At 64.7% G+C, this 57,197-nt stretch carries 55 protein-coding genes (2 of these 55 running past the window's edge); 43 read left to right on the top strand and 12 right to left on the bottom strand.

Annotation, left to right across the window (positions count from 1 at the left end; translation table 11 throughout):
• The 12 genes from ABD059_RS09630 to ABD059_RS09575 form a co-directional block, all read left to right on the top strand.
• Window positions 1-544, top strand: the 3' portion of a protein-coding gene (locus ABD059_RS09630) for an HpcH/HpaI aldolase/citrate lyase family protein (protein ID WP_343879462.1). It extends 284 nt beyond the left edge of the window; only the last 544 of its 828 coding nucleotides appear in the window; its start codon lies off the left edge, out of view; its stop codon occupies window positions 542-544.
• 28 nt (window positions 545-572) lie between these two features.
• Window positions 573-1,244, top strand: a complete 672-nt coding sequence (locus ABD059_RS09625) for an SDR family oxidoreductase (RefSeq protein WP_343879460.1) — start codon at window positions 573-575, stop codon at window positions 1,242-1,244.
• Between the two features lie 148 nt (window positions 1,245-1,392).
• On the top strand, window positions 1,393-2,610 hold the full coding sequence (gene dxr, locus ABD059_RS09620) for a 1-deoxy-D-xylulose-5-phosphate reductoisomerase (RefSeq protein ID WP_343879458.1): 1,218 nt from the start codon (window positions 1,393-1,395) through the stop codon (window positions 2,608-2,610).
• A gap of 15 nt (window positions 2,611-2,625) precedes the next feature.
• The gene (locus tag ABD059_RS09615) at window positions 2,626-3,984 is read left to right on the top strand and encodes a M50 family metallopeptidase (RefSeq protein ID WP_343879456.1); all 1,359 of its coding nucleotides are present in this window, start codon (window positions 2,626-2,628) and stop codon (window positions 3,982-3,984) included.
• Between the two features lie 89 nt (window positions 3,985-4,073).
• Window positions 4,074-4,694, top strand: coding sequence for a MarR family transcriptional regulator (locus ABD059_RS09610; protein ID WP_343879454.1), 621 nt, complete (start codon window positions 4,074-4,076; stop codon window positions 4,692-4,694).
• 35 nt (window positions 4,695-4,729) lie between these two features.
• Window positions 4,730-5,242 carry a hypothetical protein gene (locus ABD059_RS09605; RefSeq protein ID WP_343879452.1) on the top strand — a complete coding sequence of 171 codons (513 nt, stop codon included), beginning with the start codon at window positions 4,730-4,732 and terminating at the stop codon, window positions 5,240-5,242.
• Between the two features lie 19 nt (window positions 5,243-5,261).
• The gene (locus tag ABD059_RS09600; protein ID WP_343879450.1) at window positions 5,262-5,552 is read left to right on the top strand and encodes a YciI family protein; all 291 of its coding nucleotides are present in this window, start codon (window positions 5,262-5,264) and stop codon (window positions 5,550-5,552) included.
• A gap of 45 nt (window positions 5,553-5,597) precedes the next feature.
• On the top strand, window positions 5,598-6,764 hold the full coding sequence (gene ispG, locus ABD059_RS09595; protein WP_343879448.1) for a flavodoxin-dependent (E)-4-hydroxy-3-methylbut-2-enyl-diphosphate synthase: 1,167 nt from the start codon (window positions 5,598-5,600) through the stop codon (window positions 6,762-6,764).
• Window positions 6,765-6,819: 55 nt separating this feature from the next.
• On the top strand, window positions 6,820-7,656 hold the full coding sequence (locus tag ABD059_RS09590; protein WP_343879446.1) for a GNAT family N-acetyltransferase: 837 nt from the start codon (window positions 6,820-6,822) through the stop codon (window positions 7,654-7,656).
• Entirely contained in the window at window positions 7,653-8,510 is an 858-nt protein-coding gene (locus ABD059_RS09585; protein ID WP_343879444.1) for a hypothetical protein, read from the top strand. The genes ABD059_RS09590 and ABD059_RS09585 overlap by 4 nt, the downstream gene beginning before the upstream one ends.
• A 106-nt stretch (window positions 8,511-8,616) precedes the next feature.
• A complete protein-coding gene (locus ABD059_RS09580; protein WP_343879442.1) occupies window positions 8,617-10,416 on the top strand; it encodes a proline--tRNA ligase in 1,800 nt (599 codons plus the stop codon).
• A gap of 9 nt (window positions 10,417-10,425) precedes the next feature.
• Window positions 10,426-11,229 (top strand): sulfite exporter TauE/SafE family protein, encoded by an 804-nt coding sequence (locus ABD059_RS09575; RefSeq protein ID WP_343879440.1) that lies wholly within the window; start codon window positions 10,426-10,428, stop codon window positions 11,227-11,229.
• Window positions 11,230-11,247: 18 nt separating this feature from the next.
• Here the strand turns inward: ABD059_RS09575 and ABD059_RS09570 are convergent, their stop codons facing one another.
• Both ABD059_RS09570 and ABD059_RS09565 read right to left on the bottom strand, forming a co-directional pair.
• On the bottom strand, window positions 11,248-12,276 hold the full coding sequence (locus ABD059_RS09570) for an aminoglycoside phosphotransferase family protein (protein WP_343879438.1): 1,029 nt from the start codon (window positions 12,274-12,276) through the stop codon (window positions 11,248-11,250).
• 93 nt (window positions 12,277-12,369) lie between these two features.
• Entirely contained in the window at window positions 12,370-13,422 is a 1,053-nt protein-coding gene (locus ABD059_RS09565) for a DUF4439 domain-containing protein (RefSeq protein WP_343879436.1), read from the bottom strand.
• Between the two features lie 213 nt (window positions 13,423-13,635).
• Here ABD059_RS09565 and ABD059_RS09560 point away from each other — a divergent pair, with 213 nt between their 5' ends.
• The 5 genes from ABD059_RS09560 to rbfA all read left to right on the top strand — a co-directional run bounded on the left by ABD059_RS09560 (window position 13,636) and on the right by rbfA (window position 19,457).
• The gene (locus tag ABD059_RS09560; RefSeq protein WP_343879434.1) at window positions 13,636-14,289 is read left to right on the top strand and encodes a ribosome maturation factor RimP; all 654 of its coding nucleotides are present in this window, start codon (window positions 13,636-13,638) and stop codon (window positions 14,287-14,289) included.
• A complete protein-coding gene (gene nusA / locus ABD059_RS09555) occupies window positions 14,290-15,261 on the top strand; it encodes a transcription termination factor NusA (RefSeq protein WP_343879432.1) in 972 nt (323 codons plus the stop codon).
• A gap of 147 nt (window positions 15,262-15,408) precedes the next feature.
• Window positions 15,409-15,660, top strand: coding sequence for a YlxR family protein (locus tag ABD059_RS09550; protein ID WP_343879430.1), 252 nt, complete (start codon window positions 15,409-15,411; stop codon window positions 15,658-15,660).
• A 152-nt stretch (window positions 15,661-15,812) separates the two neighbouring features.
• On the top strand, window positions 15,813-18,725 hold the full coding sequence (gene infB / locus ABD059_RS09545) for a translation initiation factor IF-2 (RefSeq protein ID WP_343879428.1): 2,913 nt from the start codon (window positions 15,813-15,815) through the stop codon (window positions 18,723-18,725).
• A 267-nt stretch (window positions 18,726-18,992) separates the two neighbouring features.
• Window positions 18,993-19,457 carry a 30S ribosome-binding factor RbfA gene (rbfA, locus tag ABD059_RS09540; RefSeq protein WP_343879426.1) on the top strand — a complete coding sequence of 155 codons (465 nt, stop codon included), beginning with the start codon at window positions 18,993-18,995 and terminating at the stop codon, window positions 19,455-19,457.
• Between the two features lie 108 nt (window positions 19,458-19,565).
• On the opposite strand, the gene ABD059_RS09535 is transcribed toward rbfA, so the two are convergent.
• Both ABD059_RS09535 and ABD059_RS09530 read right to left on the bottom strand, forming a co-directional pair.
• On the bottom strand, window positions 19,566-20,720 hold the full coding sequence (locus ABD059_RS09535) for a ScyD/ScyE family protein (protein WP_343879424.1): 1,155 nt from the start codon (window positions 20,718-20,720) through the stop codon (window positions 19,566-19,568).
• 57 nt (window positions 20,721-20,777) lie between these two features.
• Window positions 20,778-21,941 (bottom strand): pyridoxal phosphate-dependent aminotransferase, encoded by a 1,164-nt coding sequence (locus ABD059_RS09530; RefSeq protein ID WP_343879422.1) that lies wholly within the window; start codon window positions 21,939-21,941, stop codon window positions 20,778-20,780.
• 127 nt (window positions 21,942-22,068) lie between these two features.
• On the opposite strand from ABD059_RS09530, the gene truB reads away from it, so the two are divergent.
• The 8 genes from truB to ABD059_RS09490 all read left to right on the top strand — a co-directional run bounded on the left by truB (window position 22,069) and on the right by ABD059_RS09490 (window position 30,013).
• Complete coding sequence (gene truB / locus ABD059_RS09525; protein WP_343879420.1) at window positions 22,069-22,986, top strand: tRNA pseudouridine(55) synthase TruB; 918 nt, start codon at window positions 22,069-22,071, stop codon at window positions 22,984-22,986.
• On the top strand, window positions 22,983-23,354 hold the full coding sequence (locus ABD059_RS09520) for a hypothetical protein (protein WP_343879418.1): 372 nt from the start codon (window positions 22,983-22,985) through the stop codon (window positions 23,352-23,354). Before truB ends, ABD059_RS09520 begins: the two co-directional genes overlap by 4 nt.
• On the top strand, window positions 23,351-23,818 hold the full coding sequence (locus ABD059_RS09515; protein ID WP_343879416.1) for a hypothetical protein: 468 nt from the start codon (window positions 23,351-23,353) through the stop codon (window positions 23,816-23,818). Before ABD059_RS09520 ends, ABD059_RS09515 begins: the two co-directional genes overlap by 4 nt.
• A 53-nt stretch (window positions 23,819-23,871) precedes the next feature.
• Window positions 23,872-24,546 carry a DUF4345 family protein gene (locus ABD059_RS09510; RefSeq protein WP_343879414.1) on the top strand — a complete coding sequence of 225 codons (675 nt, stop codon included), beginning with the start codon at window positions 23,872-23,874 and terminating at the stop codon, window positions 24,544-24,546.
• 61 nt (window positions 24,547-24,607) lie between these two features.
• Window positions 24,608-25,600, top strand: a complete 993-nt coding sequence (locus tag ABD059_RS09505; RefSeq protein WP_343879412.1) for a bifunctional riboflavin kinase/FAD synthetase — start codon at window positions 24,608-24,610, stop codon at window positions 25,598-25,600.
• Window positions 25,601-25,718: 118 nt separating this feature from the next.
• Entirely contained in the window at window positions 25,719-25,988 is a 270-nt protein-coding gene (gene rpsO / locus ABD059_RS09500) for a 30S ribosomal protein S15 (RefSeq protein WP_343879410.1), read from the top strand.
• A 284-nt stretch (window positions 25,989-26,272) separates the two neighbouring features.
• Window positions 26,273-28,543 (top strand): polyribonucleotide nucleotidyltransferase, encoded by a 2,271-nt coding sequence (locus ABD059_RS09495; protein WP_343879408.1) that lies wholly within the window; start codon window positions 26,273-26,275, stop codon window positions 28,541-28,543.
• Window positions 28,544-28,546: 3 nt separating this feature from the next.
• Window positions 28,547-30,013: a M16 family metallopeptidase gene (locus ABD059_RS09490; RefSeq protein WP_343879406.1), complete on the top strand. Its 1,467-nt coding sequence runs from the start codon at window positions 28,547-28,549 to the stop codon at window positions 30,011-30,013.
• 96 nt (window positions 30,014-30,109) lie between these two features.
• Here the strand turns inward: ABD059_RS09490 and ABD059_RS09485 are convergent, their stop codons facing one another.
• From ABD059_RS09485 to ABD059_RS09475, 3 genes are read right to left on the bottom strand one after another with little or no spacing between them, the layout of a single operon-like run.
• Window positions 30,110-30,997 (bottom strand): 3-hydroxyacyl-CoA dehydrogenase family protein, encoded by an 888-nt coding sequence (locus ABD059_RS09485; RefSeq protein ID WP_343879404.1) that lies wholly within the window; start codon window positions 30,995-30,997, stop codon window positions 30,110-30,112.
• A gap of 2 nt (window positions 30,998-30,999) precedes the next feature.
• Window positions 31,000-31,776, bottom strand: a complete 777-nt coding sequence (locus ABD059_RS09480) for an enoyl-CoA hydratase/isomerase family protein (RefSeq protein ID WP_343879402.1) — start codon at window positions 31,774-31,776, stop codon at window positions 31,000-31,002.
• Between the two features lie 10 nt (window positions 31,777-31,786).
• Window positions 31,787-33,004 carry an acyl-CoA dehydrogenase family protein gene (locus ABD059_RS09475; RefSeq protein WP_343879400.1) on the bottom strand — a complete coding sequence of 406 codons (1,218 nt, stop codon included), beginning with the start codon at window positions 33,002-33,004 and terminating at the stop codon, window positions 31,787-31,789.
• 276 nt (window positions 33,005-33,280) lie between these two features.
• On the opposite strand from ABD059_RS09475, the gene ABD059_RS09470 reads away from it, so the two are divergent.
• Both ABD059_RS09470 and ABD059_RS09465 read left to right on the top strand, forming a co-directional pair.
• Window positions 33,281-34,396: a TAXI family TRAP transporter solute-binding subunit gene (locus ABD059_RS09470; protein WP_343879398.1), complete on the top strand. Its 1,116-nt coding sequence runs from the start codon at window positions 33,281-33,283 to the stop codon at window positions 34,394-34,396.
• Window positions 34,386-36,413, top strand: a complete 2,028-nt coding sequence (locus ABD059_RS09465) for a TRAP transporter permease (protein ID WP_343879396.1) — start codon at window positions 34,386-34,388, stop codon at window positions 36,411-36,413. The genes ABD059_RS09470 and ABD059_RS09465 overlap by 11 nt, the downstream gene beginning before the upstream one ends.
• 37 nt (window positions 36,414-36,450) lie before the next feature.
• Here ABD059_RS09465 and ABD059_RS09460 read toward each other — a convergent pair whose 3' ends face one another.
• Window positions 36,451-37,359, bottom strand: coding sequence for a LysR substrate-binding domain-containing protein (locus ABD059_RS09460; protein ID WP_343879394.1), 909 nt, complete (start codon window positions 37,357-37,359; stop codon window positions 36,451-36,453).
• A 210-nt stretch (window positions 37,360-37,569) separates the two neighbouring features.
• Here ABD059_RS09460 and ABD059_RS09455 point away from each other — a divergent pair, with 210 nt between their 5' ends.
• The 3 genes from ABD059_RS09455 to ABD059_RS09445 are packed head-to-tail and all read left to right on the top strand — an operon-like array spanning window position 37,570 to window position 41,232.
• Window positions 37,570-38,772, top strand: a complete 1,203-nt coding sequence (locus tag ABD059_RS09455; RefSeq protein ID WP_343879392.1) for a CaiB/BaiF CoA transferase family protein — start codon at window positions 37,570-37,572, stop codon at window positions 38,770-38,772.
• Between the two features lie 36 nt (window positions 38,773-38,808).
• Window positions 38,809-40,014: an acyl-CoA dehydrogenase family protein gene (locus tag ABD059_RS09450; RefSeq protein ID WP_343879390.1), complete on the top strand. Its 1,206-nt coding sequence runs from the start codon at window positions 38,809-38,811 to the stop codon at window positions 40,012-40,014.
• Between the two features lie 39 nt (window positions 40,015-40,053).
• Window positions 40,054-41,232 (top strand): thiolase family protein, encoded by a 1,179-nt coding sequence (locus tag ABD059_RS09445; RefSeq protein WP_343879388.1) that lies wholly within the window; start codon window positions 40,054-40,056, stop codon window positions 41,230-41,232.
• A gap of 31 nt (window positions 41,233-41,263) precedes the next feature.
• Here the strand turns inward: ABD059_RS09445 and ABD059_RS09440 are convergent, their stop codons facing one another.
• On the bottom strand, window positions 41,264-41,527 hold the full coding sequence (locus ABD059_RS09440) for a MoaD/ThiS family protein (RefSeq protein ID WP_343879386.1): 264 nt from the start codon (window positions 41,525-41,527) through the stop codon (window positions 41,264-41,266).
• Entirely contained in the window at window positions 41,528-42,607 is a 1,080-nt protein-coding gene (gene moaA, locus ABD059_RS09435) for a GTP 3',8-cyclase MoaA (protein WP_343879384.1), read from the bottom strand.
• 93 nt (window positions 42,608-42,700) lie between these two features.
• Here moaA and ABD059_RS09430 point away from each other — a divergent pair, with 93 nt between their 5' ends.
• From ABD059_RS09430 to ABD059_RS09400, 7 genes are all read left to right on the top strand, one after another.
• On the top strand, window positions 42,701-44,284 hold the full coding sequence (locus tag ABD059_RS09430; RefSeq protein ID WP_343879382.1) for a molybdopterin-dependent oxidoreductase: 1,584 nt from the start codon (window positions 42,701-42,703) through the stop codon (window positions 44,282-44,284).
• A 106-nt stretch (window positions 44,285-44,390) separates the two neighbouring features.
• The gene (locus tag ABD059_RS09425) at window positions 44,391-45,752 is read left to right on the top strand and encodes a molybdopterin molybdotransferase MoeA (protein ID WP_343879380.1); all 1,362 of its coding nucleotides are present in this window, start codon (window positions 44,391-44,393) and stop codon (window positions 45,750-45,752) included.
• A gap of 41 nt (window positions 45,753-45,793) precedes the next feature.
• The gene (moaC, locus tag ABD059_RS09420) at window positions 45,794-46,279 is read left to right on the top strand and encodes a cyclic pyranopterin monophosphate synthase MoaC (RefSeq protein WP_343879378.1); all 486 of its coding nucleotides are present in this window, start codon (window positions 45,794-45,796) and stop codon (window positions 46,277-46,279) included.
• The gene (locus tag ABD059_RS09415) at window positions 46,276-46,758 is read left to right on the top strand and encodes a MogA/MoaB family molybdenum cofactor biosynthesis protein (RefSeq protein WP_343879376.1); all 483 of its coding nucleotides are present in this window, start codon (window positions 46,276-46,278) and stop codon (window positions 46,756-46,758) included. The genes moaC and ABD059_RS09415 overlap by 4 nt, the downstream gene beginning before the upstream one ends.
• Window positions 46,748-47,209 (top strand): molybdenum cofactor biosynthesis protein MoaE, encoded by a 462-nt coding sequence (locus ABD059_RS09410; RefSeq protein WP_343879374.1) that lies wholly within the window; start codon window positions 46,748-46,750, stop codon window positions 47,207-47,209. Before ABD059_RS09415 ends, ABD059_RS09410 begins: the two co-directional genes overlap by 11 nt.
• A gap of 41 nt (window positions 47,210-47,250) precedes the next feature.
• The gene (gene dapB, locus ABD059_RS09405) at window positions 47,251-48,009 is read left to right on the top strand and encodes a 4-hydroxy-tetrahydrodipicolinate reductase (RefSeq protein WP_343879372.1); all 759 of its coding nucleotides are present in this window, start codon (window positions 47,251-47,253) and stop codon (window positions 48,007-48,009) included.
• Window positions 48,010-48,017: 8 nt separating this feature from the next.
• Window positions 48,018-48,500, top strand: a complete 483-nt coding sequence (locus ABD059_RS09400; protein WP_343879370.1) for a hypothetical protein — start codon at window positions 48,018-48,020, stop codon at window positions 48,498-48,500.
• Between the two features lie 5 nt (window positions 48,501-48,505).
• Here ABD059_RS09400 and ABD059_RS09395 read toward each other — a convergent pair whose 3' ends face one another.
• Window positions 48,506-49,678, bottom strand: coding sequence for a heparan-alpha-glucosaminide N-acetyltransferase domain-containing protein (locus tag ABD059_RS09395; RefSeq protein ID WP_343879368.1), 1,173 nt, complete (start codon window positions 49,676-49,678; stop codon window positions 48,506-48,508).
• 88 nt (window positions 49,679-49,766) lie between these two features.
• Between ABD059_RS09395 and dapA the strand changes: the two genes are divergently transcribed.
• From dapA to ABD059_RS09365, 6 genes are all read left to right on the top strand, one after another.
• Window positions 49,767-50,714, top strand: a complete 948-nt coding sequence (gene dapA, locus ABD059_RS09390) for a 4-hydroxy-tetrahydrodipicolinate synthase (protein WP_343879367.1) — start codon at window positions 49,767-49,769, stop codon at window positions 50,712-50,714.
• Complete coding sequence (locus tag ABD059_RS09385) at window positions 50,711-52,402, top strand: ribonuclease J (protein WP_343879365.1); 1,692 nt, start codon at window positions 50,711-50,713, stop codon at window positions 52,400-52,402. Before dapA ends, ABD059_RS09385 begins: the two co-directional genes overlap by 4 nt.
• Window positions 52,403-52,477: 75 nt before the next feature.
• Complete coding sequence (locus tag ABD059_RS09380) at window positions 52,478-55,399, top strand: FtsK/SpoIIIE family DNA translocase (protein ID WP_343879362.1); 2,922 nt, start codon at window positions 52,478-52,480, stop codon at window positions 55,397-55,399.
• Between the two features lie 9 nt (window positions 55,400-55,408).
• Entirely contained in the window at window positions 55,409-56,032 is a 624-nt protein-coding gene (gene pgsA, locus ABD059_RS09375; RefSeq protein WP_343879360.1) for a CDP-diacylglycerol--glycerol-3-phosphate 3-phosphatidyltransferase, read from the top strand.
• 11 nt (window positions 56,033-56,043) lie between these two features.
• On the top strand, window positions 56,044-56,556 hold the full coding sequence (locus tag ABD059_RS09370; protein WP_343879358.1) for a CinA family protein: 513 nt from the start codon (window positions 56,044-56,046) through the stop codon (window positions 56,554-56,556).
• A gap of 121 nt (window positions 56,557-56,677) precedes the next feature.
• Window positions 56,678-57,118, top strand: coding sequence for a helix-turn-helix domain-containing protein (locus ABD059_RS09365; RefSeq protein ID WP_343879551.1), 441 nt, complete (start codon window positions 56,678-56,680; stop codon window positions 57,116-57,118).
• A gap of 64 nt (window positions 57,119-57,182) precedes the next feature.
• Here the strand turns inward: ABD059_RS09365 and ABD059_RS09360 are convergent, their stop codons facing one another.
• Window positions 57,183-57,197, bottom strand: partial view of a MarR family winged helix-turn-helix transcriptional regulator gene (locus ABD059_RS09360; protein WP_343879356.1) — the 3' end only. It continues 459 nt past the right edge of the window; 15 of the gene's 474 nt are visible here — the last part of the coding sequence; the start codon falls outside the window, past its right edge — the gene reads right to left on this strand; it ends in the stop codon at window positions 57,183-57,185.

Below are 57,197 nucleotides of genomic sequence, written 5' to 3'. Positions count from 1 at the left end.
TGCGGCCGACCTGTGGAGGTTGAGTGCTTTTTCGGTAGTCGCGCTGTGTGAGACGGCGGTCGGTGTGCTCAACGCGCCGGCGATTGCAGCCGAACCCAACGTAGTGGCATTGATGTGGGGTGCCGAAGACCTGGTGGCATCGTTGGGCGGGTCGTCAAGCCGTACCGACAATGGGTCCTATCGTCAGGTGGCGTTGCATGCCCGGTCCCACGTGCTGCTGTCGGCTGCAGCCGCGGGCAAGGCAGCAATGGATTCGGTCTATATCGACATCGCCGATCTTGACGGGTTGGCTGCTGAGGCGCGGGATGCTGTCGCTTCAGGATTTGGCTCGAAGGCGTGTATCCATCCAAGCCAGGCGCCAATCATTAGTGCTGCTTATCGGCCGTCTTCCGAAGAAATCGACTATGCCCGGTCCATCCTCGCCGAGGCGGCCCGCAGTAGTGGTGTCTTTCAATATCGGGGTCGGATGATTGATGGTCCGATTCTGCGTCACGCCGAGCAGACCCTCGCCAGGTCCAACGACATTCTGGCTGCCGGGAATTAGTCGGGCCCCATGGGTCGTTACCCCCAGTATGAGAACAGTGATAGCAGGAGCCCACGGAAAAATTGCCCGCGAACTCACCCGCCAACTTGTTCAACAGGGTCACGAGGTTGTCGGATTGGTGCGCAATCCGGACCACAACAAAGACATTGAGAACGACGGCGGCACGCCAGCAGTGGTCGACCTCGAGTCGAGCACTGCAGACGAGCTCGCCAAAGTGCTGTCCGGAGCCGACGCAGTGGTGTTCGCAGCCGGAGCTGGTCCAGGCAGCAGCGCTGAGCGGAAAGACTCTGTCGACCGCGGGGCATCGGTGCTGTTAGCAGACGCAGCTGAAGTCGCAGGGGTCAAGCGATTCGTTCAGGTGTCATCGATGGGAGCCGACTCCGTTCGCGATGGTCAGCGCCCCGACGGCCTTGACGACGTCTTCTACGCCTACCTTCAAGCGAAACTAGGCGCAGAAGAGGATCTGGCGGCACGCTCGTCCTTTAGCTGGACCATCGTGAGGCCCGGCGGACTCACCGACGACGCAGCAACCGGTCGAGTGCGCCTCTCGTCAAAGACCGGGCAGGGATCGGTGCCGCGCAAGGACGTAGCAACCGTGATCGCGGCTCTGCTGGAGACGAAGCTGGGGGACCGTCAGGTACTCGAGCTGATCTCCGGCGAGGAGACCATCGCGGACGCGCTGGCGTCCATCAACCGCTAGCCAACCGGCCAGGTAAACGCCCGTAACCAAAGAAACGGCCCGTAGGCTCAGAAGCTGCCCTTCCAACCGGCGGATCTGAGCCTGCGGGCCGTTTCTGCGGCCGGGGTACCCCGCACCACAGCACAGCCGTGTGCGCGATACTTGAACCATGGAATTCACTGCCCCTGACACAGGACGCCGCCGGGTTGTCATCCTCGGATCGACCGGCTCGATCGGAACGCAAGCCATCGACGTCATCCGTCAGGCCCCTGAACGGTTCATCGTCACAGCCCTCGCAGCCGGGGGTGGGAATCTGCCACTTCTGGCCGAGCAGGCCGTCGCCACCAACGCCCAGGCGGTCGCCTCGGCAGCCGGCACCGAAGCTGAACTCAGCGACGCCATCCGCGCAGCAGCCGCCAAAACGTCCGCCGCCAAGAACTACTCTCCGGTCCTGTTCACCGGCCCCGATGCGACCGCCCACCTCGCCGCCTGGCCCGACGCCGACGTCGTCCTCAACGGCGTCACCGGATCCATCGGACTGGCCCCTACGCTGGCGGCACTGAAGGCTGGGCATCTGCTCGCCCTGGCCAACAAGGAGTCCCTCATTGTCGGCGGTCAGTTAGTCCAGGATGCCGCAGCCGACGGCCAGATTGTCCCAGTGGATTCCGAACACTCCGCCATCGCCCAGTGCCTCCGCTCCGGCACGGCAGGTGAAGTGGACCGGCTGATCCTCACCGCTTCCGGCGGCCCCTTCCGTGGCAAGTCGAGAAAAGACCTCGAAAACGTCACCCCGCAGCAAGCCCTGGCGCATCCCACCTGGGACATGGGGAAGATGGTCACCACCAACTCCGCCACCATGGTCAACAAGGCGCTTGAGGTTATCGAGGCGCATCTGCTCTTCGGCATCCCACTGGACCGGATCGACGTCGTCGTGCATCCCCAGTCGATCATTCACTCAATGGTGCAGTTCACCGATGGGTCGACGATCGCCCAGGCCTCGCCCCCGGATATGCGCCTGCCCATCGCCCTCGGGATCGGTTGGCCACACCGCGTCCCGGGAGCGGCAACCCCCTGCGACTGGACCACGGCCGCCACCTGGACTTTCGAGCCCCTCGACGAAGCAGCGTTCCCCGCCGTCAGGCTGGCCAAAGCGGCCGCACAGCGGGGCGGAACAGCAATGGCGGTCTACAACGCCGCCAATGAGGAGGCTGTCGAGGCTTTTCACAGCGGAGCAATAGGTTTCGCTGACATTGTGGATACGGTAGAGGCCGTCACCGCCGAGCATCACGACGGCGGTCCGCTCACTCTCAGCAGCGTGCTCGACGCCGAGAAACGGGCACGCACACTCGCCCGGAGTCGTTGTGGTGTGCAGGATCAGTACAGCTAAGCCAAAGGAACCACGTTGTCCATTCTGCTCTTCGTTTTGGGAGTGCTCTTCGTTGCACTAGGTATTGCGGCGTCCATTGCGCTCCACGAAGTGGGGCACCTTGTCCCCGCCAAGCTCTTCAAGGTCCGGGTCACCCAGTACATGATCGGGTTCGGGCCAACGCTTTTCTCCCGCCGCCGCGGAGACACCGAGTATGGGCTCAAGGCCATCCCCCTGGGCGGGTACGTCTCGATGGTGGGCATGTTCCCGCCCGCCAGGGCCGACGACGGCGACCCCACCGGCACAGCCGTCCGCCCCTCCAGTACCGGAATGTTCCAGCAGCTCACGACTGACGCACGACAGGCCGCAGCGGAACAGCTCCGTCCCGGCGACGAGAATCGGGTCTTCTACAAGCTGCCCATCTGGAAACGCATTATCATCATGCTCGGCGGACCGGTGATGAACCTGATCATTGGTGTGATCATGTTTGCCATCCTCATCATGGGGTTCGGCTCCCCGCAGGCCACCACCACGGTGTCCGAGGTCTACGAGTGCGTGGTTCCAGCCAGTCAGCAGGCCTCGACTGGTCAAACCGCCTGCACCGACGAAGACCCGGCCGCCCCCGCCTTCGACGCGGGCCTGCAACCCGGTGACCGGGTGGTGAGCTACGACGGCCAGGATGTGACGGACTGGACCCAACTGTCCGCCTGGATCCGCGATACGGCGGGAGACGAAACCGCCATCAGCTACGTGCGCGACGGCGAAACCATCAACACCACCATCACGCCGCTGCTCACCGAACGGCCCGTGCCCGATATTGACGGCCGGCCCAAACTCAACGCCGACGGCACCGAAGTCCTCGAAGCCGTCGGTTTCATCGGTGTCGGGTCACAGCAGGAACTGGCTCCGGGTCCGCCAAGCGAAGTGCTTCCCGCGGTGGGGGACAACATCGTCGCAGTCACCGGTGTGGTGATTAATCTCCCGCAGCGTGTGGTCGAGGTGGGGCAGGCGGCGTTCTCCGATGCTCCCCGCGACCCGGAGGGCCCCATCAGCGTGGTGGGCGTCGGCCGGATTGCCGGCGAGGTTTCCGCGATGGACGAGGTCCCGATCGAATCCCGCGTGGCGACCCTGGTCGGCCTGGTGGGCGGCGTCAATATCGCCCTGTTTGTGTTCAACCTCATTCCGTTGCTTCCCCTCGACGGCGGACACATCGCCGGGGCGCTCTGGGAGGGCGTCCGCAGGACCGTCGCCCGGTTGTTTAACCGTCCGGACCCGGGCCCCTTCGATATGGCCAAGCTTCTGCCGCTCACCTATGTGGTTGTAGTTCTGCTCATGGGAATGGGCGCGTTGTTGATCTACGCGGACATTGTGAAACCGGTGAATCTCTTCGGCTGATGGCCGATGCCGGACCGCCCAAGTGGTTGTAAATCGATTTGAGCGCTAAATAGGTTGTTATTTGATTTGCACCCATATACGGTTGAATCATGTTTGTGATGACCATTGATCAGAAGGGGAGTTCGCAGGCCGACGACGGCATCCCCGGCCTGCTCGACCTGCTGCGCCAGGTCCCATCAGTCGTACCCTTCGAACGTTCAGTGGGCGATGAGGCGCAGGGTGTTCTCGACTCTCCAGAGGCAGTGGTGGACGCCGCGCTGCTCTGCCTGCGAGCCGGCAACTGGTATGTGGGGATCGGAGTGGGCGACGTCGAAGTGCCGCTACCAGCCACCGCGCGGGAAGGTAAGGGTGACGCGTTTATTGCCGCCCGTGCGGCGGTCGAACGGGCCAAAAAAGCGGGGGATCGCGCCACTGTCGCAGTGGAGGGTGGTTCCGGGACTGCCGAGGCGGAGGGCGTCCTGATGCTGATTGGGCTGCACGTCATGAAGCGGACCGCAGCCGAGTGGCGCATCCTGGATCTCCTGGAACCAGGCAAATGGGGGAGCCAAACCGTCGCTGCACGACACCTCGGCATCACGTCTCAGTCCGTCAGTAAAGCGGTGGCCCGCTCGGCGTGGGTCGAGGAATGGGCAGCCCGACCCGCCGCCGTCGTGCTGCTGCGTCTGGCGGATACTGCGCTCCGGAAGCGAAGCGTCGGACGCGGACTGTAGAGTCCGGGTGTAACAACAGGAAGGCGAGGGGCGACATGGAAGTGCTATGGGTGCTGCTGACCCTGCTGGTGGCTGCCGGCGTTGGCTGGCCGGTAACCGTAGGCGTGCTGAAGCTCGCGCGGTCCGTCGACGAGCACGAGAAGGTGTCGGGTCGCGAGGAAGCAGTCGAGCGCCACAAAACGGCAGATCCCCAGGGGAGTGCAGCGCCTGTCGTGGTCGAGGGGCCCCCCGGAATGGTGATTCCCGACCCGCCGGAAAACGTCCCGGCAATACCGGCACCAACGGCCCAGGGGGACCTGCCGGCACCGCGGCCGGGTGTCCTTCGTGGCGGGCTCGTCATCGGTATTCTCGAACGTCTTGGTGTTGCCGGGGCCATCCTCGCCAGCGAGCCGGTAGCGATCGCGTACGTCGTGGCCATCAAGGGCCTCGGCAGGTACGCAGAGCTGAAGGAAACCCCTGCGGTTGCCGAACGTTTCATCATCGGAACCCTGACCTCGCTGTTATGGGCCGCCGGGGTTGCCGCCTTCGCGGCGGCGTACCTGTTGTAATCACGTATAAGGTGGTGCTATGAGTGTTTTCGCAGTGGAATATGTATATGGCCCCGATAGCTCCGACCTACGCGACGAGCACCGACCAGCTCACCGTGACTGGCTCAATGACCTGGTAAGTGACGGGCGGGTGCTCTCCGCCGGCGCCTTCACCGACGGAGCAGGAGCTCTGCTGATCTTCACTGCCGACGACGAGCAGTCGCTCAACGACCTCCTCCGCCAGGATCCGTTTGCGCACGAGGGCGCTATCGCCGCAGTCAAGGCGACTGAGTGGAAGCCCGGGATCGGCCTGTTCTCGCAGTATGCCTGAGCCCACGAAATTTGTTGTACCGATGAACTACACATGGAGGATCCTTTGACCTCGGTCAGTTTAGGAATGCCAGCTGCACCACCGCCCGTCCTTGCTCCCCGCCGAAAAACCCGGCAGATCAAAGTGGGGTCGGTGGGCGTTGGATCGGACTCGCCTATCAGCATCCAGTCCATGACCACCACCCCGACCACTGACATCAACGCGACGCTGCAGCAGATCGCTGAACTGACTGCCACCGGGTGCGACATTGTGCGCGTTGCGTGCCCATCGCCCGATGATGCCGCAGCACTGCCGATCATCGCCAGGAAGTCGCAGATCCCCGTCATCGCTGACATTCACTTCCAGCCGAAGTACGTCTTCGCTGCGATCGACGCCGGTTGCGCGGCGGTTCGGGTCAACCCCGGGAACATCCGCAAGTTCGACGACCAGATCAAAGAGATCGCCGCTGCGGCCAAGGCTGCCGGTACCTCGATCCGCATTGGCGTCAACGCCGGCTCGCTCGATCCTCGCCTGTTGGAAAAGTACGGCAAGGCAACACCCGAGGCGCTGGTTGAATCGGCTGTCTGGGAAGCGTCGCTCTTCGAGGAACACGATTTCCACGACTTCAAAATCTCTGTCAAGCACAACGACCCGGTCATCATGGTCCGCGCCTACGAGTTGCTGGCCGAACGCGGCGACTGGCCCCTCCATCTGGGCGTCACCGAGGCGGGACCCGCCTTCCAGGGCACCATCAAATCAGCCACGGCCTTCGGAGCGCTCCTGTCCAAGGGCATCGGCGACACCATCCGCGTGTCCCTGTCGGCCCCTCCGGTCGAGGAAATCAAGGTCGGAAACCAGATTCTGCAGTCGCTGAACCTACGCCCCCGCAAGCTCGAGATTGTGTCCTGCCCTTCCTGCGGTCGCGCCCAGGTGGACGTGTACACACTCGCCGAGCAGGTGACGGCGGGCCTGGAGGGAATGGAAATCCCGTTGCGCGTAGCAGTGATGGGCTGCGTCGTGAACGGCCCAGGCGAAGCGCGTGAAGCCGATCTCGGGGTCGCCTCCGGCAACGGAAAAGGGCAGATCTTCGTTAAGGGACAAGTCATCAAGACTGTGCCCGAAGACCAGATTGTTGAAACACTCATTGAAGAAGCGATGAGAATAGCTGAGGAGATGGGGGAAGCTGATGGCGAGACTGCTGGCCAGGGTGGCCCCATGGTTACCGTCAGTTAGGTCACACGCCGGACAGCTCGAGACGTCCGGACGGACTGGGACGCCTGACGCAGTTGTGCCCGATGGGTTCATAACGCTCGACAAGGAACACAACGAAGCACTCGGGCGCCTGGTCGACCGTGATCCCACCGCCAACGTCTTCATTGCCTCGCACCTCGAAGCCTCCCGCGGACTGTCACCGTCCTACGCCGGCGGCGAGGTCATCGGTGTTTTCAGGGACGGGGACCTGGTCGCAGCGTGTTGGGCGGGCGTCAACCTGGTACCCATCGGGGTGTCCGAGGCCGACGGTGCAGCGTTAGGCACCTACCTGGGCAAGTCAGGACGAAAGTTTTCCTCCATCTTCGGGCCAGCCGAAGCCGTTCTGGCCATCTGGTCAACGCTGCGCGAATACAGCCCCGAACCATTCGATGTGCGCCCCTCCCAGCCGTTGCTGGCGATCACTGGGGCGCCCAGGGTGGAACCCGCCCCGGGTCTCAGATTCACCCGGGAGGACGAGCTGGACGTCATCGTTCCGGCGTGTGCCGCCATGTTCGAAGAAGAAGTGGGGTACTCGCCGTTCACCGGCGGGGGAGAACACTACCGACGTCGGGTGGCGTCACTGGTCAGACGGCAGGCATCGCTCGCCGATTTCGACGACGATGGCCAGGTCATCTTCAAGGCCGAACTGGGCACTGTCTCAAGCACCACCGTCCAGATTCAGGGTGTCTGGATGAACCCGGCGTACCGCGGGCAGGGGCTCAGCGCCAGCTATCTTGCCGCCGTCGTCCTCGCTGCGCAGCAACGCGCCCCGGTGGTAAGCCTGTACGTCAACTCATTCAACACCCGGGCCCTGGCCGCATATCAGACGGTTGGGTTTCGCGAAGTGGGGACCTTCGCAACGGTCCTCCTGTGAGCTCCGCGGGCCGACGTTGGCTGATGGTTCTGTCCTGCGCAGTCCTGATCGTCGGCACAGGCTGCACCGCGGAGGAGGGAACAGATGAGCTGCCCGCCCCCGCCACTCTGCCAGCCGCATCAACCCCAGCCGCATCAACCCCAGCCGCATCAACCCCAGCCGCATCAACCCCAGTCGCACCAACCCCACCAGGCCAGGCCGAAGCCACGGACGCTCCAGTCGGCGCCGAACCGGGCAGCGACCCGACGGCAGGCCAGGACAATGAATACACCGAAACCGAGCTTGAGATGGCGCTGTCAGCGGTCGATGAGCAAGAGTCCCTCGCCGGGGTCATCCTCAATGATTCGGCTATTCGGGAGCTCGTCAATGGGTCCGACGAGGGGACCAGCGACTTGACCGTGACCCCCGAGGAATGCGACGTGTTCGCGGATCCGAACCTCGCAAGCCTGGCCCGGAACGCTACCCTCGGCGTGATGACCTTTGCCGGGGCATCCTCACTGCAACCTGATTCGCTCAGTCTGACCAGTCAGGAATCGGACGAATCAGTCCAGGAGCAGATCCAGGCCAACCGGAGTCAGCTCGCCGAGTGTTCGGCGTTCGACCTGGAGATTGGGGGAGAAGCGGTCGCGGTGGCGGTGACGGAGCTGGCGGCCAGCACCAGCGCCGATGAAACCTTCGCGGTCAGGACCGTGGTGCAGATTCCCGGGACAATTCAGGAGACCGTGTCACTGACCGCCTTGATCGGCACTACCACCATCAACGTCACGATCGGCAGCTCGGGCGACATTGCACAGGATCTGGCCCGCGGCGAAAGCCTCGTCGACACGACAATAGCCGCGCTGCAGTCCCTGTGATCGTCCGCGGCGGGGCGCCGTGTCACCGGGCGCTGCCTGAAACGGATAGATTGGTATCTGATGATGCTGCTTCGGCAGCCAGTGCTGAAGAAACGGATTTTAACGCGTGGTCCTTCGACTCTCCACCCTCTTCCTGCGCACCTTGCGCGAGGACCCCTCCGACGCTGAGGTCGCCAGTCACCGGCTCCTCGTGCGCGCGGGCTACATTCGCAGGGCTGCCCCCGGGATCTATAGCTGGTTGCCGCTCGGCCTGAGGGTGCTCGGCAAGGTAGAGACCATCATCCGGGAGGAAATGGCTGCCATTGGCGCCCAGGAAGTGCATTTCCCCGCGCTACTCCCCAAAGAGCCTTACGAGGCAACCAACCGCTGGACCGAGTACGGCGACGGCATCTTCCGGTTGCAGGACCGCAAGGGCGCGGACTATCTCCTGGCCCCAACCCATGAAGAGATGTTCACCCTGTTGGTCAAGGACCTGTACAACTCGTACAAGGACCTGCCGGTGAGCCTGTTCCAGATCCAGTCCAAGTACCGGGACGAAGCGCGGCCGCGCGCCGGCCTGCTGCGGGGACGCGAATTCATCATGAAGGACTCCTACTCCTTCGACATCGACGACGCTGGCCTGGAACGCAGCTACCAGCTGCACCGCAGCGCCTACCTGCGGATTTTCGAGCGGCTCGGACTGACCGTGGTCCCCGTGGCCGCGACCGCCGGCGCGATGGGCGGGTCCACTAGCGAAGAGTTCCTGCACCCCTCCGACATCGGCGAAGACACCTTCGTCGCCTCCGAGGGCGGCTACACAGCGAATGTCGAGGCTGTCACCACCGTTGTGCCCGAGGACATTGATTTCTCCGACGCGGGGCCAGCCGAAATCCGGGACACACCCGACACACCCACCATTGACACGCTGGTCGGCCACGCCAACGATGTCCTGGCGCGGGACGCCGGCCCTTGGACGGCTGCCGACACCCTCAAGAACGTCGTATTGGCAGCAGTCCTGCCCACCGGTGAACGTCGTCTGGTGATTATCGGCCTCCCCGGTGATCGCAGCGTCGATCTCAAACGCATCGAAGCGAACCTGGCACCGCACCTTGAAGTCGGTGGAGAAGTGATGGTGGAGCCGGCCTCCGACGAGGACCTGCGGAAGCACCCGGGTCTGGTCAAGGGGTACATCGGGCCAGGCCTTAGCCTCGATGCTCCGGTGCTCGGCGTGGACGGGCTCACCGGGATTCCCTACCTGGTGGATCCACGGGTGGTCTCCGGCACGTCCTGGATCACCGGTGCCAACGTTTCCGGCAAACATGTGTTCGGCCTGGTCGCGTCCCGCGATTTCGCGTGGGATGGGGTCATCGAGTCAGTCGAGGTCCGTGACGGCGACGAAGCGCCCGACGGCTCCGGACCGCTGAAGGCCGCCCGCGGCATCGAAATGGGCCACATCTTCCAGCTCGGCCGCAAATACGCTGACGCGCTAGGACTGAAGGTCCTGGACCAGAACGGCAAACTCGCCACCGTCACCATGGGCTCCTATGGGGTTGGGGTGACCCGTGCGATTGCGGCGCTTGCCGAATCCAACCGGGATGACAAGGGCATCATCTGGCCACGGAACGTAGCCCCGGCCGATATTCACCTGGTCGCCACGGGCAAGGGTGAGGAAATCTTCGCCGCCGCCAACCAGCTCGCCGAAGACCTGACGGCCGCCGGTCTTGACGTCATGTATGACGACCGCCCCAAGGTGTCCCCAGGGGTGAAGTTCGGTGATGCCGAGCTGATCGGCGTACCGACCATCGTCGTCGTCGGGCGCGGCCTGGCGGATGGGGTGGTGGAGGTCAAGGACCGCCGCAGCGGCGAGGCAGAGAACGTCGCAGTGGCTGATGTGGTGGAACACCTCCGCCGCCTCGTTAGCTCCTAGCAGGTCAGGTTGAGCTCCGGGCTGGAGGAGATCCAGCTCGCGACGATCCTGCTGGTGGTGGTAGCAGGATTCGCTGCGGGCTGGGTCGACGCGGTGGTGGGCGGCGGGGGTTTGCTGCAACTCCCCGCCCTGCTTTTGGTCCCCGGGATTACCCCGGTGCAGGCGTTGGCCACCAACAAACTGGGCTCGCTGTTCGGCACCACCACCAGTGCCATCACCTATTACCGGCGGGCCAAACCGGATCTCAAGACTGCGCTACCGATGGCGGGGATCGCCCTGGTCGGTGGGTTTGGTGGCGCGATCATTGCGACCTCGCTGCCGTCGTCGGTCTTCAAGCCCATCATCGTGGCCGCTCTCATTGCCGTGGCGCTGTTCACCGCGTTCCGTCCAACCGTCGGCACCCTGACCAAACTGCGTCACACCGGCGGACGACACTATGGAACGGCCGCGGCTATCGGGCTGGTCCTTGGCTTCTACGACGGGCTGATCGGCCCGGGTACCGGATCCTTCCTGATCATCGCGATGGTCACACTGCTCGGCTACAGCTTCCTGGACGCCAGCGCCAAATCCAAGATCGTGAACCTGGCCACCAACTTTGGTGCGCTGATGTTTTTCCTGCCCAACGGGTCCCTGCTCTGGGGTCTCGGGCTGATCCTCGGTCTGGCCAACATGGCCGGCGGCTATCTGGGATCGAGGATGGCCATCACCCAGGGCAGCAGGTTCATCAGGGTCGTCTTCCTCGTGGTGGTCGCGGCGCTGATCGCCAAACTCGGTTACGACGTCTGGGTCGAGAACATCCGACCGGCGCTGTAGCTCCTGCCGGGGTGTGGGCTAGGGGCTGACCAGGTCCGCTGGCGACGGGAGCTCGGGCAGGGTTCGACGCAGCAGGGTACTCGCCACCCAGAGGGAACGCTGGGCGTCGTTACGGTTCCCCGACTCCACAGCCGAAAGAGCGTTTTGCACCTCACGGACCACCGACCAGTCCCTTGCCAGCAACGGGTCGAGACCAGCGGCGAAAGCCAGATCGGAGCACCGCTCCCGCAGATGGCCCGCAGGGTCACCCGGAAACAGGTCTCCAATCCGGTTCCACAGCATCGGTGCGACGGCGAACTCCGCGTCGCCGATCACCGGTTTCGGATCAATGGCCACGTAGTCGTGAGGTAGCGCCGGAGCACCGCCCAGACCGACCGTGCCGGCGGGAAAAGGGCGGGGCAGGATATTGAGGTAGTGCAGGTCGGAGTGCACCAGCACATCCTGTTCGGATCGGCGTCCAACGGCTCCGCGCACCTGGCACACCTCCAGGGCGCACTCAAGCAGCCAGCGTTCAAACGGACGACCCAACCGCTCCCAGTCTGCAGGGAGGGTATCTGTCCACATTTCCGCCTGCGCGGCCACAGATGGAATGTCCTGCCAGAGCTCGCCGCTACCCGGAGCCAACCCCAGATCCTTCACCAGGCCACCCCAGATCTCGGCTGTCTCTGCCAACGGCACCCCTGCGAGTGAATGGTTCCCGTCGAGCCGCTCCAGCAACAGAACGTAGTCCTCCCGGGCGGCTTCCAACACTTTGACGGCACCGCAGCCAGCCCAAAGCCTCAGGGCGTCGGACTCGGGGAGTGCATCATCGTGGGGCACCGTGACCTTCAGGACCGCCCGGCTACCATCAGCCCGATGCACGGGCAGCACGACGGCGACGCTGCCGAACCAGGGGCGTCTTGCGCCGGGTAGATCGAGGGTCAGCTCCCACTCGGCCAGGGCGCTGTGGACCAGGTCCTGCCACCGGCTCAGCCAGCCGCGCCCGCCGGGAAGGCGTGAGGCATGGCGGACCAGGGTCGCCGGGAGTTCAAGTCCGCTGAGGTCCACGAGGCCAAGTCTAGGCTTCAGGCGTGGCCGGGTGCGGCATTGCCTGAGGCTGGTTGCACTGGTTGCACTGGTTGCACTGGCTGCCCGGGCAGGTCAGTCACGAATGCCAGGAAACGCTTCGGCAGCGTCGGTGGCCAGGTGCTGATGGTCGGCAAGATCACTGAATCGTTGGACCGCCCAGAGCCGGGCGGGCCCCTCGGTCAATCCCACCAGGTCGGCGTACATGGTGATGAGCTCAGAGTTCAGGGCGGCGAGCGTCGCCTCAGGATCGTCGAAGAACGCCGCATCCAGGGCAAACGCCGGCGCCTGGGGGTCGGGTTGAGGGCAGGTGATGGTCTGTAGCAGGATCTCGCCGGCGGCGGCAGCGCTGGCATGCTGACCCGCGAACTCGACCAGGGTCGACGGATCGGACCCACGGGCCGCGGCCACCTCGTACGCATAGGCAGACCGGTGCTCGGCGGCAACCGCCTCGCCCAGCAGATCAGCCTCCGGATAATCAACAGGTCTCGTGTCAGCGCGCGGGGTGGAGTCGCCGGACGCCCCGTCCCGGGGTGTTGCGGCAGCACAGGTGGGCGACGGCCCGGCGGTCACGGTTGGCAACGGTCCCGGTGCTGGCGCTTTGAGGCCCTGCAGGTCGGCGAGAGCTAATGCCTGGCGTCGTTGACTGGTCCCAATCGAGGCGAGTAGCCGCGCTATCCCTGGTTCCGCCGTCACAGCAGCGTCAAGGTTCTGCTGTGCGGAGCTGAACAGGTCTGTCACGAAACCGGCCGGTGTGGGTGTTGGCTCGGGTGCTGCAGGGGACTCGGCTGTGCCGGTGGGCTCCGAGGAACCAGCGGTAGGGGGAGCGGACGCGACAATCGGGTTCGAGAGTATCGGGTGCCAGAGGGCCTCAGCCTGTTCCTGCAGGATGTCGGCCGTTTCGGCGTAGGCGCCGCTTAGCTCGGATTCGGTACTGTCGGATTCGGCCCCGGCTGAAGGTGCCCCGGCTGAAGGAGCGCCGCCGGAGGAAACAGTGACCGAAAGTGCTGTAGCAGCAGCAGCCAGGTTCGCTGCCCGAGATTCTGCACCCAATTGCGCTTCTTCAGTGAAGGACAGCGGTGGCGGACCCTCAGCGGGGGGACCATCCAGGTTTAATCCCAGTGCCACTACCAGAGTGAACGCAAGAAGGAGCCCGACCGTCCTGAGGGTTCGCCGTGCGAAAGTACGCAGGGTGCCCCGGAAGCCGGAACGCCGGGGGTCAGCAGAATCCTTCACAACTCTTGATGATGTCATGATCCCCGCCCGTTCACCGGCTGATACACCGTGCGCGCCGGAAAGTCGGTACCCTAGAGCTACAACATCATCGAGTGGGAGGCAGTAATGGCGGTTCGGCCGGGCAATGACAGTCCGCCTGCGGCAAGCACGCTGCAGCAACAAGCTCATGACGCGGACGTCGAGGCGGAATCGGTCAGGCTCACAGCGCTGCTGCTGCCCACCGTCGAGGGGCACGGGCTTTTCCTGGAGGCTGTAGAGATCAAATCCGCCGGATCGGAACGTACCGTGAACGTGGTGGTGGACCTGCCGGAGGATCAGACCGGGTCAGTGAACCTGGACCTGATTTCGGATGTGGCTCACGACGTTTCACTCGCAATGGACGCCGACCCACACGACCACGGGCGTCCGTACAGCCTCGAGGTTTCGTCCCCGGGAGTTTCCCGACCCCTCTCTCAGCCCCGGCACTGGCGGCGCAACAAGGGACGAATGGTCATGGTCCGCCGGCTCAAGGGCGACGATGTGACCGGCCGGCTTCTGGAAGTCAACGACGACGGCATCCGGTTGACCCCACAGATACCAGTGAAAAAAGGGATGAAGCCAAAAACTGGCGACCCCCTGACGCTCCTGTTCACCGAGATCCGTAAGGGCACCGTCCAGGTGGAGTTCACGCATCTCGACGACACGCATCTCGACGACATCGGGGGCGAGGGCATCCAGGAGGATACCCGCCCCACCAAAAACACAGCTTCGGAGGCCTAAATGGATATTGATATGAGTGCGCTAAGGCTGCTGGAACGAGAACGGGAAATTCCACTGGAACTCCTGATTCCTACCATCGAGCAGGCACTGCTGGTGGCCTATCACAAGACCGCCGGATCGCAGGATACTGCGCGGGCGGAGCTTGATCGCAAGAGCGGCCACGTCACCATCTGGGCAACTGAGACCGACGACGACGGCGTCCCCGTCGGTGAGTTCGATGACACGCCCACCGGCTTCGGCAGGATCGCTGCCAGCACCGCCCGGCAGATCATCCTGCAGCGGCTCCGGGACGCCGAGGACGACAACATCCTGGGTGAATTCCGTGGCAAGGAGGGCGAACTGGTTGCCGGCATGATCCAGCAGGGCACCAACCCCCACATGATCCAGGTCAACCTCGGATCGGTTGAGGCGTTATTGCCGCCGCCGGAACAGGTACCAGGCGAGAAATACCTGCACGGCTCGCGGCTGCGAGCCTTCGTCGTGGACGTTCACCGCGGCATGAAGGGTCCCTCGATTACCCTGTCACGTTCGCACCCCGGGCTTGTCCGTAAACTGTTCGAACTGGAAGTGCCGGAGATCGCCGACCACACGGTCGAGATCGTCGCACTGGCCCGCGAGGCGGGACACCGGACAAAGATTGCCGTCAAGGCTCAGGTACCAGGGGTCAACGCCAAGGGTGCCTGCATCGGCGAAATGGGTTCGCGAGTGCGGGCAGTCATGAACGAACTCAATGACGAGAAGATCGACATCGTTGACTACAGCGACGACCCAGCAACCTTCATTGCCAGTTCCCTTTCCCCATCAAGGGTCTCGTCGGTAACAATCACTGATGAGAGCACCCGGTCGGCACGCGTTGTGGTTCCCGACTATCAGCTCTCCCTGGCAATCGGCAAAGAGGGGCAGAACGCACGGCTGGCAGCCAAGCTGACTGGGTGGCGGATCGACATTGTGTCCGACGCCGCCAAGGCCTGAACAACCCAGTAGAGCCGCAGATGCGGTCTTGCCAGCCGAAAAGCGCTAGAATGGAAGAGGCTTAGGTCATTGCCATCCCAACAAACCGCTATTAGAACGTGCGTAGGTTGCCGGAAGCGTGATGACCAGGCTGTTTTGCTGCGGTTGGTGAAAGAAAATCTGGACGGCTCCCACGCCGTCGTGATTGACGATCGCCGCCGACTCTCCGGTAGAGGTGCGTGGTTGCACCCCCAGCCGGCGTGCATGGAGCAAGCCCTCAAACGCGGTGCGTTCAACCGTGCCTTCCGGGGCCAGGTTGAAACTCGCGACGTTGAGGATCGGCTGCATGCACTCAAGGAAGCTTCACTAGGAAGCCACCCTAAACAAACCGTCCTCCCTGAAAGCGGGTCAGAAAACTGATGGATTCCCGATGAGTACCCAGCGATGAGTGCCCAACGATGAAAAATCTGTTGAGCTTTGCAAATGGCTTTTCGGTTGCTCCGGCAACTGTGGTCTGCAGTAGGAATTAGACGGTTCGTGCCTGACTCGGTGCGGACCGAGACAGGAGAAATGTGGCTAAGGTCCGCGTACACGAGCTCGCCAAAGAGCTCGGAATTACTTCAAAAGATGCAGTAGCCAAACTGCAGGAACTGGGCGAATTTGTCCGTTCCGCCTCATCAACAATTGAGGCACCCGTCGTGAAGAAACTTCGCGGCGCTTTCCCGGCACCGGCAGCAGCTCCGGCCGCGCCGGCGCCAGCCAAACCTGCGGCCGAACCGGCACCCGAAAAGGCAGCCCCGGCACCCGCAGGGACCCCGGCGTCCTCCACCCCCGCCGCACCGAAGGCTGCCACACCAAAGGCAGCAACCCCGGCCACCCCGGGGCCGAAGGCACCGGAGAAGGATCGCCAGGAAACTCCAGCAGCGGCTCCCGAGCCAGCGGCTGCGGCACCGCAGGCTCCGGCAGCGGAACCAGCAGCCGAGCCAGCGGCCAAGGACGAGTCGTCGGCAGCCAAGCCAGGCGCCCGTCCGGCGCCCAAGCCAGCTGAGGCGCAGGCTCCTGCTGCGCGTCCCGGTTCGGCGGCCCGCCCCGGTGCGCCCCGCCCCGGCAACAACCCGTTCGCACCCTCGCAGGGCATGCCCCGCTCGGGTCGCGGCGACGGCGACCGCTCCGGCGGTCCCCGCCCCGGTAACAACCCGTTCGCGCCATCCCAGGGCATGCCCCGTCCGGGACGCCGAGACGACGCGGCCGGCCAGCGGCCAGCTGCTGGTGCTGGCGGACCCCGTCCGGCAGCCGGTGCCGGTGGACCACGTCCAGCGGCAGGCTCAGCACGTCCAGGCGGTCCCCGTCCGGCAGCTGGCGCACCAGGATCACGTCCAACGCCAGGCATGATGCCTAACCGCACCGAACGCCCAGCGGCCCCAGGCCGCGGTGGTGCTGCACGCCCAGGCGGCGGCCCAGGCCGTGGTGGCCCAGGTGGCGCACCCGGTGCCGGTGGCGGCGCACCCGCAGGCGGCGGCTTCGGCAAGGGCGGTCGCGGACGCGGCGGCACTGCCGGTGCCTTCGGCAAGGGCGGCGCAGGACGCGGCAAGCAGCGCAAGTCGAAGCGCGCGAAGCGTCAGGAACTGGAGCAGATGTCAGCTCCGTCCCTGGGCGGCGTCAGCGTACCCCGCGGCGACGGCAACACCGTTGTCCGGTTGCGCCGTGGCTCCTCACTCTCCGAGTTCGCCGAGAAGATAGATGCGAACCCGGCGGCACTGGTCACGGTCCTGTTCCACCTTGGTGAAATGGCGACCGCTACCCAGTCCCTCGACGAAGGAACCTTCGAGGTGCTCGGCACCGAACTGGGATACAAGATCCAGGTCGTCTCGCCGGAGGACGAGGAGCGCGAGCTGCTCGGCAACTTCGACATCGACATTGACGCCGAACTCGAAGCCGAAGGTGACACCCAGCTGGAGGCCCGGCCTCCAGTCGTCACCGTCATGGGTCACGTCGACCACGGTAAGACCCGCCTGCTGGATGCGATCCGCAAGTCGAACGTCGTCGAAGGCGAGCACGGCGGCATCACCCAGCACATCGGTGCCTACCAGATCGATCACGAGCATGAGGGCACCGAGCGGGCCATCACGTTCATTGACACCCCCGGCCACGAGGCGTTCACCGCCATGCGTGCCCGTGGTGCCAAGGTCACCGACATCGCGGTTCTGGTTGTCGCGGCCGACGACGGCGTCATGCCTCAGACGGTTGAGGCGCTGAACCACGCTCAGGCAGCCAATGTGCCGATCGTTGTCGCGGTGAACAAGATGGACCGTGAAGGAGCGAACCCTGACAAGGTCAAGGGTCAGCTCACCGAATACGGTCTGGTTCCCGAGGAATACGGTGGCGACACCATGTTCGTGCATGTGTCGGCGCTTCAGGGCGACGGCATTGACGAACTGCTCGAAGCGGTCCTGCTGACCGCCGATGCGGCACTGGACATGCGAGCCAACCCGAACAAGGACGCCCGCGGTATCGCCATCGAAGCGAACCTGGACAAGGGTCGCGGCGCTGTCGCAACAGTCCTGGTGCAGTCCGGCACCTTGCGCGTCGGCGACACGATCGTTGCCGGTGTGGCCCACGGACGCGTCCGGGCCATGTTCAACGAAGACGGCGACAACGTTATGGTCGCTGGCCCGTCACGCCCCGTGCAGGTGCTGGGTCTTTCCACGGTGCCTCGTGCCGGTGACACCTTCCTGGTGACGCCTGACGAGCGGACCGGACGCCAGATCGCTGAGAAGCGTGAAGCAGCCGACCGCAACGCAGCCCTGGCGAAGCGCCGCAAGCGCATCAGCCTTGAGGACTTTGATCAGGCCGTTGCAGACGGCAAGGTCGACACTCTCAACCTCATCCTCAAGGGCGACGTCTCGGGTGCTGTCGAAGCACTCGAAGACTCACTGCTCAAGATCGATGTGGGCGATGGAGTTGCGCTGCGGGTTATTCACCGCGGTGTTGGCGCCATCACGCAGAATGACGTCAACCTGGCGACCGTTGACTCAGCGATCATCATCGGGTTCAACGTCCGGCCAGCCGAGCGGGTGGCAGATCTTGCCGACCGCGAAGGCGTCGACCTGCGCTTCTACTCGGTCATCTACGCAGCAATCGATGACATCGAGGCAGCGCTCAAGGGCATGCTGAAGCCAGAGTACGAAGAAGCACAGCTCGGAACCGCAGAGATCCGGGAAGTCTTCAGGTCATCGAAGTTCGGCAACATTGCCGGGTCGATCGTCCGCTCAGGCGTCATCCGCAGGAACTCCAAGGCGCGACTGGTCCGCGACGGGACGGTTGTCGGCGACAACCTCACCATCGAGTCACTGCGTCGCTTCAAGGACGACGCCACCGAGGTCCGCACGGACTTCGAATGTGGTATCGGCCTCGGGTCCTTCAACGACGTCAAGGCAGGCGACATTGTTGAAACCTACGAGATGCGCGAAAAGCCGCGCGTCTAGGTTGTCGAAGTTGTGGGCGGGCGCCCCGGGATCCGGGGCGCCTTTGCCCACTTCGCGTCCGCAGCAGGTCTTTCGGGTTCAGTATCGCCCACCGGCGGGCGCTCAGACGCCCACCAACCATAGGCGCCCCGGATCCCGGGACGTCCGCGTTACGCTGTAGGCGCCGTGGCTGCGCGGCCATCCTTAGGGAGTTTGCGACGATGGCGTCCGCTGGGCGTCCCTGAAGTACTCGTTCTTTAGTAATTGTTTAGGCAAGAGGAGTTAGTTATGGCAGATCCGGCCCGGGCCTCACGGCTTGCACAACGGATTAAGGTAATTGTCGCTGAGGCGTTGCGCCGCCGGGTCAAGGATCCACGGCTCGAAGCCGTGACCATCACCGACGCACGCGTGACCAACGACCTCCAGCACGCGACCCTGTACTACACGGTCTTCGGCGACGCCGAAGAGCAGGCAGCGACCCGCACCGCCTTGGAATCCGCACGCGGAGTGCTGCGCTCCGAGGTCGGCAAGAACATCACCGCACGGTTGACGCCGACCCTCGAATTCGTCCCCGACGAGATCCCGGTCAACGCCAGCCACCTCGAAGAGCTGCTGCGCACCGCCCGGGAGCGTGACGCTGAGGTTGCGGCGATCGCCCAGGGGGCAAAGTTCGCCGGCGACGCGGACCCGTACCGCAAGCCGGACGAGGACGACGACGCTGCTGAGTCGGGGAGCCCCGACACAGCCAAGTAGGCCAGTATCAAGTAGGCCAGAACACAGTAGTCCAGAACACATGGGGAGGGCGGGTCCGCAGCTGCGGACCCGCCCTCCCGGCGTTAACACTGGTTGAACTCCTAATGATCAGTCCTGGTTGACGTCGGCCGTGTCACCGGTCGGCTCCTGCCCGGACTTGTACCAGCCGTGTCCGCCCTTGAGCTGGACCTTGATGACCTTTCCATCGGGAGGTGTGCCTTCACCGGGGAGGACATCGGTGGTGGCGTAGAGGGTTGACCCCCGCAGCTCCACCTCTCCCGGCAGGGTAGCCTCCAGCAGCAGCTGCGGCGTCGACGATCCTCGGGGTATCACCGAAATACGGTTCGCGAACAGTTCAGCCACGTAGAGGTTTCCGCGCCGGTCCACTGCCACCCCGGTGGGGGAGACCAGCCCGGCAGCGACTTGGGTGCTGGTGCCCTTCCACAGGTTGACGGCGAACACGGAGCCGAGGGCACCGAACGACGGATCTTCCGGGCCGCCGGGGAGTGAGGTCACGTAGAGCTTTCCGTTCCACCCGAATTCGATGTCGGTGGGCACCGGCTCCAGATAGTAGGTGGAGCCGACCGCACACGGATCGACGCCGAGTGCTGCGGCGCGTTCCTCGGTGATCTCCAGCAGGATCGCCGGCAGGACTGCGACGGTGGACACCTTGCCCTTCCAGTCGACCTTGAAGATGGCGTTGGCTCCCGCGTCTGCCACGAGCACGTGGCCGCCGAAGGCCACCGTTGCATAGGGATTGGAGTCCTGGGCACCGGGGTACCGGGCAAACGGGCCGAGGTTGACCTGTGCGGCCAGGCACTCCTCGTCCAGATCCCTGAACCCGTAGATGGTCCCACCGTCAGGATTCGCAACCTTCTCATAGGCGGCGATGTCGGTGATGGTCCTGATCTTGCCCCGCTTGTCGATCGACTTCAGGAGCGATTCGTTGGCTTCCGGTACGCCCTCGCCCGCTCCGACAGTCATCGTGTAGTAGGTGGTCCCGCCGAAGCGGGACACCGAGCCGGACGAGTAGCCGGGCATGGCATCGAGTTGCTGGATCGACCCATCCGACGTGATCCGGTCGATGGTCCCGCCGAAGGACTGGGCTACGTCGACCGATTTCCCAGCTCCGAGGGCCAGCCTCAGGGGTGATAAGAGTCCATCGGCCAGGGTGGATGTCTTACCCGGCGTGGGTAGGGGTTTGCTGTACCCCCAGCTCGTCCGCGTGAGCGTCGTCCTAGGACGGTAGACCGCCGAAAACATTCACAGGATAGACCCAGCCAACATTGGTGTAAATATCAGCCAGCTGCTGATCTGGACTCAGTCGAGGTGGCGTGGTGGGCGGCCCGGAAGGCGCGACAAACCCTCCACCAGCTCGTCGGTATCGCCGCACAGCGAGACGCGGATCCACCCTTCACCGATCGAACCGAACGCGGTGCCCGGAGCCACCGCAACGCCCTCCTCCCGCAGCAGCCGGTGCACCCAGTCCCTGACGTTTCCGTCAGTGGCGTGGGAGAGATCGGCCCACAGGTAGAAGGCGCCCTGCGCGTCAAGGAAATCGATTCCCCGTGCTGCCAGGACCGCTGACGCAGCATCACGATTGCGGCGGTAATGAGCCAACGCGGTGGCGACGTAGTCCTGGGGCCCGGTCAGGGCAGCCAGCGCCGAATACTGCGACGACGCCGCCACACAGGAGACGATCGATTCCATCACATTGTCCAGCGGCTGCTGCATCCCCGGCGGGGTGATGAGCGCACCAACCCGGATCCCGGTCAGCCCGTACGTCTTGGACAGGGTCACCGAGGTGAAGACCCGCGCCGATCCGGGCCCATCAAAACGGGCAGGGCTGACGTGTGGCACGTCGTAGGTGAACGACTCGTAGCACTCGTCGGAGATGACCCACAAGTCGTGGGCCTCGGCGAAGTCCATCAGGGCACGGGTCAGGTCCTCGCTGAACACCGCACCCAGCGGGTTCGACGGTGAGTTGAGGACCAGGACCCGGGTGCGGGGCCCGAGGAGCCGCTCCAGATCCTCGACCCGCGGCTGGAACCCGTGCTCGGCGTGCAACGGGTACTCCACCGGGACCGCATGCAGCAGCCGGGCTGTCATCCCGAACGTGGGGTAGCCGGGGTTCGGAATCAGGACCTCATCTCCGACACCAAGCAGTAGGCTCATCGCCAGATGCAGGCCCTGCTGCGCGCCAGCCGTCACGTACACCCGGCCCGCATCCACCTCGAGAGAGTTCTGGTCGCCAAACCGCTCGGCGAAGGCTTCACGGAGCGGGGCGATGCCGGCGTTGGGTGTGTAGTTCGTCTCATCCCGGTCCAGCGCGGCCATCCCGGCCTCCAGCACGTGCCGCGCTACCGGGAACCCCGGCTCGCCAATACTGAGCACGATCGCGCCCGGGGTGGCCCAGGCAGCCTGAGTGATTTCGCGGATCTGATTCGGCGGCAGCGCAGCGGCGTGGGTCGAGATGTTCGGCATGGGCCAAGCGTATCGCCGCCCGGGCGGACTGGCCGCCGTCGACCCGGCGGTGTGGCCGCTCCCTACCTGTACCCGTGGGCAACACTGCCGGACGGCGGCCCACTTCATCGCGCCTATACTGAGAGGCGTGAATTCCGGGGAAGTCCACTCAGGACTAATTATCGTGGACAAGCCTCAGGGCTGGACCAGCCATGACGTGGTGAGCAAGATGAGGCGGATCGCGGGAACCCGGAAGGTGGGCCACGCGGGCACCCTCGACCCCATGGCGACTGGGGTGCTGGTGGTCGGTATCAACCGCGCCACCCGGCTGCTGACCTTCGTGGTGGGCACCTCCAAGACCTATACGGCCACCATCAGGCTCGGCCAGTCAACAGTGACCGACGACGCCGAGGGCGACGTCGTCACCACCACCTCGGCCGTCGATGTCACTCCCGCGGCCATCCGCGCAGGGATTGCAGCTCTCACCGGCGACATCGAGCAGGTTCCGAGCAGCGTGAGCGCCATCAAGGTCAAGGGCCAGCGCGCCTACACCCGGGTCCGCTCCGGCGAGGACGTTGTCCTCGCGGCCCGTCCCGTGACCATCCACCGGTTCGAGCTCCACGACATTCGGACCGTGACAGGGACAAACGCTGACGGGACCCTGCTGGATCTCGATGTTACTGTCGAATGCAGCTCGGGCACCTACATCCGTGCCCTGGCCCGTGACCTGGGCGGGGCTCTCGGGGTCGGCGGCCACCTGACCGCACTCCGACGCACCCAGGTCGGACCGTACTCCCTGGACCAGGCCTCCACCCTCGAAGAGCTCGCCACCGACCTGCGCCTGCTGCCCATCAACGACGCCGCACGGGTCCTGTTCACCCCGCGGGAGCTTTCCGCTGGCGAAGCGATAGACCTGTCCCACGGACGGTTTATCCCGGCCGGGGACGACGGCGGTCCGGTGGCGGCGTTCGCTCCCGATGGCACGCTGGTCGCCCTGCTGAAAAACTCGGCTGACCGGGCGCGCCCCCTCCTGGTTTTCGCCCCCGGCAACGGCACCGCTTCATGATTGTTGACGGGTTCTTCATTGCCGGGGTAATCGTGTGCCTGGTCTCTGCGGTCATCTGCTTCGGCGCGGCAGCGATCCGTCAGCCACCCAACGACGTCACCATCCTTTCGGTCGCTGCAGTTGAACTGTTCCTGCTGGTCTACGGTGTGGCAGCCATCATCAGGCAGGCCGGTGGCGAGGCGATTGCGGGGGAGGCCTGGGAGTTCTGGGGCTACCTGTTGACCGCGCTGTGCATCCCTGTGGCCGGGTTCTGGTGGGCCATCCTGGAGCGCAGCAGATGGAGCAACCTGGTGCTGGGCGCCGTCGGAATCACTGTCTTCGTTATGCTGTTTCGGATGGAACAAATCTGGGATCGGGTGCCCCTGTGAGCGACAACAGCACCGACAACCGCGCTGCTGTCTCCCGGCACCGCACCAGCGGGCCGGGACGCCTGCTGATTGCCGTGTACGGGGTCTTCGCTCTCGCGGCAACCGCACGGGCAGCGTTCCAGATCGGCACCAAATTTGCGGAGGCTCCGCTCGCCTACCTGCTGACCGCCCTCGCCGCCGTTGTCTACGTCCTGGCCACCGTGTCCCTGGCGATGCCTGGCAGGCGCTGGTACTGGATATCGGTCGGCGCGGTAGGCCTCGAACTCGTGGGAGTCCTCACCGTGGGGCTGTTCAGCCTCCTTGACCCGGAGGCCTTCCCCAATGACACAGTGTGGTCCCTGTTCGGCAGGGGGTACGGCTTCGTGCCGCTGGTCTTGCCGATCCTTGGCCTCTGGTGGCTCTATTTGAATCGGCCGGGGACAGCAACGCTGCAGACCACCGAGCGGGCCAGCCCCGCTGCGTGAGAGTATGACAGCAGGAACACCTATTCATACTGGAGCCAGCTAAAGGGAGCATCATGTCCAGTTCAGAGCACCACCCCACCGGCAGTCCGCAGGACAGCACCCGCCCGGCGTCGGGCAGCACTCCGGGAAGCCCCGCAGCCGGGCAGCCACGACCAACGGGCGCCCAGCAGGGTCCCGGCCCGACGGCCGGGCGGACCCCTGGCCAGCCCGCCAGCGCGGCCGGAGCCCAGGCGAAGGCAGGGACGCCGTCGTCGGCTCCCAAAACCGCTGCGAAGAGCGGAAAAAAGGCCACCAAGCCCAAGTCGCCCAAGGGCGAGTGGGGCGTGTTCAGGACTGTCGTCATCCTGGTGGGGTTGATCCTCGCCGGATTCGGTGCCTTCTACCTGATCACGGGAACCTCGGGCGTGCCAGATACCGATTTGGGAACCCCCAGCCCAACGCTCGAAAGCCAGTTCCGCTTTTTCTCCGCGATGATGGTTGGTGTCGGAGCGGCGTTTATCACCATTGGGGTGAAGTTCGAGTGGGCCAACATGCTCTGGATGGTCTGCCTGATGGTCTTCATCGGCGGCATCGGTCGGGTCCTGTCCTGGGCGTTCTCCGGAACCCCCCACTACATGATGATCATCCTGATGGTTATTGAACTCGCTTTCCCGGCAGCCTTGCTGGTGTGGCACCGCTACATTGCCAAGACCACCGAGATTCGCAACGAGTACGCAGCACGCGGCTAAGACCGGCAGTCAGTACTGCACCCCAGGCCCGGGGGCGGTTTTTAAACGAAAGAGGAGATGCGTGTACTACTGGAATGACCTGACCAGTGTTCCGAATGGTTTTGGTCCATCTGTGGTCACCATCGGCAACTTCGACGGCGTCCACATCGGGCACCAGCGGGTGTTGCAGCAGCTGGTTGCTGCCGCCGAGTCGCACCACGCCGCGGCGGTGGTGGTGTCCTTCGAACCGCACCCGGCAAAGGTCCACCGGCCGGACCAGGCGCCCGAGCTCATCATGGGCCTCGAGGACCGGATCGAGACCCTCGCCACCACTGGCATCCAGGCGCTCCTGATGATGCACTACACCCTTGAACTGGCCGCGAACACGCCGGAAGACTTCGTCACCAAGGTCTTCGTCAACGCCCTGAATGCGCGGGCAGTCGTGGTGGGCCACGACGTCCGTTTCGGGCGGGACAATAGCGGTGACCTCGGTACGATGCGTGAACTGGGTCAGAAACTCGGGTTCGAGGTGATCGTCATCGACGACTTCGGGGCCAGCCCGACCGATCCCACCGAGGCCGACGGCGATCGGCGCTGTTCCTCCACCTGGGTCCGCGAGGCCCTGGAAGACGGGGACGTGGCAACGGCCGCCCGAATCCTCGGACGGCCACATCGGATGCGCGGCGAAGTGGTCCACGGTGCGGCCCGCGGCCGTGAACTGGGCTACCCGACCGCCAACCTGTCCCCAGCCTCCGGCGGCTATATTCCCGCCGATGGGATCTACGCTGGCTGGCTCGTGGATGAAGCGGGCACCCGCTGGCCCGCAGCCATCTCGGTCGGGTCGAACCCCACCTTCGAAGGCGTCAGCCGCCAGGTCGAAGCACACGTCATTGATCGCCCCCAGGAAGACGTTTCCGACTTCGACCTGTACGGACAAACCATCATCGTGGAGTTCGCCCAGCGGCTAAGGGGCATGGTGGCCTATACCGGGCCCGAGGCGCTGATCGCCCAGATGCGGCTCGACGTCGAAGAGACCCGCGAGGTCCTTTCGACAGAACAACGCCTCAGCAGGTAAACTGGACCGTGGATCCGGCTGCAGTCCGTGGTGGCTGGATCTTTCTGTGTCTTTGGTTCGGCAGGTAACTGTCGGCAAGACCAGGGAACTTGTTCACGGTACAACTCTAGGAGTTATTGTGGCCCTTGACGCCGCTATCAAGCAGGAAATCATTAAGGAATATGCAACCGGGGAAGCCGACACCGGCTCACCTGAGGTGCAGATTGCGATGCTGTCCCGCCGTATTCTCGACCTGACCGAACACCTCAAGATGCACAAGCACGACCACCACACGCGTCGTGGCCTGCTCTTGATGGTTGGACGCCGTCGTCGTCTGCTGGACTACCTGCGCAAGACTGACATCGCGCGCTACCGTACGCTCATCGAGCGCCTCGGCCTGCGCCGCTAGTAACACACGTGGGGCGGCGCCTTCCACCAGGGAAGGAGCCGCCTTCCACATGTGGCCACCGGCCACACGAACAACTAAAAACAGATGGAGCCAGGCAGGCACCGCGCATTCGCGGTCCTCGGTAGTGGTCTCCGGGAGCAGACGACCGTGCAGCGCAGAACAGTGCAGTGTACGCGTGAGTCCCCGTGGATCTCGATCGAAGACCGGGTGCGAGAATCACCGCACTGAACGGTGATCAGGTTCCGGCAGGGCACCAGCCCAAACAGAAACGGAGGTGACTCTCTATGGAGGGTCCCGAAATTCAATTCGCCGAAGCCGTTATTGACAACGGCCGGTTCGGCAAGCGCACCGTACGGTTCGAGACGGGCCGCCTTGCACAGCAGGCAGCCGGCGCCGCAATGGTGTACATCGACGAAGACACAGCACTCCTGTCAGCAACGACCGCTGGCAAGCACCCCCGCGAAGGCTTCGACTTCTTCCCCCTGACCGTCGACGTTGAAGAGCGCATGTACGCCGCAGGGCGTATCCCCGGCTCCTTCTTCCGCCGCGAAGGCCGCCCCTCCACCGAGGCGATCCTCGCCTGCCGGCTGATGGACCGCCCGCTGCGCCCGGCGTTCGTGAAGGGCCTCCGCAACGAGGTCCAGATCGTCGTCACCGTCCTGGCGATCAACCCCGATGTGCGGTACGACGTCGTCGCAATCAACGCCGCGTCGATGTCCACGCAGCTCTCCGGCCTTCCGTTCTCCGGTCCCATCGGCGGTGTCCGTGTGGCACTCGTGTCCGACGGCAGCGGCCAGGACCAGTGGATCGCCTTCCCGAAGCACTCCGAACTGGAGAACTCGGTCTTCGACATGGTCGTTGCCGGCCGCGTTGTCAGCGGACCCGAGGGTGACGACGTCGCCATCATGATGGTCGAAGCTGAAGCCACCGACAACTCGTGGAAGCTCATCAAGGAAGACGGTGCCACCGCACCGACCGAAGAGATCGTCGCCGACGGCCTGGAAGCGGCCAAGCCGTACATCCGCGCCCTCTGTGACGCCCAGGCTGACCTTGCCGGCCGCGCCGCCAAGCCAACCGTCGACTTCCCGGTCTTCCTTGACTACCAGGACGACGTCTTCGCAGCAGTGGAGTCGGCAGCAGCAGCCAAGCTGACCGAGGTCTTCCAGATCGCTGACAAGAAGGAGCGCGACCTCGCCTCCGACGCCCTCAAGGACAGCGTCACCGCTGACCTCGCCGGGCAGTTCGAAGGCCGCGAAAAGGAGCTCTCAGCTGCTTTCCGTTCGGTCACCAAGAGCGTTGTCCGCCAGCGCATCCTCAAGGACCAGATCCGTATCGACGGCCGCGGCCTGAGCGACATCCGTCAGCTCACCGCCGAGGTCGAGGTCCTGCCTCGCGTTCACGGTTCTGCGATCTTCGAGCGCGGCGAAACCCAGATCATGGGCATCACCACGCTGAACATGCTCAAGATGGAACAGCAGATTGACTCGCTGTCGCCAGTGACGCGCAAGCGCTACATGCACAACTACAATTTCCCTCCCTACTCCACCGGTGAAACCGGCCGCGTCGGTTCGCCGAAGCGCCGCGAAATCGGTCACGGTGCCCTCGCCGAGCGGGCCCTCATGCCGGTGCTGCCGACTCGTGAGGAATTCCCGTACGCGATCCGTCAGGTGTCCGAGGCGCTGAGCTCCAACGGCTCGACGTCGATGGGCTCGGTCTGTGCTTCAACCCTGTCGCTGCTCAACGCCGGTGTACCCCTGAAGGCACCCGTCGCTGGTATCGCTATGGGCCTGGTGTCCGACGTCGTCGACGGTCAGACCCGCTACGCGGCACTGACCGACATCCTCGGCGCCGAAGATGCTTTCGGCGACATGGACTTCAAGGTTGCCGGTACCGCCGAGTTCGTCACCGCCATCCAGCTGGACACCAAGCTCGACGGCATCCCCGCCTCGGTGCTCGCAGCAGCGCTGAAGCAGGCCCGCGAAGCCCGCCTGCACATCCTGGGTGTCCTGGAGGCAGCCATCGACGTGCCGGACGAGCTCTCCGAGTTCGCGCCACGTATCATCTCGGTGAAGATCCCGGTTGACAAGATCGGCGAGGTCATTGGCCCCAAGGGCAAGATGATCAACCAGATCCAGGAAGACACCGGCGCTGACATCTCGATCGAAGATGACGGCACCGTCCTGATCGGCGCCACCAACGGTGGTGCGGCCGAGGCTGCACGCGCCGCGGTGAACGCCATCGCCAACCCTCAGGTTCCTGAGATTGGCGAGCGGTACCTGGGTACGGTCGTCAAGACCACCACCTTCGGTGCCTTCGTCTCCCTGACCCCGGGCAAGGATGGGCTGCTGCACATCTCCGAGCTGCGGAAGCTGGCCAACGGCAAGCGCGTCGACAACGTCGACGACATTGTCTCGGTGGGCCAGAAGGTCCAGGTTGAAATCACCAAGATCGACGACCGCGGAAAGCTTTCGCTCTCCCCAGTGGTTGCCGACGACGCCGCCGCCGACGACGCTTCGGCAGTCTCGGTTGGCTCAGCAGAGGGCGACGACAACTAACGAATGGCTGTCCTAGCTCACAACGCCTCCGGCTCCGTTCCCGACACTTCGTCGGGAACGGGGCCGTTGGCCGTTTCACACGAGAATCGCACCGGCCCGACGTCGATCGCCCTGCCGCTGCTGCCCACCCCCGCGCCTTCCACGGACAGCACGGAGGCCGGCCAGGATCCAACCCTCGTCACAGGAACACTGGGGGGCGCCGTTGTGCGCCGTTCGGTACTTCCCGGCGGGGTGCGTGTCCTCACGGAGGCTATGCCCGGACAGCGGTCTGCGACCATCGGGTTCTGGGTGGGGGTGGGGTCACGGGACGAAGCCGCAGGCCAGCACGGATCCACCCATTTCCTGGAACACCTGCTCTTCAAGGGCACCACGCGGCGCACTGCACTCGAGATTGCCGAAGCGTTCGACGAGGTGGGCGGTGAATCCAACGCCGCCACAGCGAAGGAACACACCTGCTATTTCGCCCGGGTACTGGACGCCGACCTGCCCATGGCGATCGACGTGATTGCCGACATGGTGACCAGCGCCGTGATCGACGCCGACGAACTCGAGCAGGAACGCGACGTCATCCTCGAGGAAATCGCGATGGACAGCGATGACCCCGCCGATGTCGCCCACGAAGAATTCGTCGAAGCTGTGCTCGGGTCCCACCCACTGGGTCGTCCCATCGGCGGTACCCCCGACGCCATCAAGGCGGTGCCCCGCGACTCGGTCCTGGCCCACTACCGCCAGTACTACCGCCCATCGGAGCTGGTCGTCACCGCGGCTGGGGGGCTGGATCACGAAGTGGTCTGCGGGCTCGTCCTCGACGCGCTGCGGACCGCTGGCTGGACACTTGAGGACGGCGCCCTTCCCGTGGCCCGTCGTTCGGATACGCCGGTCGCCATTGAGAGCACCGGCGGTATCCGGGTCATTCGGCGTGCGGTGGAGCAGGCGAACATTCTGGTCGGCTGCCCGTCAATCACCGCGACCGACGACCGCCGGTTTGTCATGAGCGTGCTGAACGCCGTGCTGGGCGGCGGCATGTCGTCACGGCTTTTCCAGGAGATCCGGGAAAAGCGGGGGCTCGTCTATTCGACCTACTCCTTTTCCGCTTCGTACGCCGACGCCGGCTACTTCGCCATGTACGCGGGGTGCTCACCGGCGAAGACCGGCCAGGTCATTGAGCTGCTCGGTACTGAGCTGGACCGCCTCGCCGCAGACGGGATTTCCACCGATGAGCTCCGCCGCGCCGTCGGGCAACTCTCCGGCGGCATGGTGCTGGCGCTGGAGGACAGCGGGTCCCGGATGTCGCGCCTCGGCCGGGCCGAACTAGTGTCGGGGGAGTTTCTCGGCCTCGATGAGGTGTTGGCACGGGTCAACGCCGTCACCGAGGAGCAGGTGCGGGAACTGGCCGCTGAACTGGCTGCCGCGCCACGCACGATTACCGTTGTCGGCCCATTCGACACTCCGGCGGACTTCGGTCACTAGTGGTCCGGCACGAAATCCTGGAACGCGCCCCTGTTCAGCAGGGGCGCGTTCCAGGATCATGACTGAACGGGCTGGCAGGGCACGAGTGGGGTGCCTCTAGCTGCCTGCGGGGTACTCGTACCAGCCCTTCCCGGTCTTCCGGCCGTAGTGCCCGGCTTCGTAGAGCTCGGCAAGTGCCGGATGTGGCAGGTCGGCGGGATCCCCGGTCTCCTGATGATGGGCCTGCCTGATCAGGTAGGCGACATCGAGGCCCACCAGGTCCATCAATTCGAAGGGGCCCATGGGGTGGTTCAACGCAGTCTTGGCCGCAGTGTCGATGTCTTCAAAACTCGCTATACCGCCGTCGTACAGTTTCAGCGCCTCGGTGCGCAACGCGCCCAGCAGCCGGTTTGCGACGAATCCGGGGATCTCGCGGTTGATCAGGATTGGTGCTTTGCCCAGCCGTGCGGCGAGGCCCATGGCGGTCTCCACTGTCTGCTGGGAGGTGCTCTCGTGGCGCACCACCTCGACGCATTTCATGACCAGGGCTGGATTGAAGAAGTGCATGTTGCAGACCCTGTCCGGGCGCCCGGTGGCATCCGCCACTTTCGATGAGCCCAGCGTGGAGGAATTGGTAGCCAACACTGCATGGGCCGGTGCGTACTCATCGAGTTCCCGGAAGATCTCCCGCTTGATTTCCAGTTTCTCCACTGCTGCCTCAATGACGAAGTCAGCGGTGGAGGCGGCATCCCTGAGGCTGGTGGTGAAGCTCATCCGGTTCATTGCAGCGTCCGCTGCGTCGCGTTCTAGACGGCCTTTAGCGACGCTGCGGTCGAGCCGCAGTGAGAGCTCCTCACTTGCCGGCGCCAGCATCTTCTCCGAGATGTCCTGGACGGTGACCTGATACCCGGCCAGCGCGCCGACCAATCCGATTTGGGAGCCCATGGCGCCCGCACCCACGACGAGGATGTGGCGAATTTTCTGAAGATCAGGTGTGGTTTCCATTGCTACTTTCCTACGTATCTGGCTGAGCGTTTTTCGAGGAATGCTGCGGTGCCTTCGGCTTTGTCCTGGGTGGTGTACAGGAGCGACTGGGCAAGCCGCTCCAGGAGAAGTCCGGTCTGCTGATCGGTGTCGAAGCCGTGCTTCACCACCATTTTGGCCAGGCGGACTGCCAGCGGACCCTTCGCCAGGATGGTGTCGGCGGTTTTCCTCACCGTATTCATCAGGTCCGACGACGGGACGACATCGGTCACCAGCCCCATGCCCAGAGCCTCGGGTGCCTCGACCAGCCGCCCGGTCAGGATGAGTTCCACGGCGCGCCCCCGGCCCACCAGCCTCGACAACCGTTGAGTTCCGCCCGCGCCGGGAATGATACCGAGATTGGTTTCCGGCAGGGCAAACCGGCTACCTTCTGCCGCTATCCGGATGTCACACGCCATTGCGAGTTCGAGCCCCCCACCGAGCGCATACCCGTTAATGGCGGCGATGGTCGGCAGCTCGTAAGCCTCGATGGTGTCGTAAAGCCGTTGCATCCTGCCGGAGAGGCCATCAAGCAGGGTGTAGGTTGCCAGTTGGGTGATGTCGGCGCCGGCAATAAACGCCTTCCCGCCGGCGCCGGTAAAGATCACCGCGCCCACACTTTCGTCGTCAAGGAAGAGGTCCAGGGCGCCGGCGATCTCGTCCAGGACAACCCGGTTGAGGGCATTGCGGCTGTCTGGGCGATTGATGGTGATGATGCCGAGACCGTTGCTGGACTCGGCGTTGATCAGGGTGAATTCCATGACGGCGCCTCTACCTGAACGCCGGGATGCCGGTGAGGTGGCTGCCCAGAATCAGGGTGTGCACTTCATCAGTACCCTCATAAGTGCGCACACTCTCCAAGTTGTTGGCATGGCGCAGTGGCGAATAGTCGAGTGTCACGCCGTTGCCGCCCAGAATGGTTCGGGCCTCCCGGGCAATGGCGATGGCCTCCCGCACATTGTTCAGCTTGCCCACTGAAATCTGTTCAGGCCGCAGGGTGCCTGAGTCCTTCAACCGACCGATGTGAAGGGCGAGCAGGACGCCCTTCTGGATTTCCAGGACCATGTTGACCAGCTTCTCCTGGGTGAGTTGATAGGAGGCAAGCGGCTTGTCGAACTGCAGACGTTCCTGTGAGTAGTCCAGTGCGGCCTGGTAACTGTCACGGGCCGCACCCATGGCACCCCAGATAATGCCGTACCGTGCCTCGTTCAGGCAGGAGAACGGGCCGCGCAAGCCTTTTGCCCCGGGGAGGAGCGCGGTGTCGGGGAGCCGGATATCCGTCATCACGATGTCGCATTGAACCGAGGCGCGCATGGAGAGCTTGGAGGTGATCGGCGTTGCCACGAAGCCGGGGGAGTCAGTGGGCACCAGGAACCCGCGAACACCCTCGTCCGTCATCGCCCAGATCACAGCCACGTGGGCAATGGATGCCAGACCAATCCAGCGCTTTTCGCCACTGAGAATCCAGGACGTTCCATCCTTTCGGGCGAACGTCTTCATGGCGGACGGGTCGCTGCCTGCGGTGGGCTCCGTGAGACCGAAGCAACCGATCGTGCGGCCGGTAGCCATGGACGGCAGCCAATGATTCTTTTGCTCTTCGGAGCCCCACTTGTGGATAGCGCTCATCGCCAGCGACCCCTGCACACTGACGAGGGTCCGAATGCCAGAATCGCCGGCTTCCAGTTCCATAGCGGCCACGCCATATTCGACTGCCGAGCGCCCGGGGCAGCCGTACCCGTGAAGGTGCATGCCCAGCACGCCCAGGTCACCGAGCTCGTGCATGATGTCGGTGGGGAAGGAGGCGCTCTCGTACCACTGGGCGATGTTGGGCTTGATCCTGGTGTCCACAAACGCCCTGACCGTCGCCTGAACGGCCAGTTCCTGGGTACTGAGTAGTCCGTTGAGCTGCAGGACGTCGGAGGTGTCGGGGACGTTCGCGACATCCTGTAGTGCCGAAGCGACAGGGGATTCGTTGAGTGCTGCCGTCATGGGGGTCTCCTTCAAAAATGTAGTGACTGCCCTCACTCTTTCAGGAGTATTACGGCTAATCCAATACCAAATCCGGGACTCATTGATACCCAATGGAAAACAAATCTCCGCGAGGGTCTCTTGTCCATCACTTCATCCAGGGTATGAATCTCTGGCGAATTTGGTATTGGAAGTATGGGTGACCTTTCTGCGAGAGTGACGTAGATAACACTTTCGGGCAACTGATCCATGGCAGCAAGGCACATCGCCGACAGCCGGATCTTATAGGGGCTTTCAATGAAGAAAATCTTGACCTGTACCGTGCTGGCCGGAGTCCTCGTCGCTGGCATCGTGACCAGCAGCTCGCCCGACAGCCGCGCTGACCCGAATTCCCAGCTGGTGATGACTACCTACGGTGTGGGAACCGGAACCTACAACGACCTTGCCGCTGTATCGGACAGTCTTACCCGGGTGCAGGGCACCCAGGTTCGTATCCTCACCTCCGACACATCGATTGGTCGGGTTGCTCCGCTGAAGGCTGGCAGCGCCCAATTCAGCCGGATGGGGGACGAGTACTACTTCGGATTCGAGGGCATCCAGGACTTCTCTAGTGAGAACTGGGGCCCCCAGGATCTCCGCGTGGTCTGGGCACCCATGGGGAATTATGGGCTGATGACCCGCACTGACGCCGGCATCGAAACTTTCGAAGATCTCAAAGGTAAAAAGTTTCCCCGCGTCACGGCCAATACCTCGATCAACATCAAGCTGGAGGCCTACCTCGCCTACGGCGGTCTGACCTGGGATGATGTCGAACCGGTCGACGTAAGCTACAGCGACCAAACCGAGGCTCTGGAAACCGGCAGGCTGGACGTCTTGTTCAGTAGCGCCTATGGCTCCAATCTGGAAGAGCTCGCCAGCACCGTTGACGTCGACTGGATGAGCATGGATGACGATTCCCCCGAAAAGATGGCGGCAGTCAACGAGCTCGCGCCGATGGTGACCATCGGCGAGTTCTCTGGTGCCCCCGGAATGGAAGAAGGGGAGTCGGCCAGGAACTTCGCCTACACAGTGCCGCTGTCCACCTATGCTGACACCGACGAACAGCAGGTTTATGACCTGGTGAAGGCCATGGATGAAAATTTTGACCGCTATGAAAACACCACACCATCCGCAGGGGAGTTTGCCCTCGACAAGGTGCTGACCGACCCGCTGGTGGTCCCGTTTCATCCCGGAACTGTCAGGTATCTCGAGGAGCAGGGCCTGTGGACCGACGAGGCAGAACAGCGAAACAACGATCTTGTTGAACGGCAAGCCGCGTTGCAGGCAGGCTGGGATGCGTTTATCGGACCGGCTGACAAGGGCAATCTGGCCCAGGAATGGACCGCATGGAAGGAAGAACACCTTGACGATTGAGACTGCACCTCCCGCTGGGACTGCGACCGATGAGTCACCGCGGCTGAACGGCGCCTGGCGGACCGTAGTGGTGGCTTTCACCATTCTGGGCATCCTGCTCTCCATGAACCAGGTGTTCTTCTGGAACCTTTTTGGTGTCACTCTGCTCACCCATGCGTACCTCTATTACATGCTCACCTGTTTCCTGGCGATGGCCTTCATCATCTTCCCCGCAACAAAAACTGTTCCGACACCCGTTGACACCACCGGAGCTGGGCCTCGACCAAGGCCTGCCGCGCTGGCCTGGTACGACGTGGCTCTCTTTGCAGCAACGATCGGGGTCACCGTCTACTTCGGCGTCAACGCCGAGACCATCCTGAATCTGGGATGGGATTACGCGGCACCACCGCTGGCAGCCGTCTTCAGCGTGGTGCTGTGGGGGCTGGCGATCGAGGCGTTGCGGCGCACAGCAGGGTCAGCGGTTGCGGTCATCGCGTTCCTGTTCTCCGTGTATCCGATGTTCTCTTCCCGGATGCCCTTCGGATTTTTGCAGGGCATCTCCCATGATTTCCGGACGACCGCACAAATCCATGCTGTCGGAGTGGAAGGCATCATGGGCCTGCCGCTGCAGACCGCAGCCAGCATTCTCATAGGGTTCCTGCTTTTCGGGGTGATCCTCCGGCATACCGGAGGATCGGCCTTCTTCCACAACCTTGCCCAGTCATTGTTCGGGGGCTCGCGCGGAGGCGCCGCCAAAGTCTCAGTGGCCAGCAGTGCTTCGATGGGGATGATGAGTGGCAGTGCCGTGTCCAACGTGCTGACCACCGGGCCCATGACCATTCCGGCGATGATCAAATCCGGGTTTGCTCCGAGATATGCAGGGGCAGTCGAGGCTACCGCCTCGTCGGGAGGATCCATTACTCCTCCCGTGATGGGCGCCGCGGCGTTCCTGATGATTTCGTTTGTGGGTGTGCCCTACAAGGAGATCCTGATCGCCGCCACGATTCCAGCAATTCTTTACTACGTGGGGATCTACCTCCAGATCGATGCCTACTCATCCAGGAAAGGTCTCACCGGTAGGCCAAAGTCTGAACTGCCACGGTTTGGTCCGGTGATGGTTTCTGGCTGGCCCTACCTCGCCTCACTTCTTCTACTGACGGCGCTACTGGTGGTCACCTCCGAGACACAGGCACCGTTCTGGGTGGCGGGGGCGCTGGTGATCTATGGGATGGTCAAGCGCGAAGGACGACTCAACCCGCGTCGGCTGATGGACATGGTCTTCGATTGCGGCAAGACGATCAGTGAAATCCTGGGCATCATCGCCGGAGTCGGTCTTATCGTGGGCGGGCTCAACATGTCTGGGGTAACTCTCTCGCTGGCCAGGGAGCTGCTGGTCCTGGTCGGTGACAACGTGGTGCTGATGCTCATTGCCGGTGCCGTGACCTGCTTCATCCTGGGCATGGGTATGACCGTTTCCGCGGCCTACGTATTCCTGGCAATTGTGATGGTCCCCGCCGTCGTCGAACTCGGTATTGATCCAATCGCAGCCCACCTGTTCGTCATCTATTGGGCCGCAGTCTCCTACATCACGCCGCCGGTGGCGCTCGCGTCCTTTGCAGCAGCCGGGATCGCCGGTTCCGACCCGATGAAAACCAGCGTCTCGGCAATGAAACTGGGGGCAGTGAAGTACATCGTGCCGTTTGGGTTTGCGTTGAATCCGGCGCTGGTTGCCCAGGCCCCGTTGCCGGAGATTGTGATGGCGTTCAGTCTCAGCCTGATCGGTGTCTACGCTCTGGCCTGTGCCTTCGAAGGGTGGGTACTTGGCATGGGTCGACGGTTGCCGATGCTGCTGCGCGTCGTCTCCGCTGTCGCCGGCGTCAGCCTGATGATGCCGGGAGTGGCCGCCGCAACGCTCGGTGCGGTGCTGCTGGGTGTGGTTCTCCTCCTGACCTTCGTGGCCCTCCGCAAGGACGGGCAAACCCCGACGGCGGTGGCGCCCACCCCCGCGGAGGGCCGGCTGCACTCGGTCTCAGAGTGAACGCTGGAGGTGCGGCCTGGGCTGGGAATCGGCCCGCTCAGGCCGGGGACGGCTCCGGCGAAGGCATCAGGGCCTCTGAAAGGCGCAGTACCTCGCGCAGCGCTGGACTGCTGTCATCGCTGCGCCAGATCAGACGCAGCAGGATGGGTTCGGCCGGATCCTCAAGGGGGACAAACACCACCCCCGGGTAGGACACGTTGTCCGGTACAGAGGACACCGTAAGGGCGCAGCCAATGTCTGCGGCGACCAACGAGAGCAGCGTGGACGTATCGGGCGCAGCCTGCACGATCGAGGGCACAAAGCCAGCACCGTGGGAAAGCCGATCGAGATGTTCCCTGAGAACTGCCCCCGGGTCCGGCGGCAAGGCAACAAAATCCTCGGTGGCAAAATCTGCCATCCGGACCGACGTCCGGTGAGCCAGCCGATGGTTTGACGGCAGCGCAATCACCAGAGTCTCCCGGGCCACAGTCCGCGATTCGATCCCCGAGGGTAGGAAGTTCCAGCGGCCCAAACCGATGTCCATGGTGCCCGCGATAACCTCATTCAAGGCAGGGACGGCGTAATAGGAGCTGTAGAGCTCAATGTCGATTCCGGGGTGGGTCTGTCTGACCAGCTTGGCCAGTTTGCCCACCATGACGTGCGAGGACACACCCGCGAAAGCCACCCGGACCCTCCCGGTCTCACCCTTGCCTGCCGAAGTCACTGCCGATCGTGCCCGGCGGCAGGCTGACATGATCTCCTCTGCCGGGGCCAGCAGCGCCTGGCCCGCAGTCGTGAGTTTCACGCTTCGGGTGCTGCGCTCAAAAAGGGTTGCACCCAGCTCGCGTTCAAGATTCTTGATGGTGCGGCTCAGCGGTGGCTGGGCGATGTGCAGACGTTCCGCGGCGCGGCCGAAGTGCAGTTCCTGGGCGACGGCGAGGAAGGCGCGGACTTGCTGTATTTCCATAACCCTGAATTATTGTCGGCGTTGCCACCACGAGTCAATGATTGGGGCTAAAAAAGCTATCAATCACGAAGCCATCGCGATGAAGTCTGGGAAACAGTGCCAAAAGATTATTCCTGAAATCGTAAAAATAGCCGACACAATTTGTATTGGACGCGAGCTTAGGCCTCTGCGAGGGTGGTGACACACGACACATGTGATGGAGGATCAACTATGGCGGAAGCTGCAGCGGACACGCTGAACGAAATCTTTGGACGCACCGGGAGTGGTCCGCTGAGCGGAGTGGTCGTTGCGGATTTCAGCAGGGTGCTGGCAGGACCGTACTGCACGATGCTGCTCGCCGATATGGGCGCCACAGTGATCAAGGTCGAGTCTCCGGCCGGGGACGATGCCCGGACCTGGAAACCGCCGGTACGCGACGAAGAGAGCACGTTCTTCCTCTCCGTCAACCGGAACAAACACTCGATCACCCTGGACTTCAACGAGCCCTCGGACCTTGCCCTCGCACAGCAGCTGGCCGCCCGGGCCGACATAGTCGTCGAGAACTTCAAACCCCATGGACTGGAGCGCTACGGTCTCGACTACGCCGCGATTGCCGACCTGAATCCCACGGTCATCTACGCCTCGATCACGGGCTTCGGAACCGGTGCAGGCGCGGCGCTCCCCGGCTATGACCTCCTGGTGCAGGCGGCCTCCGGGATGATGAGCCTCACCGGCGGCCAGGAGACGGAACCGTACCGTGCCGGGTTGGCAATGTTCGACGTCATCACTGGCTTGCACGCCAGCACGGGAATTCTTGGAGCGCTCCATCACCGCACCACCACCGGGGAAGGGCAGCATGTGGAGCTGAATCTGCTGTCCTCAGCCCTGTCGGGGATGGTCAACCAATCCGCGGCCTATGTCACTGGCGGTGTCATTCCCACCCGGATGGGCAATGAACACCCCAGCCTCTACCCCTACGAGCCGATGCTGACCGGTGACGGCCGGCTGGTCATCGCCGCAGCGAACAATGGCCAGTTTGCTCGGCTCTGCGCCGTGCTTGAGGTACCCGAACTGGCGCAGGATCAACGGTTCTGTTCCGCGGAGCAACGCAACGCGCACCGGTCGGAGCTGCGCATCCTCCTCGAAGTGCAGCTGGCAGCCCGCTCAGCCGAGGAATGGTTCCCCCTCCTTTCCGGTGCGGGGTTGCCCTGTGCGCCCATCCAGGATGTGAAGGGCGGGGTGGACCTTGCCGACAGGTTGGGCCTGGATCCAGTGGTGCTCCCGGGCGAGAACGAACGACAGATTCCGACCGTTCGACACCCGGTGAGTTTCTCCCGGACGCCCGCCACCTACGATTTGGCTCCGCCGATGCTGGGCTCCAGCTCGGATCTGGTGCGCGGCTGGCTTGCCCAGCAGCTCGCCGCAGCCCGCTGACCTTTCCCAGACCCGACGACGACAGATGAGGACCCCATGAGCACCACCGCCCAGAGCGCTGATCCCGTGAACGTTGACTACTACCTTCTTGATGAGCTCCTGTCCGAGGAGGAGGTGCTGATCCGGAAGAAAGTCCGCGGCTTCGTCGATACCTCGGTGCTTCCGGTGATCAACGACTACTGGGAAGCTGCGCAGTTTCCCTTTGAGCTGGTCCCCGGCATTGCCCAGCTCGGAATCGTCGGTTCCACCATCGAGGGCTACGGCTGCCCCGGGCTGAGCAGGCTGGCCGCGGGAATGGTTTCCGTTGAGATGTCGCGCGGTGACGGCAGCCTCAATACGTTCATCGGAGTGCAGTCTGGGCTCTCGATGGGCACCATCAACATGCTCGGCAACGAGGAACAGAAGCAGCGATGGCTGCCCGGCATGGCAACGCTGGACAAGATTGGCGCGTTTGGCCTGACTGAGCCGGACCATGGGTCGGACTCGGTGGCGCTTGAAACCACAGCCCGACGGGAAGGTGAGCATTACGTCCTGAACGGCCGCAAACGGTGGATCGGGAACGCCAACATTGCCGACGTCGTCATCATCTGGGCGCGCGACGAAGCGGACAACAAGGTCAAGGGCTTCATTCTGGAAAAGAATGACGACGGCACCTACCCGGATGGATACACCACCGAACTCATCACCGGGAAAATCGGCAAGCGGGCCATCTGGCAGCCCGATGTGATGATCGACAACGTCCGCATTCCGGCCGAGAACAAGCTCGCCGAGGCTCACTCCTTCAGGGACGTCACCCGGGTACTGACGGCAACCCGCAGCGGGGCATCCTGGGAAGCCGTGGGCCACGGCATTGCTGCCTACGAAGCAGCAGTTTCCTATGCCACGCAGCGGGTGCAGTTCGGCAAGCCGATCGCGGGTTTCCAGCTGGTGCAGAACAAGCTCGCCAACATGCTCTCCGAGCTGACAGCGATGCAGTTGATCTGTTTCCGCCTTGCCACCCTCGCAGATCAGGGAAAAATGACCAGCCCCATGGCCTCACTCGCTAAGATGCATACCGCCCAGAAGGCCCGCTGGATCTGCCTGCAGGCCCGGGACATCCTGGGTGGGAATGGGTTGCTGCTGGAAAACCATGTGGCCCGCCACATGACCGACATGGAGGTGGTGCACACCTACGAGGGGACCGACTCCATCCAGTCGCTGCTGATCGGGCGCGACATCACCGGCATCTCCGCGTTTGCCTGACCCGCCCAGCCAGCCAACACCTCAATCAAGGGACACCCAATGAATGAAGCTTTTCTTGTCGGAGGAGTGAGAACTCCTGTTGGCCGTTATGGTGGCGCTCTGTCATCGGTGCGACCGGATGACCTTGCGGCTTTGGTGGTCCGGGAGTCCCTGCAACGTGCGGGCGTGGACCCGCAGGCCGTCGACGAAGTGATTCTGGGTTGCGTCAACCAGTCCGGCGAAGACAACCGGAACGTGGCGCGGATGGCAACGCTGCTGGCCGGGTTGCCGGACACGGTTCCCGGCCTGACCGTCAACCGGCTGTGTGCGTCGGGGCTGAGTGCCATCCTGATCGCCTCCCAGATGATCAAGTCCGGTGCCGCTGACGTGGTCATTGCAGGTGGAGTGGAGTCCATGACCCGCGCACCGTGGGTGATGGAAAAACCAGTGAAGGCCTTCGCCCGGCCCGGCGAGATTGCCGACACCTCCCTGGGCTGGCGATTCACCAACCCGCGCTTCAGCGACCAGCAGAAGCTGTCGATGCCGGAAACTGCTGAAGAAGTGGCGTCGCTGGATGGCATCACCCGGGAAGATGCTGATGCGTTCGCGGTGAAGTCCCATCAGAATGCCCTGGCGGCCATTGCTGCGGGGCGGTTCACCCAGGAGCTGCTGCCCGTTGAAACGAAGACCGGCGTTGTCGACCAGGACGAGGGTCCCCGGCCAGGTACATCGCTGGAAACTTTGGCCTCGCTTCGTTCGGTCGTGCGGCCGGGCGGGATCGTCACGGCAGGAAACGCGAGCTCACTCAACGACGGGGCGTCCGCGATCGTCGTCGCCAGCGAGAGCGCGGTGAAACGGTTCGGTCTGGTTCCCCGGGCACGCGTCGTGGACGGCGCATCGGCGGGAGTGCCGCCGGAAATCATGGGCATTGGTCCGGTTCCCGCGACGGAGAAGGTGCTTTCCCGAGCCGGCTGGGGGATCGACGATATCGGTGCGGTGGAGCTCAATGAGGCATTCGCCACCCAGTCGTTGGCCTGCATCCGCAGGCTGGGTCTCGACCCGGGCATTGTGAACAGCGACGGCGGCGCCATCGCCCTCGGGCATGCGCTGGGTTCATCAGGGGCCCGGATCGCCATCACCCTGCTCGGACGGATGGAACGCGAGCAGACGGACCGGGGGCTCGCGACCATGTGCGTGGGGGTCGGCCAGGGCACGGCGATGCTGTTGGAGCGCGTCTAGCGCCTGACCCGGGGGTGGAGACGGGCTGAGGCTACCCGCCGGCGAAGGGCGGCAGGATGTCCAGGACGTCGTCGGCGGTCAGCACCCGTCCGCGGTCGCGTGCGGCCACCTCATTGAGGAGGAAGCTGCTCCGGGCGATGACCTCGGGCATCGCCGGCCCGCCCACCCGGACCGGCTGCGGATACCGGGCGCTGATGCGCTCGAGCACTGTCTCAAGCGACTCGGCTGCGAGGTCGAGGCGCTCTTCTGCAACACCGGCTGCGGCTTGCGCGGCACCGAAATATCGAACCAGCATCTAGCCGCCTATCGCGCTCATGCTGCGGTCCGGCTGGACGAAGTCCTCCGAGCCGAGTCCCACATGGCCCATGCCGTGGGCTTTCGGCTTGGCCCACATGGCGTCCTGCCAGCGGGCGGCGATGGCGTCGTCGTCGGCGTCCGAGCGCAACAGGTCCCGCAGATCGGTCTCCTCGCGGGAGAACAGGCAACTCATGATCTTGCCCTCGGCGGTGACCCGGGTCCGCCGGCAGTCGGCGCAGAACGGCTCGGTGACGGAGGCGATAATGCCAACGGTTCCGACGACGATGTCCGGCGCGGCGATCCGCCGCACCTCCCAGCGTTCGGCGGGGGCGCCGTCCCGGTTGCGCGGATCGGAGGTGAGCACGAACTGCTGCTCCAGCAGGGTCCGCATTTCCAGGGCGGTGATCATGCCGTCCCGGGTCCAGCCGTGGTCGGCGTCGAGGGGCATCTGCTCGATGAAGCGCAGCTCGAAGCCCTTGGAGACGGCCCACTCGAGCAGGTCGGGTGCCTCCTGGTCGTTGATGCCGCGCATCAGCACGGCGTTGATCTTGACGAGGCCCAGTCCCACCTCGGCGGCCGCTTCGATGCCGCGCAGCACCCGGTCGAGGAACGGGCGGCGGGTCAGCTGGGCGAACGTGTCGGGGTGGAGCGAGTCCATCGACACATTGATCCTGCTCAGCCCCGCATCCTTGAGCGCCTGTGCCTTCTTGTCCAGTCCCAGCCCGTTGGTGGTCATGGAGATGGGAAGGTCCGCGTGGTTGGCGCGGATGTCGCTGATGATCTGCAGCAGGTCGGCGCGGACCAGCGGCTCACCGCCGGTCAGGCGCAGCTCGCGGACCCCGAGGGTGTCGACCCCGATCCGGACCAGCCGGACAATCTCCTCCCGGGAGAGCACCGCCGATTTCTGCAGCCAGTCCAGGCCCTCAGCGGGCATGCAGTAAGTGCAGCGCAGATTGCATTTGTCGGTCAACGACAGGCGCATGTCAGTGGCCTTGCGGCCAAAACTGTCCATGAGTCCCGGCCCGGCATCCGTGGGACGCTGGACCCCGATATGCGGCATACCCAGTTTAATTCCCATCTTTCGAGATTACGCCCTTTCAGCTGGGCCCACTATTCGGTGGGGGCTTATTCTCGCCTGGCGAACTGAAGGGCGGTCGCAGACGTTGGGCTAATGACGATAGAAGAGACAGGACGGTGCACCGGTATGGGACGGATCAACGGGTGGGCGGCACTGTCCGGGCTGGTGGCGGTGGCGATCGCCCTGATCGCCGCCGAACTGACCGCCGCTCTGGTCAGCCCGTCGGTCTCCCCGGTGACAGCGGTCGGCTCGACGGTGATCGACGTGCTGCCGCCCGGCGTCAAGGACTGGGCGATTGAAACGTTCGGCACGGCCGACAAACTGGTCTTCCTTGGCACCATGTTTGTGATCATTGCGGGGGTGGCCGCCGGAGCCGGAATCCTTGAGTACCGGTGGCGTCGGAGCGGCGCGGCGCTGGTGCTGGTTTTCGGGCTGGCGGGCATCGCCGCCGTCGCTGCGCGGCCGCAGTCCTCGACCGCCGCGTTCGCAGCCCCGGTGGTGGCACTGGTGCTCGGCGTCATGTTAGTCACCGTCCTGACCGACCGGTTGGTGGCCTGGCAGCCACGCCGGGCGGCCGACGTCGGGCCCCCCGGACCGGTGGCACGACGAAGGTTCCTCCAGGGTGTGGGCGTGGGTGGCGCGGCGGCGGCACTCGCGGGGACGGCCGCATCCCTGGTCCGGAGCAGCCAGTCGCTCGTGACGCAGGCCCGGGAACAGATCCGGCTACCGGCACCCGACGCTGTCGCGGGACGGGCCGCGGCGGTCATCCCGGCGGGCGCGGATCTCGGGGTCGACGGCGTGCCGCCACTGGTGACGCCCAACGACAACTACTACCGGATCGATACCGCACTGGTGGTGCCGGTGGTGGACCCTGGCACCTGGCGGCTACGGGTCACCGGGATGGTGGACCGGGAGGTCGAGCTGACCTTCGACGAACTCCTGGCCAAGCCCCTGGTCGAAAGCTACATCACCCTTGCCTGCGTTTCTAACGTGGTGGGCGGTGACCTGATCGGCAACGCCAAATGGCTCGGCTGGCCGGTCCGCGAACTGCTGGCCATGGCGGGTGTGCAGGAGGGGGCCGACATGGTGCTGTCCCGCAGCGTCGACGGATTCACCGCCAGTACCCCGCTGGACGCCATGACCGATGACCGGGACTCGCTGATCGCCGTCGGGATGAACGGTGAAACCCTGCCCGTCGAGCACGGCTTTCCGGTGCGGCTGGTGGTCCCCGGACTGTACGGTTTCGTCTCGGCGACCAAGTGGGTGACCGAGCTGAAGGTCACCCGGTACGCCGACGACGTCGCCTACTGGTCCACCCGTGGCTGGTCCGAGCGGGGCCCGGTGAAGACATCGTCACGAATCGACGTGCCGCGGGAACGGTCAACCGTGCCCGCGGGAACGGTCCAGATTGCAGGCTACGCGTGGGCTCAACACCGGGGGATCGAGGCGGTCCAGGTGAGGGTGGACGACGGGTCCTGGCAGCCCGCCACGCTGGCCGCCGAAATCTCCCGCGACACCTGGCGCCAGTTCAGCGCGGCGCTGGACCTGGCCCCCGGATCCCACACGGTGCAGGTTCGCGCCGTCGACAGCACCGGAGCCGTGCAGGTGGACCGCGCCTCGCCGGTCACACCCGACGGTGCCACGGGCCTGCACACGGTCACCTTCACCGTTTCCTGAGAGCGCCCGGATCTTCCGGCTCTTACCTCCCCGCATCCCCGCCAACGCCGTCGGCAGGGCCTAGGGTGGAGAACCAGAGGCAACCGTCACGGCAGGTAGGGATCCCATGATCAGAAGCGTCGAGGAACACCAGCAGGCAGTGCTGGGACTGCTCCGCTACAGCAGCAGCTACCCGGCCGATAGCCGGACTGACCTGGATGGGGGCGGAACCGAGCTCCCGCTGGCGGCCGCCCGCGGCCGGGTGCTCGCCGTCGACCTGCAGGCTCCGGTCAGCCTGCCCCCGTTCGATAACTCGCAAATGGACGGGTACGCCGTCCACGTCGACGATCTCGGTCCTGCCGGTGGCACATCAGGACGAACCCTGAGGGTGGGCGCCCCCATCCCGGCTGGCATTGAGCCTCCGGACCTGGTGCAGGGGAGTGCGGCGCCCATCATGACCGGCGCCATGATTCCGGGTAACACCGGTGCCATTGTCCCGATTGAACGGGTCACCCCGGCCCAGTTCTACTCAGCCGCCGACTACGAGGCGGACGCGGAACTCACCGTCGACCTGCCCGACACCGTTGAACCCGGCGCCTACATCCGCCGTGCCGGCAGCGACATTCCCGCAGGTGCCACCGCACTGGCTGCGGGGACTCTCCTCGGCCCCGCCCAGCTGGGCCTGCTCGCCGCGTGCGGGATCGCCGCGGTCCCGGTGCGCCGTCAGTTCACCGTGCTGCTGCTCACTACCGGGGATGAGGTCCAGGAACCCGGCAGTACCCCTCAACCGGGGAAGATCTTCGACGCCAACACCACCCTGTTGGAAACCGCACTCCTCGATGCGGGCGCCGCAGTGATCAGGCACCGGCTGATGGATGACAATCCCACCCTGCTCCGCGAGGCATTGGCCGCCGTCGCGGACAGTGGTATCCACCTAATCCTCACCACTGGCGGCATCAGCCAGGGGGCGTACGAGGTGGTGAAGCAGGCGCTGGCCAACAGCAGCGTCGAATTCCTTTCCGTCGCCATGCAGCCCGGCGGGCCGCAGGCGTTGGGCACCATCGGCGGTGTGCCGTTCCTCGGATTCCCGGGCAACCCGGTCAGTGCCCTCGTCTCCTTCGAGATGTTCCTCCGTCCCGCGCTCACTGCCGTCGCCGGCGTTCCCCACCCGCGGGTGGTCCTCACCGCTGCCCTCGAGGAGGAGGTGAGCTCTCCGGAAGCCAAACACCAGGTCCGCCGTGGCTGGTACACCCCACGCGCAGCAGCCGGCGAGCCGGTGGGTACGGTTAGGCTGGTGGGTGGTCCCGGATCACACCTGATTCATGCGCTGGCCGAATCGAACGTCCTGGTCCACCTGCCGACCGGCACCGGAAGCCTGGCGGCCGGGGACCTGGTCTCCGTATGGCTGGTCGACGGGATGCACGGCGCGCCGTCGTTCGGGATTCCTGCAGCGCACCCGCTCGCTGTGGCCGGGCCCGGGAACCCCTGAGCACTGCGCACACCACAGCACTGAGAACCAGTAAGGACAGCATGACCGAGAACTCCAGCCCGGCGTCACTGAGCCACGTCCGGGAGGATGGCAGCGCGCACATGGTCGACGTCTCGGCGAAGGCCGAAACCACCCGCGAAGCCACCGCCCAGGCCGTCCTGCGCACCACAGCGGAGGTGGTGGGGCTGATTACCGCCGGCGGCCTGCCCAAGGGCGATGCCCTGGCCGTGGCACGGGTGGCAGGCATCATGGCGGCCAAGCAGACCTCCTCCCTGATCCCGCTCTGCCACCCCCTGCCGCTGAGCAAGATCACTGTGGACTTCGACGTCCGGGACGCTGCCGTGACCATCAGCTGCGCGGTCAAGACCACCGCCGTCACCGGCGTCGAAATGGAAGCCCTGACCGGCGCGTCGCTGGCCGCTCTCGCCCTCTACGACATGATCAAGGCGGTGGACAAGCGCGCCGTCATCACTGACACGAAGGTCCTGGCGAAGTCCGGCGGGAAGAGCGGAGACTGGACGGCATGAGCGGCCAGCGCACCGCAGCGGTCATCGTCGCGTCCACCCGGGCCGCAGCAGGTATCTACCAGGACGAGTGCGGTCCACTCATCCAGGGCTGGCTCGCCGATCACGGCTTCGCACCCCATCCCACACTGGTGGTGCCCGACGGCGACCCGGTGGGTCAGGCCCTCGGCGCCGTCCTCAGCGACTCGCCCTCAGTGGTGATCACCAGCGGTGGGACCGGGCTGAGCCCCGACGACGCCACCCCCGAACAGACTGAGCCGTACCTCGAACGCCACCTGCCCGGGATCATGGAAGCCGTTCGCCGGCGGGGCGCCGAGAAGGTCCCGACGGCAGCGCTCAGCCGCGGCTTCGCCGGAACCGTGGGACGCACCTTCGTGATCAACCTGCCCGGGTCACCCGGCGGGGTGCGTGACGGGCTGGCCGTTCTCGAACCACTGCTGGGGCACATCTGCTCCCAGCTGGAAGGAAAAAATGACCACTAGCCACGTGGTGCATGTGTCCCTCGCGCAACACAGCATCAGCCTCGATGAGGCTCTAGCCCAGGTCGACGCACCGAACTGCGGCGCCGTAGTGGGGTTTGGCGGGGTGGTCCGGAACCATGACGGTGGCCGGGACGTCACTTCCCTGAGCTACTCGGCCCACCCGAGCGCGGAGCGGATCATCGCGGAAATCGCCGACGCCATGGCCGCCAAATACGAGGGCGTCCGGATCTGGGTAGCGCACCGGGTCGGACCGCTGGCGATCGGAGACCCGGCCCTGGTGGCAGCGGTCGCATCCGCGCACCGCGGCGAGGCCTTCGCCGCCTGCTCGGAGCTGGTGGACACCGTCAAGGAAAAGGTCCCCATCTGGAAGGAACAGTTCTTCACCGACGGCAGCGTCGAATGGGTCGGCGCCGGCAGCGCGGACACCTCCGGGGGGACGGGAGCCTCCTGACCCAAATGGGCAGGGGAGTACCCGTTCAGTAGGCTGGGCATATGACTGAACAACTTGCCGTGGCCGTGCTCGGCGCCACCGGGCGGATGGGGGCGGAGGCCGTCAAGGCCATCGACGCCGCACCGGACCTGGACCTCGTCGCAGCCCTCGGCCGAGAGGACTCGCTGGACACTCTGGTCGCGGCGGGAGCGCAGTGCATCGTCGACCTGTCAGTCCCCGATGCCACCTTCGAGAATGTGGCGTTCGCCGTCGAGCGCGGCATCCACGCGGTGGTGGGCACCACCGGGTGGGACGAGGGGCGTCTTGAGCGACTTACCTCCCTCCTGGCCGACCACCCGGCCACCGGCGTACTGATCGCCCCGAACTTCGCCCTCGGCTCGGTGCTGGCCAGCGCGTTCGCCGCCCGGGCGGCCCGCTATTTCGAGTCGGTCGAGATCGTCGAGCTCCACCACCCCGATAAGGTCGACGCACCCTCGGGCACCGCGGTCCGGACCGCCGCCCTGATCGCCCAGGCACGCCAAAAAGCCGGCGTCCCCGCGAGCCCCGACGCGACCAGCGCCGAGCGCGCCGGTGCCCGCGGCGCCGACGTCGACGGCGTCCGGGTGCACTCGGTGCGCCTGCGCGGCCTGGTGGCGCACCAGGAGGTGCTGCTCGGCGGTGTCGGGGAACAGCTCACCATCCGCCACGACTCGTACCACCGCGAGTCCTTCATGCCCGGCATCCTGCTGGGCGTCCGCACCGTCTCATCCCGCCCCGGCCTGACGGTCGGGCTGGACGGCTACCTCGAACTGGAAGCGTGACCTCCCCCATGGCCGAAACAGCTGGATTCCTTGACGCAGTTAAACGTCACCGGGCCAAAATCGGCGTCGCACTGGTGAGTTTGCTACTCGTCTTCTGGCTGATCATCGCCCTGCAGCGCAGCGTGATTCTCCTCACCGACCCGGACCTGGTTGCCAAGGCACTCGGGCTCGCCTACCTCCTGTTGCCGCTGATCGGCGGCTGGGCGATGATCCGTGAACTGCTGTTCGGCATGCAGACCTCCAAAATGGCTAACGAGCTCGACGCCGAGGGCGGACTTCCGGTCGACGACCTGCCCCGTACCCCCGCCGGCCGGATCGTGCGGTCGGCAGCCGATGCACGGTTCCCGGAGTACCAGGCGGAGGTAGAGGCTGCGCCCGACGACTGGCGCGGCTGGTTCAGGCTCTCCTGCGCTTACGACGCGGCAGGGGACAGGACCAGGGCGAGGCGCTCCATGCGCACCGCCGGGAAACTGTACAACGCGGCCCGCTAGCAGCGCTAGCTGTTCAGGCCCGACCGTGCCGCCCGGGACGCACCCGACGTCAGCAGTTCCAGCGGTCCGCGGGCGTTGATCCGCAGGAACAGGATGCCGAGGACAACAAACACCAGCACCTGTCCCCAGTAGACGAGCGACGGGTCGGGTGGAGGTTCCTGGGCATCAACCACGCTCATCGTCCAGATATGGATGGTGTAGAGCGTCAGGGTCATCGCGCCGGGCCCGGACAGGGGCAGCAACACCGACTCATACCGTCGCGTCGCTAGCAGGCACAGCCCAATGACGAATGCGGAAGTGCCTCCCGTGTGCAGTAGATCCAGCGGAGATCCCGAGTGCGGTGCACTCACAGCCAGCCACCACCACGAACCGGACTGATCGACGCCCGTCAGGCTGACGCTCATCATTGCCTCCAGCGGGTACCGGCTGCCCTCGGGGGTCTGTAGCAGTGCCGTCAGACCCCCCAGTGGGCCGAGGAGGTAGCCGCTGACCAGTTTCGCCGCCGCAGCCAGGGCTGCGCCGGAGACCACCAGCCCCAGTTGCACCCGGAGGTCCCTGAGCGGGAGGCGGCCAATTGCCATGCCGATCAGGATGTAGCTCAGCCACTGCAACGCCGGGTAATACCCGGTCACGGTGATGTCGGCGAAGAGCGTGGCCGGTTCCAGCAGCGTTTCCCAGCGCGGATTACCGCCCAGCGACGGCGGATTGACCGTCCCAGCGATCCAGGGCCGCAACATATAGGCCGCCACCGGCGAAAGGAGCAGCCAGCCGGCAGCCCACCAGACGAGTTGCCTGAACGGCAGCGAGACGAACGGCAGCGCCAGCAGGAACAGCACTCCGTAGTGGAACAGGATGATCGCGATGTTGGTTTCCAGTCCGCCCAGCATCAGTCCGATCACCATGATGACGACCGCCCGTGCCGCGATGCCCCGCCGGTCCATCGACAGCACCGCGCGGTGGTGGATCCGGTTCCCTCCGGTCAATAGGGCAAGGCCAAGGCCGGCGACGACGGCGAACAGGGCCGACGCCTTCCCGGAGAAGACCAGGGCCACCCAGGAGGCATCGGCGGTGCCGGCGATGTACAGGGGAAAAATATGGGTGCTCATCATCCCGAACAGGGCGATACCGCGGGCGGCGTCGACCCCGCTCACACGCCGGGAGACCTTGGGGGATGCCATGATCTGATCGTCTCACAGCGGCCCTGCCTGCCGTGGCGGAAGGACTCAGCGGCGACTTAACAGTTGCGAACCGGGTAACGTTTTACCCATGGCCCTCACCAATTCCCAGACCCTTCCCTTCGGCACCCTCAGCATCGCGATGGTCACTTTGTTCCACGCTGACGGCAGCGTGGACTTCGACGCCACCGCCCAGCTCGCCAACCAGCTGGTCGACGACGGCTGCGACAGCCTGGTCATCTCCGGGACCACCGGTGAGACCTCCACGTTGGAGGACCAGGAGAAGGAAGACCTGTTCCGGGTGGTCGTGGAAGCAGTGGGCGGACGGGCGAAGGTCATCGCCGGCACCGGAACCAACCACACCTCGCACTCCATCGAGATGGCCCAGCGGGCCGCCCGCGCCGGCGTTGACGGACAACTGGTAGTCACCCCGTACTACAACAAGCCCACCCAGGCCGGCGTGCTGGCCCACTTCGAGGCCGTCGCCGAGGCCACGGACCTGCCCATCATGATCTACGACATCCCGGGCCGGTCAGGCATCCCCATCCACACCGAGACCATGATCCGGCTGGCGGACAATCCCAAAATCGTTGCGCTCAAAGATGCCAAGGCTGACTTCGCGGAGATCACCCGCGTGCTCGCCAACACCACCCTCGACGTGTACTCGGGCGACGACGGACTGACCCTGCCCTGGATGATCGCCGGCGCTGTCGGAGTCGTCAGTGTCAGCGCCCAGGTGGCCACCGCGCAGTTCCGGGCCCTGGTCGACGCCGCCGCCGCCGGGGACGTCACCACCGCCCGCCGCATCCACTTCGAGCTGGACCCGGTGGTCCGGGCCGTCATGACCCACATTCCGGGGGCGGTCTCGGCGAAGCAGATCCTCAGACGGCAAGGGCTCATCCCGAATGCGGCGGTGCGCCTGCCACTGGTTGGACCCACCGCCGTCGAAATGGAAACAGTGCTCGCCGACCTGGCGGAAGCGGGGATGAACTTCGACCGCCCGCGCTCCACCCGGACCGCCGACGGAGCACCCGCATGACGGTATCGGCCGCCACCGCACTCATCGCCCCACCGGACCTCGCACCGGGCGTTCTGCGCATCGTCCCCCTGGGTGGTCTCGGCGAAATCGGTCGGAACATGGCAGTGTTCGAGCTGGACGGAAAACTCCTGATTGTCGACTGCGGGGTGCTGTTTCCCGAGGAAAACCAGCCCGGCGTCGACCTCATCCTCCCCGATTTTTCGTACCTCGAGGACCGGCTCGACGACGTCGTCGGACTGGTCCTGACGCACGGTCATGAGGACCACATTGGCGCCGTTCCATATCTGCTGCGGCACAAAAAGGACATCCCGCTGATCGGCTCACAGCTCACGCTGGCCCTGATCGAAGCGAAACTGCAGGAACACCGGATCACCCCCTACACCCTCACCGTCACCGAGGGCCAGATTGAACAGTTCGGACCGTTCGAGTGCGAGTTCGTGGCGGTCAACCACTCCATCCCAGATGCCCTCGCGGTCTTCATCCGCACCACCGCAGGGAACGTCCTGCACACCGGTGACTTCAAGATGGACCAGTTGCCCCTCGACGGGCGCATCACCGACCTGAGGGCATTCGCGCGGCTCGGGGAAGAGGGAGTTGACCTCCTCATGGTCGACTCGACCAATGCCGACGTGCCCGGTTTCACCACCGCCGAACGCGAGATCGGGCCGGTCCTGAATCGGTTGTTTGGACAGGTCACCAAACGGATCATCGTCGCGTCGTTCTCGTCCCACATCCACCGGGTACAGCAAGTGCTCGACGCCGCCGAAGCGCACGGGCGTTTCGTCTGCTTCGCCGGCCGATCGATGGTGCGGAACATGGCCATCGCCGCGAAGCTCGGCTACCTCAGGGTCCCCGAAGGCATTCTCGTGGACATCAAGAACGTAGACGCACTGCCGGACGACAAGGTGGTGCTCATGTCCACCGGCTCCCAGGGGGAGCCGATGGCTGCCCTGTCCCGGATGGCCAACGGCGACCACCGGATCACCGTCGGCAAGGGCGACACAGTGATCCTCGCGTCCTCACTGATCCCGGGCAACGAGAACGCCGTCTTCAGGGTCATCAACGGGCTGCTCAAGCTCGGCGCCGACGTCATCCACAAGGGCAACGAAAAGGTCCACGTGTCCGGCCATGCTGCCGCCGGTGAGCTGCTGTACTGCTACAACATCCTCAGGCCCCGGAATGTCATGCCCGTCCACGGCGAAACCAGGCACCTGATCGCCAACGCCCGGCTCGCCGAGCAGACCGGGATCCCGACCGAAAATGTGCTGCTCACCGACGACGGCTCAGTCATTGACCTGGTCGGAGGGGTAGCCCGGGTGGTCGGGGCGGTGGAATGCGGGTTCGTCTATGTGGACGGGTCGAGTATCGGGGAAATCACCGACGCCGACCTGAAGGACCGCCGGATCCTCGGCGAGGAGGGGTTCATTTCCATCGTCACCGTGGTCAACCGGAGTACCGGCAAGATTGTGTCCGGTCCCGACATTCACGCCCGCGGCTTTGCCGAAGACGACTCGGTGTTCGATGAGATCAAACCCAAAATCAACGCCGCACTCGAAGAAGCCGTCATGAGCAACAAGGACCACACCGTCTACCAGCTGCAACAGGTGGTCCGCCGGGTGGTTGGTACCTGGGTGAACAGGCGCTACCGCCGTCGTCCGATGATCATTCCGGTGGTCCTGGAGGCGTAGGAGCCGGACCCGGCAGCACAGATCGGGCCGCGTATGTCCGGGAAAACCGGGGCTGTGTCCGGTACCGTTGGCACTATGGCGACTCGTACTTCCCCGGGCCCCAGAGGTTCACAGCAGTCGCGCGGTAAGAACACCTCGGCTGCTGCGCGTTCAACTTCGGGCCGTAGCGGCGCAAACAAAAGCGGTGGCAACACCCGGCAACCCACCAAACAGCAGCCCGCGCTGCCCGGGGACACGCTTCCCCTGCCCCTGCGCGCACTCCGGGGGCTGTGGATGGGGGCCGCCCACATGGTCGCCTCAGGTATCCGCAAGTTCGGGCACGACGTCCATCCGGACAAGGAGCTCCGCCGGGATGGCACCGGCCTGTTCCTGATGATCCTCAGCGTGGCTGTTGCCGCGGTCGAGTGGTGGGCGCTCACGGGCCCCGGCGCCGATGCGGTGCACGCTGTCGCCGCTGGAACGTTCGGTTGGATGGCGCTGCTGGTGCCGTTCATGCTGCTGATCGGCGCGGTGCGCCTGTTCAGGTATCCGGAGAACCACCGGGCCAACAACCGGGTGGGCATCGGGATGACCATTGCCCTGTTCGCGGGTTCAGGTATCGCCCACCTCTCGGGTGGAGCTCCAGCCCTTGCCGACGGTTTCGAACGCCTCTGGCAGGCTGGAGGAGTGGTCGGCTTCCTCGTGGCTGGCCCGCTCAGCGGAATCCTGACCGAATGGCCAGTGATCGTGCTGCTCTCGGCACTGATCTTCCTGAGCCTGCTCATCATTACCGCCACCCCGTTCCGCCACATCCCCTCCCGGCTGAGAGCCCTGTATGAGCACCTGATGGGCCAGGACCTGATCGAGCAGGACCAGCAGGGCACCAGGGACCGGGGATCGGACCCGGCCACTGAAAAACACGATCAAAGCTACCTCGACGAGCGTCACTCAGCATCGGGTAGGAAACCCAAACGCAAGATGCGCCTCTTCGGGCGCGACCGTGCTGCCGACCGTGCCCAGGCCGAGCTGGACGGGTATGTCGGTGATGAAGCGTTCGAGCGGGCTGTCCTGGCCGACGACGACGACGAACAGCATCAGGCTCAGACGCACCAGGGAGCACCGGTTCCGGCCGAACCGCGGGTGCCACCGGGCGTCCGTCGGCCCACCCAGCAGGAACGCGCCACCGAGAAAATCAAACAGGATCACGGCATCCCCGCAGATCCCCACGAGCGCGCTCACGACCCCGGCGGCAACCCTGAACCGGCCACCGAGGCAATGGCGGTCCTCCCGACCCCCGCGCCCCAGGTGCCGTCCAACCCGGTGCAGCCGCAGATCCCGCCGACCCCCATGCCGCAGCGCACCGAGCAGCTGCAGCTGGCCGGCGACGTCACCTACACCCTGCCGCCGTCGGACTATCTGCCCGCCGGGACCCCGCCCAAGGAACGGTCCGAAGCCAACGACTCGGTGGTCGCAGCCCTGACCCACACCCTCGACCAGTTCCACGTCGACGCGAAGGTGACCGGGTTCTCCCGCGGACCCACCGTCACCCGCTACGAAATCGAGCTGGCGCCGGGCACCAAGGTGGAGCGGGTGACCGCGCTGTCCAAGAACATCTCCTACGCCGTCGCGAGTTCCGACGTCCGCATCCTGTCCCCGATTCCGGGCAAGTCAGCCATCGGCATCGAGATCCCCAACACCGACCGCGAAACGGTGTCACTGGGCGACGTGCTGCGCTCCGGCAACGCCCGCAAGACCGATCACCCGATGGTGATGGGCGTGGGCAAGGACGTTGAGGGCGGGTTCGTCGTCGCGAACCTGGCCAAGATGCCGCACCTCCTGGTCGCCGGCGCCACCGGGGCGGGCAAGTCATCGTTTGTGAACTCGATGATCACCTCCATCCTGATGCGTTCCACCCCCGACGAAGTGCGCATGGTGATGGTCGACCCCAAGCGGGTGGAGCTCACCGCCTATGAGGGCGTGCCGCACCTGATCACGCCCATCATCACCAGTCCCAAGAAGGCCGCCGAGGCGCTGCAGTGGGTCGTCCGTGAAATGGACACCCGCTACGACGACCTCGCCAACTACGGCTACAAGCACATCGACGACTTCAACAAGGCAGTCCGGAACGGGAAGGTCATCCCGCCCGAGGGTTCCAAGCGCGTGGTGCGCCCGTATCCCTACCTTCTGGTCATCGTCGATGAGCTCGCCGACCTGATGATGGTCGCCCCGCGCGACGTCGAGGACTCGATCGTGCGCATCACCCAGCTGGCGCGCGCCGCCGGCATCCACCTGGTCCTCGCCACCCAGCGGCCATCGGTCGACGTCGTCACGGGCCTGATCAAAGCCAACGTTCCGTCCCGGATGGCGTTCGCGACGTCGTCGGTGACCGACTCCCGCGTGGTCCTGGACCAGCCGGGCGCCGAAAAGCTGATCGGCCAGGGCGACGCCCTGTTCCTGCCGATGGGCGCGTCCAAGCCGATGCGAGTGCAGGGCGCCTGGGTCACTGAGTCCGAAATTCACCGGGTGGTGGAACACGTCAAGGGCCAGCTGAAGGCCAACTACCGTGAGGATGTGGCGGTCGAGGCACCGAAGAAGCAGATCGACGACGACATCGGCGACGATCTCGACGTGCTCCTGCAGGCCACCGAGCTGGTGGTCACCACCCAGTTCGGTTCTACGTCCATGCTGCAGCGTAAACTGCGCGTCGGCTTCGCCAAGGCGGGCCGGTTGATGGACCTGCTGGAGTCCCGCGGGGTGGTGGGCCCTTCGGAGGGCTCAAAGGCCCGCGATGTGCTGGTCAAACCTGATGACCTGGCGGCGGTGCTCGGTGCAATGCGCGGTGACGGACCCGTGTCCGTCCCGGACGAGCCAGCGGCGGCGGGCGCCGGTGCGTCCTCAGCCCCGATCGACCTGGTGGCTGACGACCTCGAGTCACGACGCCAGGCGGGTCAGTACCATGACGGCTCGGACGACGACGATGACGGCTCCACTGACGCCTGGAGCCTGACGGGAAGGTAGCCTTGTGCCGTGAGTATTCCTCCGGCCAAACAGGTCCCTACGCTGAACATTGCCAACGTCCTCACGGTGGTGCGGATCCTTCTGGTCCCGTTCTTCATCTGGTTCCTGCTCCTGGACGACTCGGCCGACGACGGGTCCGGGCTCTTCCGCTGGTTGGCGGTGGCGGTGTTCGCCGTCGCGATCTACACCGACAAACTCGACGGTGACCTGGCCCGGAGCCGGGGACTGATCACCGACTTTGGCAAGATCGCCGACCCGATCGCCGACAAACTGCTGATTGGTGCAGCACTGATCCTGCTCTCGGTCCTGGGGGAACTCTGGTGGTGGGTCACCCTGGTGATCCTGATCCGCGAACTGGGCATTACCGTGCTGCGGTTCGCCGTCATCCGCTACGGCGTGATGCCAGCCTCCCGGGGCGGGAAACTCAAGACGGTCATCCAGACCTTCGCCATCTTCCTGTACCTGCTGCCCCTGGCCGGGGTGCTGGGGGACTGGTATTCCTGGGTCGCCATTGCGGTGATGCTCGCAGCTGTCGCCGTCACCGTCGTCACCGGGATCGATTACATCATCCAGGCGATCCGGCTCCGGCGGGACGCGCGGTCAGCCCAGCGCCCCGACAGCCCGACGTCGTAGGCGTGGAGCCAATGGAATCGCCAGGTCCCGCTGGGCCTGCCGCCGAGGTGATCCGTCTGGCAACCGCCTCTCACCTCACCATCGCCACCGCCGAGTCCCTGACTGCCGGGATGGTCAGCGCAGCGCTCGGCTCGGTGCCGGGTGCATCCGCGGTGCTGCAGGGCGGGGCGGTGACCTACCAGAACCAGATCAAGGTGGACGTTCTCGGCGTCGATCCAGCGGGGATCGCCGCGACCGGGGCGGTTGACGCCGTCGTCGCCCGCCAGATGGCAGAGGGTGCGCGGCGTGTTTTCGACGCCGATCTGGGCGTTTCCACCACCGGAGCTGCGGGGCCCGAACCACACGCCGGCAAGGCGGTGGGCACCGTTTTCGTGGCAGTAGCGTCACCCGGCGGGACGAGGGTGAAGGAGTACCTGTTCGATGGCGACCGGGAGTCGGTCCGGAGGCACGCCTGCAGCGCCGCGCTGGATTTGCTGCGTACCGTGTTGCGCGACCGGGACGCAGGGAACAAATCCCAGGACTGAACAGTTATCATTACTGTCAGCCATTGAACAGGTTGACGGCTTAGGCTTGAACCTACCAAGCCGGTACGCCTCCCTAAAGGAGACACCGGATCAATTGCAACGAGGGAGCATGGCGATTCAGATGGTAAAGCAACCCGTATCCATTAACGGAGTAGTCCGTTGGCGGGATGTGGGGTTGGCGGAAGATGCACAGCGCAAGCCGAAGGAGCGCAAAATGGTAGTGCTACGCCATGAGATCGGCGACGTCCTGCGGGACGTCCGTCAGCGGCAGGGCCGCACGCTGCGCGAGGTGTCGCATAGTGCCCGAGTCTCCCTTGGTTACCTCAGCGAGGTAGAACGGGGCCAGAAGGAAGCATCCTCTGAGCTCCTGTCCTCGATCTGCACCGCGCTCGATGTTCCGTTGTCCCTCATGCTCCGCGAAGTCAGTGATCGTCTCGCCGAGGCAGAGGGCGTCTCAGTCCCTGACACGGTGCCCCAGGAATTCGCCCGGGCGTTTGTCGAGGACATCCCGGCTGACCTGTCCGAGGATTTCAGTCGCGGGCTGGCCGCAACGAACCGCTAACCCAGCGCTCACAGTTATTTGACTGAAGCCCGCCGGAACATTCCGGCGGGCTTCAGTGTGTCAATCACCAGTTGTCTTT

Source organism: Arthrobacter flavus, assembly GCF_039526005.1.
Taxonomy (GTDB): Bacteria; Actinomycetota; Actinomycetes; order Actinomycetales; family Micrococcaceae; genus Arthrobacter_D; species Arthrobacter_D flavus.
This window is presented reverse-complemented; position numbering and strand designations above follow the sequence as displayed.

Bases quoted from the DNA above. Each gene is read 5' to 3' on its own strand.
- ABD059_RS09625 (WP_343879460.1), top strand. From the start codon at position 573: ATGAGAACAGTGATAGCAGGAGCCCACGGAAAAATTGCCCGCGAACTC.
- dxr (WP_343879458.1), top strand. From the start codon at position 1,393: ATGGAATTCACTGCCCCTGACACAGGACGCCGCCGGGTTGTCATCCTC.
- ABD059_RS09610 (WP_343879454.1), top strand. From the start codon at position 4,074: ATGTTTGTGATGACCATTGATCAGAAGGGGAGTTCGCAGGCCGACGAC.
- ABD059_RS09605 (WP_343879452.1), top strand. From the start codon at position 4,730: ATGGAAGTGCTATGGGTGCTGCTGACCCTGCTGGTGGCTGCCGGCGTT.
- ABD059_RS09600 (WP_343879450.1), top strand. From the start codon at position 5,262: ATGAGTGTTTTCGCAGTGGAATATGTATATGGCCCCGATAGCTCCGAC.
- ABD059_RS09560 (WP_343879434.1), top strand. From the start codon at position 13,636: ATGGCGGTTCGGCCGGGCAATGACAGTCCGCCTGCGGCAAGCACGCTG.
- nusA (WP_343879432.1), top strand. From the start codon at position 14,290: ATGGATATTGATATGAGTGCGCTAAGGCTGCTGGAACGAGAACGGGAA.
- rbfA (WP_343879426.1), top strand. From the start codon at position 18,993: ATGGCAGATCCGGCCCGGGCCTCACGGCTTGCACAACGGATTAAGGTA.
- ABD059_RS09535 (WP_343879424.1), bottom strand. From the start codon at position 20,720: ATGTTTTCGGCGGTCTACCGTCCTAGGACGACGCTCACGCGGACGAGC.
- ABD059_RS09530 (WP_343879422.1), bottom strand. From the start codon at position 21,941: ATGCCGAACATCTCGACCCACGCCGCTGCGCTGCCGCCGAATCAGATC.
- ABD059_RS09520 (WP_343879418.1), top strand. From the start codon at position 22,983: ATGATTGTTGACGGGTTCTTCATTGCCGGGGTAATCGTGTGCCTGGTC.
- ABD059_RS09510 (WP_343879414.1), top strand. From the start codon at position 23,872: ATGTCCAGTTCAGAGCACCACCCCACCGGCAGTCCGCAGGACAGCACC.
- ABD059_RS09495 (WP_343879408.1), top strand. From the start codon at position 26,273: ATGGAGGGTCCCGAAATTCAATTCGCCGAAGCCGTTATTGACAACGGC.
- ABD059_RS09490 (WP_343879406.1), top strand. From the start codon at position 28,547: ATGGCTGTCCTAGCTCACAACGCCTCCGGCTCCGTTCCCGACACTTCG.
- ABD059_RS09485 (WP_343879404.1), bottom strand. From the start codon at position 30,997: ATGGAAACCACACCTGATCTTCAGAAAATTCGCCACATCCTCGTCGTG.
- ABD059_RS09480 (WP_343879402.1), bottom strand. From the start codon at position 31,776: ATGGAATTCACCCTGATCAACGCCGAGTCCAGCAACGGTCTCGGCATC.
- ABD059_RS09475 (WP_343879400.1), bottom strand. From the start codon at position 33,004: ATGACGGCAGCACTCAACGAATCCCCTGTCGCTTCGGCACTACAGGAT.
- ABD059_RS09470 (WP_343879398.1), top strand. From the start codon at position 33,281: ATGAAGAAAATCTTGACCTGTACCGTGCTGGCCGGAGTCCTCGTCGCT.
- ABD059_RS09460 (WP_343879394.1), bottom strand. From the start codon at position 37,359: ATGGAAATACAGCAAGTCCGCGCCTTCCTCGCCGTCGCCCAGGAACTG.
- ABD059_RS09455 (WP_343879392.1), top strand. From the start codon at position 37,570: ATGGCGGAAGCTGCAGCGGACACGCTGAACGAAATCTTTGGACGCACC.
- ABD059_RS09450 (WP_343879390.1), top strand. From the start codon at position 38,809: ATGAGCACCACCGCCCAGAGCGCTGATCCCGTGAACGTTGACTACTAC.
- ABD059_RS09445 (WP_343879388.1), top strand. From the start codon at position 40,054: ATGAATGAAGCTTTTCTTGTCGGAGGAGTGAGAACTCCTGTTGGCCGT.
- ABD059_RS09440 (WP_343879386.1), bottom strand. From the start codon at position 41,527: ATGCTGGTTCGATATTTCGGTGCCGCGCAAGCCGCAGCCGGTGTTGCA.
- moaA (WP_343879384.1), bottom strand. From the start codon at position 42,607: ATGGGAATTAAACTGGGTATGCCGCATATCGGGGTCCAGCGTCCCACG.
- ABD059_RS09430 (WP_343879382.1), top strand. From the start codon at position 42,701: ATGACGATAGAAGAGACAGGACGGTGCACCGGTATGGGACGGATCAAC.
- ABD059_RS09425 (WP_343879380.1), top strand. From the start codon at position 44,391: ATGATCAGAAGCGTCGAGGAACACCAGCAGGCAGTGCTGGGACTGCTC.
- moaC (WP_343879378.1), top strand. From the start codon at position 45,794: ATGACCGAGAACTCCAGCCCGGCGTCACTGAGCCACGTCCGGGAGGAT.
- ABD059_RS09415 (WP_343879376.1), top strand. From the start codon at position 46,276: ATGAGCGGCCAGCGCACCGCAGCGGTCATCGTCGCGTCCACCCGGGCC.
- ABD059_RS09410 (WP_343879374.1), top strand. From the start codon at position 46,748: ATGACCACTAGCCACGTGGTGCATGTGTCCCTCGCGCAACACAGCATC.
- dapB (WP_343879372.1), top strand. From the start codon at position 47,251: ATGACTGAACAACTTGCCGTGGCCGTGCTCGGCGCCACCGGGCGGATG.
- ABD059_RS09400 (WP_343879370.1), top strand. From the start codon at position 48,018: ATGGCCGAAACAGCTGGATTCCTTGACGCAGTTAAACGTCACCGGGCC.
- ABD059_RS09395 (WP_343879368.1), bottom strand. From the start codon at position 49,678: ATGGCATCCCCCAAGGTCTCCCGGCGTGTGAGCGGGGTCGACGCCGCC.
- dapA (WP_343879367.1), top strand. From the start codon at position 49,767: ATGGCCCTCACCAATTCCCAGACCCTTCCCTTCGGCACCCTCAGCATC.
- ABD059_RS09385 (WP_343879365.1), top strand. From the start codon at position 50,711: ATGACGGTATCGGCCGCCACCGCACTCATCGCCCCACCGGACCTCGCA.
- ABD059_RS09380 (WP_343879362.1), top strand. From the start codon at position 52,478: ATGGCGACTCGTACTTCCCCGGGCCCCAGAGGTTCACAGCAGTCGCGC.
- ABD059_RS09370 (WP_343879358.1), top strand. From the start codon at position 56,044: ATGGAATCGCCAGGTCCCGCTGGGCCTGCCGCCGAGGTGATCCGTCTG.
- ABD059_RS09365 (WP_343879551.1), top strand. From the start codon at position 56,678: ATGGTAAAGCAACCCGTATCCATTAACGGAGTAGTCCGTTGGCGGGAT.